This is a genomic window from Fusobacterium sp. JB019, from assembly GCA_030673965.1.
In the GTDB taxonomy this organism is placed as follows: Bacteria; Fusobacteriota; Fusobacteriia; order Fusobacteriales; family Fusobacteriaceae; genus Fusobacterium_B.
In genome coordinates this window covers 1-57,671 of the sequence record JAUTCN010000011.1, presented here as the reverse complement: position 1 = coordinate 57,671, position 57,671 = coordinate 1, and the positions used below count along the sequence as shown (strand labels likewise).

At 28.0% G+C, this 57,671-nt stretch carries 49 protein-coding genes, 2 tRNA genes, 1 rRNA gene, 1 other RNA gene and 1 other annotated feature (1 of these 54 running past the window's edge); of the genes, 11 read left to right on the top strand and 42 right to left on the bottom strand.

Features of this window, described 5'->3' with window-relative positions; genetic code table 11:
• The 5 genes from Q7K47_08075 to Q7K47_08055 form a co-directional block, all read right to left on the bottom strand.
• A protein-coding gene (locus Q7K47_08075) for an ROK family protein (GenBank protein MDP0507156.1) crosses the window boundary here: on the bottom strand, window positions 1-208 show its 5' end (the start). It extends 743 nt beyond the left edge of the window; the window shows 208 of its 951 coding nt (coding positions 1-208); it begins with the start codon at window positions 206-208; its stop codon lies off the left edge, out of view.
• A gap of 105 nt (window positions 209-313) precedes the next feature.
• On the bottom strand, window positions 314-1,105 hold the full coding sequence (locus tag Q7K47_08070; GenBank protein MDP0507155.1) for an endonuclease/exonuclease/phosphatase family protein: 792 nt from the start codon (window positions 1,103-1,105) through the stop codon (window positions 314-316).
• A gap of 2 nt (window positions 1,106-1,107) precedes the next feature.
• Window positions 1,108-2,757, bottom strand: coding sequence for a PTS transporter subunit IIBC (locus Q7K47_08065; GenBank protein MDP0507154.1), 1,650 nt, complete (start codon window positions 2,755-2,757; stop codon window positions 1,108-1,110).
• A 17-nt stretch (window positions 2,758-2,774) separates the two neighbouring features.
• Window positions 2,775-4,439, bottom strand: coding sequence for an alpha-glucosidase (locus tag Q7K47_08060; protein ID MDP0507153.1), 1,665 nt, complete (start codon window positions 4,437-4,439; stop codon window positions 2,775-2,777).
• A 143-nt stretch (window positions 4,440-4,582) separates the two neighbouring features.
• Entirely contained in the window at window positions 4,583-5,545 is a 963-nt protein-coding gene (locus tag Q7K47_08055) for a LacI family DNA-binding transcriptional regulator (GenBank protein ID MDP0507152.1), read from the bottom strand.
• A 367-nt stretch (window positions 5,546-5,912) separates the two neighbouring features.
• On the opposite strand from Q7K47_08055, the gene trpS reads away from it, so the two are divergent.
• From trpS to Q7K47_08040, 3 genes are all read left to right on the top strand, one after another.
• Window positions 5,913-6,902: a tryptophan--tRNA ligase gene (gene trpS, locus Q7K47_08050; GenBank protein ID MDP0507151.1), complete on the top strand. Its 990-nt coding sequence runs from the start codon at window positions 5,913-5,915 to the stop codon at window positions 6,900-6,902.
• Window positions 6,903-6,927: 25 nt separating this feature from the next.
• A complete protein-coding gene (locus tag Q7K47_08045; GenBank protein ID MDP0507150.1) occupies window positions 6,928-7,152 on the top strand; it encodes a hypothetical protein in 225 nt (74 codons plus the stop codon).
• A gap of 186 nt (window positions 7,153-7,338) precedes the next feature.
• Window positions 7,339-9,942, top strand: a complete 2,604-nt coding sequence (locus tag Q7K47_08040; GenBank protein MDP0507149.1) for a cation-translocating P-type ATPase — start codon at window positions 7,339-7,341, stop codon at window positions 9,940-9,942.
• A gap of 46 nt (window positions 9,943-9,988) precedes the next feature.
• Here Q7K47_08040 and Q7K47_08035 read toward each other — a convergent pair whose 3' ends face one another.
• From Q7K47_08035 to Q7K47_08015, 5 genes are all read right to left on the bottom strand, one after another.
• Window positions 9,989-11,041, bottom strand: coding sequence for a hypothetical protein (locus Q7K47_08035; protein MDP0507148.1), 1,053 nt, complete (start codon window positions 11,039-11,041; stop codon window positions 9,989-9,991).
• A 304-nt stretch (window positions 11,042-11,345) separates the two neighbouring features.
• Entirely contained in the window at window positions 11,346-12,467 is a 1,122-nt protein-coding gene (locus Q7K47_08030; GenBank protein MDP0507147.1) for a 2-hydroxyacyl-CoA dehydratase family protein, read from the bottom strand.
• Window positions 12,468-12,482: 15 nt separating this feature from the next.
• On the bottom strand, window positions 12,483-13,742 hold the full coding sequence (locus tag Q7K47_08025) for a 2-hydroxyacyl-CoA dehydratase family protein (GenBank protein ID MDP0507146.1): 1,260 nt from the start codon (window positions 13,740-13,742) through the stop codon (window positions 12,483-12,485).
• 3 nt (window positions 13,743-13,745) lie between these two features.
• Window positions 13,746-14,540, bottom strand: coding sequence for an acyl-CoA dehydratase activase (locus tag Q7K47_08020; protein ID MDP0507145.1), 795 nt, complete (start codon window positions 14,538-14,540; stop codon window positions 13,746-13,748).
• A gap of 22 nt (window positions 14,541-14,562) precedes the next feature.
• On the bottom strand, window positions 14,563-14,979 hold the full coding sequence (locus tag Q7K47_08015) for a VOC family protein (protein MDP0507144.1): 417 nt from the start codon (window positions 14,977-14,979) through the stop codon (window positions 14,563-14,565).
• A 264-nt stretch (window positions 14,980-15,243) separates the two neighbouring features.
• Here Q7K47_08015 and Q7K47_08010 point away from each other — a divergent pair, with 264 nt between their 5' ends.
• The 6 genes from Q7K47_08010 to Q7K47_07985 all read left to right on the top strand — a co-directional run bounded on the left by Q7K47_08010 (window position 15,244) and on the right by Q7K47_07985 (window position 23,008).
• Window positions 15,244-16,728 carry a hypothetical protein gene (locus tag Q7K47_08010; protein ID MDP0507143.1) on the top strand — a complete coding sequence of 495 codons (1,485 nt, stop codon included), beginning with the start codon at window positions 15,244-15,246 and terminating at the stop codon, window positions 16,726-16,728.
• A gap of 178 nt (window positions 16,729-16,906) precedes the next feature.
• Window positions 16,907-18,058 carry an acyl-CoA dehydrogenase family protein gene (locus Q7K47_08005; protein ID MDP0507142.1) on the top strand — a complete coding sequence of 384 codons (1,152 nt, stop codon included), beginning with the start codon at window positions 16,907-16,909 and terminating at the stop codon, window positions 18,056-18,058.
• A gap of 61 nt (window positions 18,059-18,119) precedes the next feature.
• The gene (locus Q7K47_08000) at window positions 18,120-18,887 is read left to right on the top strand and encodes a hypothetical protein (protein ID MDP0507141.1); all 768 of its coding nucleotides are present in this window, start codon (window positions 18,120-18,122) and stop codon (window positions 18,885-18,887) included.
• Window positions 18,853-19,836, top strand: coding sequence for an electron transfer flavoprotein subunit alpha/FixB family protein (locus Q7K47_07995; protein MDP0507140.1), 984 nt, complete (start codon window positions 18,853-18,855; stop codon window positions 19,834-19,836). Before Q7K47_08000 ends, Q7K47_07995 begins: the two co-directional genes overlap by 35 nt.
• Window positions 19,837-19,850: 14 nt before the next feature.
• Window positions 19,851-21,431 (top strand): L-lactate permease, encoded by a 1,581-nt coding sequence (locus Q7K47_07990; GenBank protein MDP0507139.1) that lies wholly within the window; start codon window positions 19,851-19,853, stop codon window positions 21,429-21,431.
• A gap of 14 nt (window positions 21,432-21,445) precedes the next feature.
• Window positions 21,446-23,008, top strand: a complete 1,563-nt coding sequence (locus tag Q7K47_07985; protein ID MDP0507138.1) for a malonate decarboxylase subunit alpha — start codon at window positions 21,446-21,448, stop codon at window positions 23,006-23,008.
• 70 nt (window positions 23,009-23,078) lie between these two features.
• On the opposite strand, the gene Q7K47_07980 is transcribed toward Q7K47_07985, so the two are convergent.
• Window positions 23,079-24,377: an NCS2 family permease gene (locus tag Q7K47_07980; GenBank protein MDP0507137.1), complete on the bottom strand. Its 1,299-nt coding sequence runs from the start codon at window positions 24,375-24,377 to the stop codon at window positions 23,079-23,081.
• Between the two features lie 149 nt (window positions 24,378-24,526).
• Here Q7K47_07980 and Q7K47_07975 point away from each other — a divergent pair, with 149 nt between their 5' ends.
• Window positions 24,527-25,195, top strand: a complete 669-nt coding sequence (locus Q7K47_07975) for a Crp/Fnr family transcriptional regulator (GenBank protein MDP0507136.1) — start codon at window positions 24,527-24,529, stop codon at window positions 25,193-25,195.
• A gap of 71 nt (window positions 25,196-25,266) precedes the next feature.
• Window positions 25,267-25,965 (top strand): 4Fe-4S binding protein, encoded by a 699-nt coding sequence (locus tag Q7K47_07970; GenBank protein MDP0507135.1) that lies wholly within the window; start codon window positions 25,267-25,269, stop codon window positions 25,963-25,965.
• Window positions 25,966-26,077: 112 nt separating this feature from the next.
• On the opposite strand, the gene hcp is transcribed toward Q7K47_07970, so the two are convergent.
• The 31 genes from hcp to rrf form a co-directional block, all read right to left on the bottom strand.
• Window positions 26,078-27,709: a hydroxylamine reductase gene (hcp, locus tag Q7K47_07965; protein ID MDP0507134.1), complete on the bottom strand. Its 1,632-nt coding sequence runs from the start codon at window positions 27,707-27,709 to the stop codon at window positions 26,078-26,080.
• Between the two features lie 145 nt (window positions 27,710-27,854).
• Window positions 27,855-28,187, bottom strand: an RNA gene (gene rnpB, locus Q7K47_07960) — RNase P RNA component class A.
• A 28-nt stretch (window positions 28,188-28,215) separates the two neighbouring features.
• Complete coding sequence (locus Q7K47_07955; protein ID MDP0507133.1) at window positions 28,216-28,647, bottom strand: hypothetical protein; 432 nt, start codon at window positions 28,645-28,647, stop codon at window positions 28,216-28,218.
• A 13-nt stretch (window positions 28,648-28,660) separates the two neighbouring features.
• A complete protein-coding gene (locus Q7K47_07950; GenBank protein ID MDP0507132.1) occupies window positions 28,661-29,449 on the bottom strand; it encodes a Nif3-like dinuclear metal center hexameric protein in 789 nt (262 codons plus the stop codon).
• Complete coding sequence (locus Q7K47_07945; protein ID MDP0507131.1) at window positions 29,446-30,219, bottom strand: sigma factor; 774 nt, start codon at window positions 30,217-30,219, stop codon at window positions 29,446-29,448. The genes Q7K47_07950 and Q7K47_07945 overlap by 4 nt, the downstream gene beginning before the upstream one ends.
• 44 nt (window positions 30,220-30,263) lie before the next feature.
• Window positions 30,264-31,502: an RNA polymerase sigma factor RpoD gene (gene rpoD / locus Q7K47_07940; protein ID MDP0507130.1), complete on the bottom strand. Its 1,239-nt coding sequence runs from the start codon at window positions 31,500-31,502 to the stop codon at window positions 30,264-30,266.
• A gap of 24 nt (window positions 31,503-31,526) precedes the next feature.
• A complete protein-coding gene (dnaG, locus tag Q7K47_07935; protein ID MDP0507129.1) occupies window positions 31,527-33,332 on the bottom strand; it encodes a DNA primase in 1,806 nt (601 codons plus the stop codon).
• A gap of 140 nt (window positions 33,333-33,472) precedes the next feature.
• The gene (locus Q7K47_07930; protein MDP0507128.1) at window positions 33,473-35,182 is read right to left on the bottom strand and encodes a peptidylprolyl isomerase; all 1,710 of its coding nucleotides are present in this window, start codon (window positions 35,180-35,182) and stop codon (window positions 33,473-33,475) included.
• A 15-nt stretch (window positions 35,183-35,197) separates the two neighbouring features.
• Window positions 35,198-36,583: a sigma-54 dependent transcriptional regulator gene (locus Q7K47_07925; GenBank protein ID MDP0507127.1), complete on the bottom strand. Its 1,386-nt coding sequence runs from the start codon at window positions 36,581-36,583 to the stop codon at window positions 35,198-35,200.
• Window positions 36,584-36,721: 138 nt separating this feature from the next.
• Complete coding sequence (locus tag Q7K47_07920) at window positions 36,722-37,747, bottom strand: M50 family metallopeptidase (protein MDP0507126.1); 1,026 nt, start codon at window positions 37,745-37,747, stop codon at window positions 36,722-36,724.
• Window positions 37,748-38,428 (bottom strand): thymidylate kinase, encoded by a 681-nt coding sequence (locus tag Q7K47_07915; protein MDP0507125.1) that lies wholly within the window; start codon window positions 38,426-38,428, stop codon window positions 37,748-37,750.
• 12 nt (window positions 38,429-38,440) lie between these two features.
• On the bottom strand, window positions 38,441-39,592 hold the full coding sequence (locus Q7K47_07910; protein ID MDP0507124.1) for a 1-deoxy-D-xylulose-5-phosphate reductoisomerase: 1,152 nt from the start codon (window positions 39,590-39,592) through the stop codon (window positions 38,441-38,443).
• A 10-nt stretch (window positions 39,593-39,602) separates the two neighbouring features.
• Window positions 39,603-40,418 carry a phosphatidate cytidylyltransferase gene (locus Q7K47_07905; protein MDP0507123.1) on the bottom strand — a complete coding sequence of 272 codons (816 nt, stop codon included), beginning with the start codon at window positions 40,416-40,418 and terminating at the stop codon, window positions 39,603-39,605.
• Complete coding sequence (gene uppS, locus Q7K47_07900; GenBank protein MDP0507122.1) at window positions 40,408-41,106, bottom strand: polyprenyl diphosphate synthase; 699 nt, start codon at window positions 41,104-41,106, stop codon at window positions 40,408-40,410. Before uppS ends, Q7K47_07905 begins: the two co-directional genes overlap by 11 nt.
• Before the next feature lie 115 nt (window positions 41,107-41,221).
• Window positions 41,222-43,225: a sodium-translocating pyrophosphatase gene (locus Q7K47_07895; GenBank protein MDP0507121.1), complete on the bottom strand. Its 2,004-nt coding sequence runs from the start codon at window positions 43,223-43,225 to the stop codon at window positions 41,222-41,224.
• A gap of 73 nt (window positions 43,226-43,298) precedes the next feature.
• Window positions 43,299-44,279: an FAD:protein FMN transferase gene (locus Q7K47_07890; GenBank protein ID MDP0507120.1), complete on the bottom strand. Its 981-nt coding sequence runs from the start codon at window positions 44,277-44,279 to the stop codon at window positions 43,299-43,301.
• Entirely contained in the window at window positions 44,263-44,478 is a 216-nt protein-coding gene (gene rpoZ / locus Q7K47_07885; protein ID MDP0507119.1) for a DNA-directed RNA polymerase subunit omega, read from the bottom strand. Before rpoZ ends, Q7K47_07890 begins: the two co-directional genes overlap by 17 nt.
• Before the next feature lie 8 nt (window positions 44,479-44,486).
• Window positions 44,487-45,041: a guanylate kinase gene (gene gmk / locus Q7K47_07880; protein MDP0507118.1), complete on the bottom strand. Its 555-nt coding sequence runs from the start codon at window positions 45,039-45,041 to the stop codon at window positions 44,487-44,489.
• A 25-nt stretch (window positions 45,042-45,066) separates the two neighbouring features.
• Window positions 45,067-45,939 (bottom strand): YicC/YloC family endoribonuclease, encoded by an 873-nt coding sequence (locus tag Q7K47_07875; GenBank protein MDP0507117.1) that lies wholly within the window; start codon window positions 45,937-45,939, stop codon window positions 45,067-45,069.
• Window positions 45,940-45,997: 58 nt separating this feature from the next.
• Complete coding sequence (rpoC, locus tag Q7K47_07870) at window positions 45,998-49,945, bottom strand: DNA-directed RNA polymerase subunit beta' (GenBank protein ID MDP0507116.1); 3,948 nt, start codon at window positions 49,943-49,945, stop codon at window positions 45,998-46,000.
• A gap of 79 nt (window positions 49,946-50,024) precedes the next feature.
• Entirely contained in the window at window positions 50,025-53,549 is a 3,525-nt protein-coding gene (gene rpoB / locus Q7K47_07865) for a DNA-directed RNA polymerase subunit beta (protein ID MDP0507115.1), read from the bottom strand.
• A 192-nt stretch (window positions 53,550-53,741) separates the two neighbouring features.
• Complete coding sequence (rplL, locus tag Q7K47_07860) at window positions 53,742-54,107, bottom strand: 50S ribosomal protein L7/L12 (GenBank protein MDP0507114.1); 366 nt, start codon at window positions 54,105-54,107, stop codon at window positions 53,742-53,744.
• A gap of 43 nt (window positions 54,108-54,150) precedes the next feature.
• Window positions 54,151-54,657 (bottom strand): 50S ribosomal protein L10, encoded by a 507-nt coding sequence (gene rplJ / locus Q7K47_07855; GenBank protein MDP0507113.1) that lies wholly within the window; start codon window positions 54,655-54,657, stop codon window positions 54,151-54,153.
• A 16-nt stretch (window positions 54,658-54,673) separates the two neighbouring features.
• Window positions 54,674-54,817 (bottom strand) — a sequence feature (ribosomal protein L10 leader region).
• Window positions 54,818-54,876: 59 nt separating this feature from the next.
• Window positions 54,877-55,584, bottom strand: coding sequence for a 50S ribosomal protein L1 (gene rplA, locus Q7K47_07850; GenBank protein MDP0507112.1), 708 nt, complete (start codon window positions 55,582-55,584; stop codon window positions 54,877-54,879).
• A 68-nt stretch (window positions 55,585-55,652) separates the two neighbouring features.
• On the bottom strand, window positions 55,653-56,078 hold the full coding sequence (gene rplK, locus Q7K47_07845) for a 50S ribosomal protein L11 (GenBank protein MDP0507111.1): 426 nt from the start codon (window positions 56,076-56,078) through the stop codon (window positions 55,653-55,655).
• Window positions 56,079-56,144: 66 nt separating this feature from the next.
• Entirely contained in the window at window positions 56,145-56,747 is a 603-nt protein-coding gene (nusG, locus tag Q7K47_07840) for a transcription termination/antitermination protein NusG (protein MDP0507110.1), read from the bottom strand.
• Between the two features lies 1 nt (window position 56,748).
• A complete protein-coding gene (gene secE, locus Q7K47_07835; GenBank protein ID MDP0507109.1) occupies window positions 56,749-56,934 on the bottom strand; it encodes a preprotein translocase subunit SecE in 186 nt (61 codons plus the stop codon).
• Window positions 56,935-56,965: 31 nt separating this feature from the next.
• Window positions 56,966-57,041, bottom strand: a tRNA-Trp gene (locus Q7K47_07830).
• Between the two features lie 32 nt (window positions 57,042-57,073).
• Window positions 57,074-57,241 carry a 50S ribosomal protein L33 gene (rpmG, locus tag Q7K47_07825; GenBank protein ID MDP0507108.1) on the bottom strand — a complete coding sequence of 56 codons (168 nt, stop codon included), beginning with the start codon at window positions 57,239-57,241 and terminating at the stop codon, window positions 57,074-57,076.
• Between the two features lie 181 nt (window positions 57,242-57,422).
• Window positions 57,423-57,498, bottom strand: a tRNA-Asn gene (locus Q7K47_07820).
• 12 nt (window positions 57,499-57,510) lie between these two features.
• Window positions 57,511-57,627 (bottom strand): 5S ribosomal RNA (gene rrf, locus Q7K47_07815).
• Between the last annotated feature and the right edge of the window lie 44 nt (window positions 57,628-57,671).

Here is a 57,671-nt window from a genome sequence, read left to right as displayed (position 1 = left end):
CCATTCCAACCCCTTTTATATCTTCTTTTCCTAGATTTTTTTCTTTTAAAAGTTCTTCTATAGTTCCCCAAATTCTTTCCATAGTTCTATATACTCCCTCTTCTGAAAGAGTTTTTATTGATTTTGTTATTTCTAAGTTTCCTTTTTCATTAACTAATCCTATCTTTGTATTTGTTCCTCCTATATCAACTCCTGCTATATATTTCACACAAGCCTCCTTAATTCCTTCTTATAATCTCTAATTAAATTATAGGTTATAATTTCTTCTTTAGCAAATAAATTACCTTTAATTTTTAATGAATCTTTAACTTTTTTAATTAACCTCTATTGATACTCCAAAATGATCTGATATTATCTCATAATTTTTTTCATTAAACACAACTACACTTTCTTTCACTGAACACGCTTCATTAGTTAATATTAAATCTATTCTTTTATCAGCTGAACTTCTATCTTCCCATCCTGCAATAACTCCTCTAACAGTTGTCCCAGAATCTTTCTTTTTTGATATTTCAAAAGTATCAATTAATCCTTTAGAAATTAAATAATCATAGCCCTCTTGCTTTATGTTAGCATCATTATTAAAATCTCCCATTAAAAAATATCTATTTCCTCTACTTCTTGCAATTTTCAATAAATCTTCCACTTGTTCTTCAAAAGAATTTTCTTCATCCTGCCACCAGCCCATATGACAAGAATAAAAATCTATTATTTCGTTATTTATTTCAAGAGAAACCATTGCAAATTTTCTTGTTTTCCAGAAATTAGTGTCTTTTGTTTTCCCTATAAAATCTCCATATTTCTCTTTAATATTTCCTTTAAATAAAATTCCTATTCCTTCTTCATAAATATCATATCCAATATGATTAAATTCCCATCTATAATCATATTTCTCATTTAACTTTTCAAGTTCCCATAAAAGAAGATAAATAAAATTATCTTCTTTTATGTTTCCTTTTATTTTATTTGAGGATTTTAACTGGCTTACTTCTTGTAAAGCAATTACATCATATTTTTCTTTTACAATCACTTTTGCTAAATATTTTATTTTTTCTTTTTGATTCTCTTCTTGCCATGAATGACAATTTAAAGTCATTAATTTCATCTTTATCTCCCTAAAATATCTATAATTTTAGATTTTAATATATCTGCTTTAGGTCCATATATTGCTTGAACTCCTTGATCTTTAACTATCAATCCTAAACTTCCTGTTTTTTTCCATTCTGATTTATCTTGAACATCTTCAGCTTTTCTAACAGTAACTCTTAATCTTGTCATACAAGCATCTACATCTAAAATATTTTCTCTTCCACCTAAAAGATCTATTATTCTAACTGGAATTTTTTCATCTTCAGACTCTGCTTTGATAGAAGTTTTTATTTTTTCTTTTTCATCTTCTGTTTCATCTTCTATATAATTTCCTTTTCTTCCTGGAGTTGGTAAGTCAAATTTCTTAATTATAAAGCTAAATAATAGATAATTAACGAAAAATGCTACTACTGAAACAATAAGGAAATTAATTATATCCCCAACTAATCCTGCTCTAACCATTAAAGGAAGACGAGAAGCTAACTCTAAAGATCCAAAAGCATGAACTCTTAAATGTATTATATCTGCTATAGCAAATGTCATTCCTGTAAGAAGAGCATAAACAACATATAAAATTGGAGCTACAAACATAAACATAAATTCAATCGGTTCTGTTACCCCTGTTAAAAATACTGCTAACATAGCTGAAATAAATACTGTCTCATACTTTTTCTTTTTATCTTTATCTACATTTCTTAACATTGCAAGCCCTACTCCCATTAGAGAAGCAAATGATAATACTACTTGTCCTGCTTTAAATCTAGCAGGAACAACTGTGTTTAATAAATTTTGATAACCTGCCATATCTCCAGAAGCCTTTAAATTATTTAAATCAGTTATCCATGCAAGCCAAATAGGATCTTGTCCTGCTATAACACTTCCTACTGCTGTTCCTGTCAACACTGTATAAGTTCCACCTAACTCTGTATAATTCATTGGTATTGTTATCATATGGTGAAGACCAAATGGTAATAACAATCTTTCTAAAGCTCCATATACAAAAGGTGCAACTACTGGTGCTGTATTTCTTGAAGTAGCTATCCATTGACCAAAACTATTTAATGCCCATTGGATAAATGGCCAAATGACAGATAAAATAAGTGCAGTTATTAAAGATCCAAATATTACTACAAATGGTACAAATCTTTTACCATTGAAGAAAGCTAAAGATTTAGGTAATTTATCAAAAGAATGATATTTATTAAATAAAACTGCTCCTAAAAATCCTGCTAATATCCCTACGAAAACTCCCATATTTAAAGCTGGAGCTCCTAATATTGTTGTAAAATAATTCTTAACTAATAATTCTTGACCTGTTATTGAGTGAACTGTTGCAGTTGCACTATGTAACATTGAATTATTTATTCCAAATATAGCTCCTGTTATTCTATTAATTAATATGAAAGATAAAACCCCTGCAAAAGCTCCTCCAGCTTTTTCTTTAGCCCAAGAACCTCCTATGGCAGCAGCAAATAAAATGTTTAAATTAACAATTATTGCCCACCCCATATCTTCCATTATTCTTCCTGCTATTCCAATTGAAGTAGTCCCTAGTAACTTTCCTATAGAAATCATTAAACCAGCTGCTGGCATTACTGCAATAACAACTATTAACGCTTTACCAAATTTTTGCCAAAAATCAAAAGACACTAAACTTTTTCTACTCATACTATTCTCCCCTTCTTTTATTTATTTTTTCTATTTATTTTATATACAAGACATTCATAAGGTTTTAATACCATTCTTTCTAAAAAATGGTCTGATTCCTTATAATTACTTACTAACAATTCTTTATCTTTATCCTCATATTCTTTTATCTTTATTTTTTTTATTTTTTCACTTAAATTAGAAATTATTAAATATTCTTCATCTTCTAAAATTCTAGAATATGCAAAAACATCTTCTATATTTTTTAAAATTAAATTAAATTTTCCATAAATTAATGTTTTTGAATTTTTTCTTAATTCTATTAAATCTTTATAAAAATTATATATTGAATCCTTATCTTTCATTTGACTTTCAACATTTATTTCTTTGTAATTTTCATTTATTTTAAGCCATGGATTCCCAGTTGTAAAACCAGCATTTTTTTTATTATTCCATTGCATAGGTGTTCTAGAATTATCTCTTGAAGTATTATTTAGATAATCTAAAACCTTTTCCATAGAAATTCCTGATTCTAATTTTTCTCTAGCTTCATTTCTACTTCTAATATCATTTACCTCAGTCAAATCTTTAAATTTTATATTAGTCATTCCTATTTCTTGACCTTGATAAATAAAAGGTGTTCCCTTTTGTAAAAAATAAGCTACCCCTAAAGATTTTGCCGATTCTAACCAATACTTATTATCATTTCCCCATCTAGATACACTTCTTGTAATATCATGATTTTCTATGAATAAAGCATTCCAACCATCTTTATCCAACGCTACTTGCCATTTATTTAAAATTCTTTTGTAATTTCTAGCAGAAAATTTAAGTTCTTTTTCATAATCCCAAAGATTTAAATGCTCAAATTGAAATATCATATTAAATTTTCCATCTTTTTCTCCTACCCACTGAGAAGCATTATCTGCTTCTACTCCGTTAGCTTCTCCAACTGTAACTATATTATACTTATCAAAAGTTTCTTTCTTTAATTCTTTTAAATATTTTTGAATTCCAGGTCTATTCATATGCATATCAAAAGATTCTACATATTTTTCTTTTTTTGGATTAGGCATATCTGGAAATCCATCTTCTTTTTTTATGTGACTAATAGCATCTACTCTAAAACCATCGATTCCCTTATCTAGCCACCAATTAATCATTTTATAAATAGCTTGTCTCATTTCTTTATTTTCCCAATTTAAATCTGGTTGTTTTTTTGAAAATAAATGTAAATAATATTCTTTAGTTTTTTTATCTAATTCCCAAGCTGAACCTTTAAATATACTTTCCCAGTTATTTGGTTCTTTTCCTTTTTTGCCTTCTTTCCATATATACCAATCTCTTTTAGGATTATTCTTATTTTCTCTTGATTCAATAAACCATGGATGTTCATCACTTGTATGATTTATAACTAAATCAATTATTAATTTTATTCCTCTTTTATGTGTTTCTACTAATAATTTATCTACATCTTTCATATTTCCAAATTCTTTGGAAATATCTTGATAATCACTAATATCATATCCATTATCATCATTAGGACTTTTATAAAAAGGACATATCCAAATTAAATCAATCCCTAATTCTTTTAGGTAATCTAATTTTTCTATAACCCCTCCTAAATCTCCTATTCCATCTCCATTAGAGTCTTTAAAACTTCTAGGGTAAATTTGATATCCTGTTAATTCTTTCCACCACATAATTTATCTCCTTAACTCTTTCATTTTTTTGTGCAATCGTTTGCATAGCTTCTTTTGATAATTATTGTATCACTTTATCCTTGACTTGTCTATATATAAAACAAAAAAAGTTACAAATATACATTCGCAACTTTTTTATCCCCCTAAAATTCTATATTTATCATTTCATTTTTTTCATTAATATTTTCTTCTATCCCATATAATAGTAATTCAATAGCTTTACTCCCAAGTTTACTCGCCTTAATATCTATTGTCTTTACTTTCTTTTTCCAAACTTCTTTCACATCACATTTATTAAAACTTATTATTTCAACATTCGATATGTGTTCCTCTTCAAAATATTCTAAAACACCCTTTAATAATTGATCATCTGAAATTATTATTTTTTCCAATTTTTCTTTTATTTTTATTTTTTTAGCTAATCTATATCCTTCTTCAATTGAGAAATTATTTCCTAAAATAATTTCTCCCTTTAGATGAAATTCTTTGCATGCTTTTTTAAATCCATTTACTCTATTTTTGGTAACAATTAAATGCTTGCTCCCACCTACAAAAATTAACTCTTTTTCATTTTTATATTTTTTTACAATATTATAAGTTGCCTCTAAATTATTATTATCAACCCACAAAGTATCTTTTTTTTCCATAGGTTCCCCTATAACTACAAAGGGAAATTTTTTTCTTTTTAAAAATTCCAAACTTTGATCCTCATCTCTAGAAGATAATAAACATACTCCGTCTACTAACCCACTTTCTACAAACTTCTTAGTACTTACAAATTCCTCTTTATCACTCTTACAAAAATCAAACATAATATAATAATTATTTTCCTTTGCCCTTTTGCTTATTCCTTGCATAATTTCTATAAAAAATTGACTTGTAAAAAGTTCCATGGTTGCTTTAGGCAAAACAACTCCAAGTATTCCTTTTCTTTTACTTACTAAGCCTCTTGCCATTATATTAGGTTTATAATTTAATTCCTTTGCTATTTTTTGAACTTTTTCTTTCGTTTTATCACTAATCCTAGAATCATCAGCTAAAGCTCTTGAAACAGTTGAGCCTGATACTCCAGCTAAATTAGCAATATCTTTTATTGTTGCTCTCATAAATTTTCCTTCCTTTTTCATTATAAACCAATTATAGCATACTTTTTTTAATATTTTTAATCTTTTAAAACCAATACTTTTAACTTGATTATAAAAAAAAATCATGATATACTTTATTTATCTTAATTTAGATTTAGGAGTTAATTATGAATAAGTTAGTTAATACAATTTTATGTTGGTGGAATAATTAATTTTAAGATTTGTAATTTTTAATACAAGTCTATTTTAATAAGCACTAAAATAATTTGTATTACAAGTATTGACATTAGTCCCTGTGATACATTCACAGGTTTTTTTATTATAAAAAACAATTTTATTTTTTAAAGGAGGGAGTTGTTAAAATATATAGTTTTAACAGCGAAATTTTATGCAAAGAAGTTTATCAGGAATACAACCAAGTGGAACTTTACATCTTGGAAATTATTTTGGAGCTATGAAACAATTTATAGAAAATCAAAACTCAGGAAAATACGAAGGTTTTTATTTTATTGCTGACTATCATGCTCTTACTTCTCTTACTAATCCAGAAGTTCTAAGAGAAAGTACTAAAAACATTATCTTAGATTATTTAGCAATTGGTCTTGATCCTGAAAAATCAACATTATTTTTACAATCTGATGTTCCAGAACATATTGAATTATCTTGGTTTCTTTCTAATATAACACCTGTTGGTCTTATGGAAAGAGGACATTCTTATAAAGATAAAATTGCCAAAGGATTATTCCCAAATACTGGACTTCTTACTTATCCTATTCTTATGGCTTCAGATATCTTAATTTATGATACTGATATTGTACCAGTTGGTAAAGATCAAAAACAACATCTTGAAATGACTAGAGATTTAGCAGCAAAATTTAATCAACAATATAATGTTGATTTCTTTAAACTTCCTGAACCTTTAATTATGGATAGTCTTGCTATTGTTCCAGGAACAGATGGACAAAAAATGAGTAAATCTTATGGTAATACTATAAATATGTTTGCCTCAAAAAAAGTTCTTAAAAAACAAGTTATGTCCATTGTAACTGACTCGACTCCTTTAGAAGAACCTAAAGATCCTGATAACAATGTTTCTAAATTATATAAATTATTTGTAACTGAAGAAAAGTACCAAGAAATGAGAGATAAATTTAAAGCTGGAGGATATGGTTATGGACATGCTAAAAAAGAATTACTTGAAGCTATTTTAGAATATTTTAAAGATGCTCGTGAAAGAAGAGAAGAACTTGTTAAAAATCCAGAATATGTAGAAGAAGTTCTTAGAAAAGGTGCTTTAAAAGCTAGGGAAATAGCTAGAAAAAAACTAACAGAAGCTAAAAAAATAGTTGGTCTTATGGGAAATGTATATAATAAATAATAATTATTTATTTAAGGAGAAAAATATGACTGAAAGCAATAATACTTTTTGGAAAATTTGGTTTAAATTTGTAATTTTATTAATCGTAATTCTTTTAATTTGGATTTTAACTTTAGTTATTGGAGATTATTTTTTTCCAGAAATAATGCAAAAATTTAAATTTATTCATTATTTTATTTTACTTGCTATTATTTTTAAAGTTCGAAATGAATTTTTAAAAAAAATCCATGAAAATAATAACAAAGAATAAGTTTGACAAATTATATAAAATATAATATTATTTACCTGTAATAAAAGGGAGTAGTTTAATTATAGTATCAACAATCTCGATAATTATTTTATCTGGTACTATAAGCTTATGTTAAGTAAGTAACGAGACTTTTAGTATAGTTTTTTTGCTATACTAAAAGTCTTTTTTTATTTTTAGGGAGGATATATGACTAAACATTTTTTAAAAACAAAAGATAATATTCTAAGTGAATTTAATAGCACTCTAGATGGATTATCTCAAACTGAAATTAAGGAAAGCAAAAACAAATACGGGATTAATGAACTAGAAAAGAGAGAAAGTAAAAGTTTTCTTGCCATTTTTCTTTCTCAATTTAAAGATTTTCTAGTAATTGTTTTAATCATAGCTGGATTTATATCTATATTTACTGGAAATATTGAAAGTTCTATTGTTATTTTTGTTGTTATTACCATGAATGCAATTTTAGGAACAGTTCAACATTTAAAAGCTGAGGCTTCTTTAGAAAGCTTAAAGAATCTTTCTTCTCCAAAGGCTAAAGTAATTAGAAATAAAGAGATTTTTGAAATTTCATCTAAAGAAGTTGTAGTAGGAGATATTGTTATTCTTGAAGCTGGAGATATTGTTCCTGCTGATGGAAGAGTTCTTAATTGTTCTTCTTTAATGGTTAATGAAAGTTCTCTAACTGGAGAATCTGAAAGTATCGAAAAAATAGATACTGTTTTAACAGAAGAAAACTTATCCATTGGGGATCAAAAAAATATGGTTTTTTCTGGAAGTCTTGTAACTTATGGAAGAGGTACTATTTTAATAACTTCCATTGGAATGTCTACTGAAATTGGTAAAATAGCAAAATTAATAAAACAAACAGAAGAAAAAATAACTCCACTTCAAGTATCTTTGGATAAATTTGGAAGAAATCTTTCAATAGCTATTTTAATCCTTTGTGCCTTTGTTTTTTCTATTAATATTTATCATGGAACTAGCATGCTAGATTCTTTATTGTTTGCTGTTGCACTAGCTGTTGCTGCTATTCCTGAAGCTTTAAGTTCTATAGTAACAATTGTTCTTGCTATTGGAACTCAAAAAATGTCAAAGGAAAATGCCATTATAAAAAAATTAAAAGCTGTTGAAGGACTTGGATCTGTCTCTATAATCTGTTCTGATAAAACAGGAACATTAACTCAAAATAAAATGACTGCTAAAAATATTTTTACTAACAGCACTTTAAAAACAAATCAAACTATTGATATTAAAAATTTAAGTGAAAATAAACTATTAACATTTTCTTGCCTATGTAGTGATGCCATTAGTAGTACTAATAATGAAATCGGAGATCCTACAGAAACAGCATTAACTAATCTTGCAAAGAAATTTAATTTAAAAGAAATTGATTTAAGAAAAAAATATCCTAGATTATCTGAAATTCCATTTGATTCAGATAGAAAATTAATGAGTATCTTATGTAATATTGATAATGAAAATATAATGATCACAAAGGGAGCCTTAGATGTTCTTTTGACAAGAACAAAGTTTATACTTTCTCAAGATAAAATAAAAGAAATCTCTCCTGAAGATATTAGCTTAATTGAAAAAACAAATTTTGATTTATCAAATAATGGACTTAGAGTTTTAGCTTTTGGATATAAAATTTTAAAATCAAAAACTTCTATTGATTTAGAAGATGAAAAAGATTTTATTTTCTTAGGACTTATATCTATGATTGATCCTCCTAGAAAAGAATCTAAAAAAGCTGTTGCTGATTGTATTAAAGCTGGAATAAAACCTATTATGATAACAGGGGACCACAAGATTACCGCATCTGCTATTGCAAAGGAAATTGGAATTTTTAAAGAAGGGGATAAAGCTTTAACTGGTCTTGAACTTTCTAGTTTATCTGATCAAGAATTTGCAAAAGAAATTGAAGATATTTCTGTGTATGCTAGAGTTTCTCCTGCAGATAAAATAAGAATTGTTTCCATGTGGCAAAGTAAAGGAAACATTTGTGCTATGACTGGAGACGGAGTTAATGATGCTCCTGCTTTAAAGAAGGCTGATATTGGAATTGCTATGGGAATAACAGGAACTGAAGTTTCTAAAGATGCAGCTTCTATGATTTTAGCTGATGATAATTTTGCTACAATTATTAAAGCCATTGCTACTGGAAGAAATATCTATTCAAATATAAAAAATTCCATTAGATTTTTACTTTCTGGAAACATGGCTGGAATACTAGCGGTATTATATGCTTCAACTGTTAATTTACCAATGCCTTTTGCTCCAGTTCATCTTTTATTTATAAATCTTTTAACTGATAGTTTACCTGCTATTGCTATAGGTATGGAACCAAGTAAAAACAATGTTTTAGAAGATAAGCCTAGGGATATAGATGAACCTATTTTAACTAAAAACCTATCATTAAAAATACTTTTAGAAGGAGGACTAATTGGAATATTTACTATGATTAGTTTCCATTTAGGTCTAAAAGCTTCCCCTTCAGTTGGAATGACAATGGCTTTTTCTACTTTATGTTTAGCTAGATTATTCCATGGATTTAACTGTAGAGGAAAAAATAGTTTACTTACTTTAAAAATTAAATCTAATATGTTTTCTGTATATGCATTCTTAATTGGAACTTTCCTTTTAAATCTTTTACTTTTAAATGATACTGCTGGAAAATTATTTGAAGTAGCTAACCTTAATATAATGCAATTAACATCTATATATCTATTTGCTTTAATTCCTACAATTATAATTCAAATTGCTAGATATATGAAATATGATAAAAAATAATATTAATTTTTAAAAATAAGAACATCCTAATGCACCTAGCCCCTTACTAAGGCAAAAGGTGCATTTTTAAAATCTCGTATTTAACCTTAGTTCTACCCATAACTTCCCATATACATCCATATTCTTTCTTAGCCTTTGTATAAGCTTCCTCCATTATATTTCTTTGCTTTTCTTTAGGTAAGGAATTAAAATAATCATCCATGACCTTTTTTCTATTTAGTTCTTTTTCTATTTCTTTTCTTTCCTTATCTAATTTTTTTCTAGAAGCTATAATTTCATCATCAATAATCTTAGATCTTATATTAGAATCTTTAGATTTGCTCTCAGTTTTTAGGACATAATTATCCCTTAGAGCAGAAACGATGAAACCAGAAGATTTATTATTCATTTTTACAAAATTGAAAACTTCTAAAAATCTTTCAAAACTTATTTTTTTAGTAAGTATGACCTTCATAATATTTTTACAAGTTAATAACTTTAAATTAGAATCATTTAATTTTTCTTTAATTGCTCTTATTTCCTTTTTTCTAGAATCAAGATAACCACCACTATCTTTTATCTTTTGTTCATCTAAGGGTCTATCTAATTTACTTTCTTGTACAGTAGTAGTTTTTATATTTGTTTTTTTAACTGGTTTTATATCTGGTATAGGTTGGACATATTGAGATCTTCCATTAGACATTTTAGGTTCCTCCATTTGACAATTTGTCTCCTTGCATTTGTCATTTTGAGAATATCCATTGGACAGATTGGCTTTTGAGGTAAAATCATTACTTGTGATTAAATTATAAAGTTTTTTTATTTTTATACTCACAATAGTATACCATTTTGTTCTATCATAAGATCTTTTATTAAAACTTCCTGATTTAATAACATTTAATTTTTCTAACTTAACTAATACCCTTTGAATTTTTTTAGGATTGATATATGGAAAAAGTTCATTAAAAGATTTACAACTATTATATACCCAGTAATTCCCAGCTATATAGTTTTTATTATTAGTCATATTCTTCCTTAACCAAAAAGCAATATTTTCTATAAGAATTGCTTCTTCTATTCCGTATTCTCTTGCTAACTCTACATTAAAACTATGATTCATAATAACCTCCTAATTCATATATTTTTATATAATTTATTTCCTTCTAAATTATATTTTAAACCTTTTTCTAAAAAAGTCAAAAACGTATATGGCATATGTGGCGTATATGGTGTATGTGGCGTATTTTTTTCTATTTTCATAAAAATATGAACCTTGATCCCTTAATTTTTTCACTTATAGTCTTTATTTTATTATGTTTTAAAGAATACAAATATAGACTTCTTTTTAATATTTTTTCAAAAAAATAAAAGGCTACAGACAAATTATTTGCCTATAGCCTTTTAAGAAATTAACCTTTTATCTTTTACAAAGTTTCATTAAAACTTTGAAGTCTTGTTTTTATTTGTTCAAAAGATGTCATCTCTAAATCTATTTCTATCATAATATTTCTTATATTTTCATTATTTAATTCTTTATAATATATTGGGTAATCAAATTCTTCTGGATCACAGAATTTCATCATACATACTATAACTGCATCTGCTTCATATTTTTTACACATATCTATTAGCATTTGTCCTCTTACTTTTTTAGGATCTGTTGCTAATGCACATCCGTCAAAATCTTGCCACCATTTTGCTAATCTTTGTAAAGGAGTTCCTCCTTCAGGTACATCAATTCTAAATTGACGAGATTCTTGAGCCAAATCATCTGCAACAACTGCAAAATTTTCTGATTTCATTATTTCTAATACTTCTTTTGGTTCTGCCATTATTCCAGTTAAAATAACTTTCTTACCTTTCCATGGTTCTACTTTTAATTTTTTAATTTCTTTTATGAAATCTTTAACATATTCTGTATGTTGTTTTTTAGTTATAAACCATCTTGATTTAATAACATTATGTCTAACTATTGGGTCTATTATTTGAGGATATTTTGCTGCTATTTCAGTAAATTCTCTCATAACTTTTCTATTTTCATTATAAACTTCTATACTTTTATTTATAGCTTCATCTGTAATTTTAACATCCAATATTTCTTCTAATTTTCTACGAACTATTTTATATTCTTCTTCTAAGAATAAATTAGCTGCTTTTATTTTTCTGTTTTGAGGATGAGTAAATATTATAGGTTTACATTTTCCGTGCCATTTTTGGCTAAAACATTTTAAAGTATCACAAGGAACTGACATTAAAACAGCTGATAAATTATCAAAAGCTCCTTCTAATTCCATTTCCATAATTGATTGCATGATTGAACAAGCAAAAGCTGGTAAATATGTTCTAGCTTTTGATATTTCATGATGTCCACCCCAAATACCTACTGGTAAATATCCTGCTGCATCTATTAATTCTTCTGGAGCATATACTGGTAAAACTCCTACTGCTCCTTTTCCTGTTTCTTTTTTATGATTTTTTATTGCTTCTACTGGATTTGATGCTATATGTTCAAATAAATCGATAAATTTCTTTAAATTTCCTTCCATATCTTTAACCTCCACTTAATTTTCTTCATTCATTATTTCATCTAATGCTTGTACACGAGTTTCATATTGAGCTGGTGAATAATTTCTAGGGTCTGTTTGGTCTCCATCAAAACTAGTAAATGGTAATCCTGTTTTTTCTTGAACTATTTCAGCTGTTTCTGAATTCAAGAAACTCATTAATTTACAACTTCTGTTTGTATGATAAAGAACTCCATCACATTTTCCGCCTTCTACTACATCTGTTAATACTTTAGCTCTGTTATCTAAGCAAGTATTAATATATATTCTAGTATAAGCATCTGCCATTGAACTCATATCTCCTGGAGTATATTCTAAATTCCATAATCCTGGATAAGCAGATCCTGTCATTATAATTCCTAAATTTTTAAGTGTTTTAAATGTATGTCCTAGGTTAGGCCAAACTGCAATTCCTTCCCAAGTAATTCTTTTCTTTTCATTTCCTTTTAAAGCATATTGTTTATTTGCTAATTTTTCTTCTAATTCATCTGCAAATTTCTTAAATGTTATTTCTGCACAATCTCTACTTCTTGCACAAACTATTAAAGCCATATAATTAAATAAATCAAAGCAATTTAATGGAGATGGTTTATATTGAGACATTTTAGCAACTCTATTCCATTGAGCTACTGAACGCTGAGTTTGTTTTTGAACTTCTAAGAATTTGTCATAATCAAATTTCTTTCCTGTAATTTCTTCTAATTGACTTATAGCTTCTTCAAATTGAGATGCTATATAATCTTTAGCATATTGAGGAATTGGCATTGTATGATTAAATGGTACATCTATAACAATACATGGTATATTTAATTCCTTTGCTAAATTCTCATACCATTTCAATAAAGTGTTACAAATATTATTACAAGTAATAACTAAATCAGGTAAAGGTACGTCTGCTGCGGGTGAATTTTTTAATTTTTCTGGAGTTTTTCCTGTTAAAGCTTTTTCTTTTAATAATTCCATATAACCTAAATTTACTCTGGCATAAGAACATATATCTAATGAATAACCTTTTTGATCGGCTACTTCTAGCATATCTAATGATCCTTTTCTTGCTCCTATCCCTGCTGCATGAGTTTCAGGATAAACCATAGCTATATCCATTGCTACACAAAATTCTGGTGGTGCTACTGAAGCTGACCAACAAACTAAACGTCCCTCTTTTTTGGCTTGTCTTGCTTCTTCATCTAATTGTCCTTGATAATAAGCTAGCAATTCTTTAGCACTCATATTTTTTATATCTTTTTTCTCATCCATAACTTAATCATCTCTCCTTTTCTTTAAAATTTCTTCATAGGCATATATTGCAGCTCCTAAAGCTCCTGTTAGCTGAGGATTTGGAGCAACTATTACATTTCTATTTAAAGTTTCTCTTAATGCACGAACAACTCCTGTATTTTTAGCAACTCCCCCACACATAACTACATTATCTTCTAATGGAGTTCTTTTAGCTAAACCGCTAACCTTATGAGCTACTGAATTATGAACACCTGCTACTATATTTTCTGTTGTTGCCCCTTTAGCTAATTGAGATATAACTTCCGATTCTGCGAAAACTGTGCATGTACTACTTACAGTAACTGGAGCATCTGCTTTTTTATCATAATCTTTCATCTCATCTAAAGGAATTTCTAAAACTTTTGACATAACAGTTATAAATCTTCCTGTTCCTGCAGCACATTTATCATTCATAAAAAATTGGTTTATTTTACCTTTAGAATTTAAACTAATCGCCTTTGCATCCTGTCCTCCAATATCTATAACAGTCTTTGCTTCTGGCACTAGAAAATGAATTCCTTTAGCATGACAACTTATTTCACTTATTTGTTTATCTGCTTCATCAAAAGTAAATCTACCATATCCAGTTACAACAATTTGATCTATGTCTTTTCTTTCCATTTTGGATTTATTTAAAACACTTTCTAGTATAACTTTAGGACCTTTACTTCCTATCCCAACTTGTAAAACGTCTGTCGCTATAACTTCTTTTCCATTTTTTAAAATGACTGCCTTAGAAGATGATGACCCAATGTCTACTCCTACTGTATAACACATATTTCCTCCTAACTAATACTTATTAATCTCTTTTTATTGGTGCTACTGTTTGAACGAATTCAGTAAGTATACCTTCTGAAAATTTAGGTCTCATAAAGTTAACTATTATATCATCTGTTCCTGTAACAGCTTTCTTTTCTAACATTTCTAATCCCTTTTCTTCCATTTCTTTTCTAACTGCCTCTACATCCTCTACTTCAAAAGCTAAATGAGCTATTCCTCCTTTTCCTTTATTATATTCTTTAAGTACTCCGGCTCTAGGAATTATAAATTCTATAGGGCTACTATTATCAGGATATTTTGTAAAAATTAAATCAGCTTGATAAGCTTCTACATATCCAGTGTAGTCTATATCTAGCCCCATTTTTTCAATATATGAATGTGCCTTTTCTAAAGTTGGTAAAACTATTCCTACATGATGCATTCTCATTGGTTTCATTATAAATCTCCTCCTTAAACTTTTTAATTATTTTTATGTAGTTCATTAGAACAAAAAAATTATTTTTTACACCTATATGATACTCTTCATACATTAATTTTAAAAATGATTTCTCTTGACTTTAGTTGACTTTTCTTTTTGTCAATTAGTTTTATATATGATATTAGGTTGACTATTATTTTTTTTTAATATATTATAGGAATAGGGTTATCAATTTTCAACAATATATTAAAAAATATAATTTAAAGTTTAAGGAGCAAGATTATGGGAAAAAAAAATTATGGAAGTACCCTTAGAAATCTATTAACTTTTTCTGAGGTTAAGTTTTTAATATTAGGAAATCACTTGGGTTACGATGTGTCTTATATTAGCAAATGGTGTAACGGAGTTAAGCTTCCAAGCTCTAAATCAATTAAAGAAATAAATGAAAAAATTTCGGATTTAGTTTCTTCTGAAATACTCAGCCTGAATAAGGAAAATCAATTTTTCAATAAATTCAATATTGAAAAACCCAGAAAAAATTTTTCAATAAACTCTAAAATATTAGGGGATAAGATTTACAATTTATTAAACAGTTCTTATTTAGAATGTTCTTCTCATGAAGAAAAGGAAACTCCAGATGTTTTTTTAATTGAAAACACTCAAATCAAATCATTTTTAAGTACAATTTTAAGACAACAAATAAATGAAGCTAATCACACCTTGGAATTTTATATGACTTTAGACATTACAACAATCGACTGCCTCTACATAATTTCTCTACTTTCCAAAATGAAACCTGAAAGTTTAAAAATAAAAATTTATCTTGGAATTCACCTTTTAGCTGACGATGATAATGCTATTAAAAACATAAAAAAAATATATATGATTTTAAATCAATTTATAAATATAAATTTTGAACTTTATAATAGCTCTTATTTTGAAAACTTAAATACTATAGTTATTAAAGATAAAATATCTTTTCTTTATTCTCTTAATAACGAAGGACAATTTGAAACTTTAATTTCTACAACGAACAAATACAAAGTAAAGAAACTTTTGTCTACTCTTAGCAAATCTATGAATTCTTTAAATAGAATATTTTCAATAAAAGATCATAACTCCTTAATAAGAAAAGCCTATAGAACTAATTTCTACACTCATGATAATTTTAATTTCTTACTTACAAGCGGATTTGAATTTTTAATACCACAAAATATCATTCAAAATATACTTAACTATGCTTTAAAAAATAATTTTCCAAAAAGAGAATTAATAAGTATGCAAGATTTAATGATTACTTGGAATGAAATGTTTGAACAAGCTTCTATTAATTTCTTTGTATTTAAATCTTCTATTTTAAAATATTTTCAGGAAAAAACTATTTATTTTATGAACGTTAAATATAAAATGACTCCTGAAGAAATATTAGAACATTATAATTATTTTATTAGTGTTCTTAAAAGTAATCCTAGAATAAAAATTTATGTTATTGATGATAATTTATTAAATTTAGATTATTTGGACTTTAAAATGTCTGTATTTTGCAATAAAGATAGTGTCTTTTTAAAAAATGTTGCTTTACTTTCAGAAACTAAAGAAGATTTTTTAAGTACTGTTAATAATTATTCCACAATTAGACATATTAATCTTGTCTTTGACAAGCTTAAAACTTCTGAAGTTTCCAAAGAATTCTCTCCTGAAGAAATAGAAGCTTCATGGAACAAATACAATCATATGATACTAAAAATAATGAATCTGCACTCTTAATGAATATAGCACTAAGGTATTTAAATATCTTAGTGCTTTTTTTTATTCAACTATATTCATGTTTATTCACTTGAATAACCCCTTAAAAAACTATATGATTTTTGTGTAAAGACGCTTTAAATGTTTTAATTTTTTAAAGCCTAAATTTTACTAATAAAATATAAAAGGGGTGTTATTTATGTACAGTTTAAAATTTACTGAAGAACAAGAACGTATTTGCCAAATGGTAAAAGACTTTTCTTTAAATGAAGTTGCTCCAGGATCTAAAGAAAGAGATATTAATGGAGATTTCTTAGCAACTAGAGATTTATTAAAAAAAATGGGTAAGTTAGGTTTAATGGGAATTCCTTACGATAAAAAATATGGAGGAGCTGGACTTGGGTATCTTGAATATGCTTTAGCTGGTTTTGAACTTAATAAAGTAGATGCTTCACTTGGTATTTCTTATTCTGTTCATATTTCTTTAGGAACTGGGCCTATATATAATTTTGGTAACGAAGAACAAAAACAAAAATATCTTCCTAAATTATGTTCTGGAGAATACATTGCAGCCTTTGGTTTAACTGAACCTTGTGCTGGTAGTGATGCTAGTGCTAGCCAATGTACTGCAGTTAAAAAAGGAGATAAATATATATTAAATGGAACTAAATGTTTTACAACTAATGGAGAATTTGCAGATGTTATAGTTGTGTTTGCAATGACTAATCCTGAATTAGGAACAAAAGGAATAAGTGCATTTATAGTTGAACCTAAAAATTTCCCTGGAATCAAATTTATTAAAAGAGAAGCTAAAATGGGAATAAGAGCTTCTGTTCAAAATGTTATTGAAATGGAAAATTTAGAAGTTCCTGCTGAAAACTTATTAGGACAAGAAGGAAAAGGATTCAAAATAGCTATGGCTACTCTTGATTGTGGAAGAATTGGAGTTGCTGCTCATGCAGTTGGTATTGCTAAAGGAGCCTACGAATATGCTTTAAATTATGCTAAAGAAAGAGTTCAATTTGGAAAACCTATTTCTAAACTTCAAGTTATTGCATTTAAATTAGCTGATATGTATAACAAAATAGAATCTGCTCAAGCTGTTACTTTAAAAGCTGCTTGGTCTAAAGATGAGCATTTACCTTATTCTATTCCTGCTGCTGTTGCTAAACTAACTGCTACAAATACAGCTATGGAAGTTACCACTGAAGCTGTACAAGTATTAGGTGGTACAGGATTTACTATGGATCATCCTGTTGAAAGAATGATGAGAGATGCTAAAATCACTCAAATCTATGAAGGAACTAATGAAATTCAAAAATTAGTTATCTCTGGTGCTATCTTAAGATAAGTTAATTTTTCAAAGAGAAATAGTTCTACTATTTCTCTTTGACTTTATATAAGGAGTTTTTATGAAGATAATCGTTATTGCAAATGAAACTTTCCCTACAAATGAAAATTTAACACTTGAAAATATTGATGAAAAAAAGATTCTAAACCCTTATGATGAATTTGCCATACAAAAAGCTTCCAAAATAAAAAATACTGAAGATTCTGAAATTATTATATTTATGATTTCAAAGTCTAATAACTTATATTGTTTAAAAACTTGTTTAGGGTTGGGAGGTACTTCTGGTAATCTTATTGTATTTAATGGAAATAATCCTAAAGATGTCGCATCTATTCTTGCTGAAGAAATCAAAAAACAAGGAGCATTTGATTTAATTTTAACAGGAGATCAAGATGTTAATAATCCAAGAGGAGAGATTCCTTATAGGATAAGTAGCTTACTAGATATTCCTCTAATTAGTCATTGTTTAGACATTCAATATTCTAATAATAAGTTGATTTGTAAAAAAGAAACTGATGATTTTTTAGAAAAACTTTCCATAAACTTACCTTGTATAATTTCTTTTAGAAAAAATGTTTATGAACCTAAATATCCATCTATTAATGACATTATGTCTATCAATAGCAAACCTATTTCTTTAAGTTATTACGACAAAAATAAAAACGATCTTTATTTAAAATTAAAAGTTTATAATGTCAAACGTCAAAATAAAATTTATAAAGATATTGATTCTGATAAAGCTGTTAAAAAAATCTCAAATTATTTAGATGAATGGGGTTTAAACGGAGGATTATATGAATACATTAATTTATTTAAATCAAAAAAATAATCATTTAAGTGATTATTCTAAAGAACTTTTAAATATAGCTTCTAACCTAACTATAAATACCAATGCTAATATTTATCTAGTTTCTCTTTATTCTGAATCATTAATAAATTTAAAAGAAAATTTAAAAGACTGGAATATAAAAAAGATTTTTTTTATAACAAATAAAGATAACTCTTATATTTATCCTACCAAAATATCCAATATATTAACTGCTCTAAAAAAAGACTTAAACATTGATATGATTATCATGGGAAACAGCCTTTTTGAATTAGATATTGCTCCTTATTTAGCTGAAAAATTAGACTTTGATTATATTCCTAATATTTCATCCTTTCTTCTTAAAAATAATCAAATAATTTTTCAGAGATTAGTTTATGGAACTAAAGCATTAGAAAAAAGTATCTATAATTTAAAAAATCTTGTCTGCATCTTTAATAATAATATTAACAAAAATGAACCTTGGAAAATTAATCACAAAAAATATAATGATATACCTGTTAATTTCATAAACTATGAATCGGACGAAAACATTTTATATGAATTGAAAGATCGAGTTTTGAAAAAACAAAAAAAATATCCTTTAGAAACTTCTAAAATTGTTATTGGAGTGGGAAAAGGTATTCAAAATCCTGAAAATTTTCAATTAATTGAAAATTTGGCTAATATTTTAGGAGCTGGTATAGGGGTAACTAGATCTGTAGTCGATCATGGTTGGAGACCTGAGTATGAAAAAATTGGACAAACTGGAAAAATTATAAAGCCTGATCTTTACATTGCTATTGGACTATCTGGAGCTATGCAACATGTAGCTGGAGTTAAACAAGCTAGACACATCATTTCTATCAACAATAACCCCAATGCTGAAATTTTTAAATACTCTGACTTAGGTATCGTTGGAGATTTATTTGAAATAATTCCTAAATTAATTACTTATTTTAATAATCTATAAAACGGAGGTAATTTATGAAATTATTTTTATCTTTAACACCATTACTAATTATATTAATTGGTATTGTGGGTCTTAAAAAACCAGCTAAATGGGTTTCTATTTTCGCAATTATTTACACGTTAATAATATCTTATTTTCTTTTTAACACAGCAAGTGAAATTCTTTTCACTCAGACAAAAAAAGGTATTATAGATGGTTTTAAGATGGTGTATATGATTTGGTCTGCCTTTTTAGTATTAAGTATGCTAATTAGAACTGGAGCAATGAATAAAATTAAAGAATGTATCGCAAATTTAACTACGGACAAACGGAAACAAGTTATTATTATAGGATTTTGTTTTGGTGGATTCTTGGAAGGGGTTGCTGGAGCTGGAACTCCTGCTGCTATTGCTGCTCCCTTTCTAATGATTTTGGGAATACCTGCTTTAGATGCTGCTATTGCTTCACTTATTTTTAATGGAATAGCTGCATCCCTAGGAGCTGCTGGTTTTACAACTATTGGAGGTTTTACTCCTTTTTTATCCAGCGTAGGAATAAATGAACTTAAAAATCTTATAGCTCATATTCCTTATATTGCAAATAATACAATTCCAACTTCTATAGATGTGCATGCTACTATATTAAATATTTCTATGATTACAGGATTAATCCATTTTTGGGGAGCTTTAATCGCCCCTTTTATAGTTCTTTCTGTCCTTTGGGGAAAAAAATGTTTTGATAAAGATATCTGTTATTTTTCTTTAATGGTTGGGTTTTGCTATGGAATCTCTTTAGTAATAATTGGTTCTTTTGTAGGAGCAGAATTCCCTACTATTTGTGCTGGTATCTTCTCTCTATTTGGAGCTATATTTTACATTAAAACTTTTAACAAAAAGACTATTGTTAAAGATTTATTTAAAATAACTCTTGAAGAAAAAACAGAAGAAAATAATATGAAACCTATAACTGCAATGAGCACATATTTACTTCTTCTAATTTTACTTCCTCTTGTTCGTTTTTTTGCTCCAAGTTGGTTTTTACATTTAGGTTTTTCAATCTGGATTGGAACTACAATCTTATTTGTTTGTTTCGTTGGATCTATGATTTTAAAATCTACTAATAATTTTTTAGCATATGCAAACGAGGCATTTCATAATGTTTCAGGAGCTTTAATTGCTATGTCAGCCTTACTATCTATGGCTAATTTAATGAAAGTTACTGGAATGCTTCATATTATTGCAACTTTCTTAGCAATTCATACTGGAATGCTTTATCCTGGAATAGCTGTTTTTATTGGATCTTTAGGATCTTTTGTTACTGGAACTACAACAGGATCAAATATAATGTTTGCTCCAATGCATTATGAAGCTGTTAAAATTTTAAATCTTAATTTACCTGCAGTTCTCGGTGCTCAAAACGCAGGAGGAGCTTTAGGAAATATGATTTGTCCTAACAATGTTGTTGCTGTATGTGCAACTGTTAATATGCAAAATTCTGAAGGATTAGTCATGAGAAGAGTTGCTAAACCAATTACTTTTCTTTGGATAGTTTATATTTCTCTTGCATTAATTTATTCTTATATTTTGTTCCCACTATTACCTGTTATACTTAAATAAAAGGAGGAAATTTTATGATCACAAATTTTGTTTCTCTTAGAGAAGCTGTAAATGTAATAAATAACAATGATACAATAGTTACTTCTGGTTTTGTAGGATGTAGTAATCCTGAAGGACTAGAAGTTGCTTTAGAAGAAAGATTTTTAGAAACAAAAGCACCTAAAGATTTAACTTTATTCTATGCTGCTGGACAAGGAGATGGAAAAGATAGATCTGTTAATCACGTAGCTCATGAAGGCTTATTAAGAAAAGTAGTTGCTGGACATTTTAATAAAGCTCCAAAATTAGGAGAATTAATTAGAAACAATAAGATTCAAGCTTATAACGTACCTCAAGGAGCTCTTTGCCATATGTTAAGAGATGTTGCTGGAGGAAAAGTAGGAACTTTTACGCACGTTGGATTAAATACTTTTGCTGATCCTAGAATAGAAGGTGGTAGATTAAATGATGTTACCACAGAAGATATAGTTAAACTAGTAAATATCAATGGTCAAGAAAAACTTTTCTACGAACCTATGAAATTTGATATTGGACTTATCAAAGGAAGTCTTGCTGATGAAAGAGGAAATATTTCTTTAGAAAAAGAAGGAGTTACTACAGAATGTATTTCCATTGCTCAAGCTGTTCACAACTGTGGAGGTAAGGTTATTGTTCAAGTAGATAAAATAGTAAAAACCGGTAGTTTAGATCCTAAATTAGTTAAAATACCTGGAATCTACGTTGATTATGTTGTTGAAGTTGAAGAACCTCATTTAAAACAACAAGTTTACGATATTCAATATGAGCCTGAATTAGCAGGGAATATAATATTTAGTGCTAATTCTCATATTAAACCTATGGAATTAAACGCTAAAAAAGTTATTGCTAGAAGAGCAACTATGGAAATTGAAAAAGGAAGTATTGGTAATTTAGGAATAGGAGTTCCTGAATATGTTTCTGCTGTTGCAACAGAAGAACAAATAAGTGATTATATGGTTTTAACTGTTGAATCTGGACCTATTGGTGGAATGCCTCAATCAGGAATGAGATTCGGTACCTCTATTAATGCTGATGCCATTATAGATCAACCTTATCAATTTGATTTTTATGATGGTGGTGGACTTGATATTGCTTTCTTAGGATTGGCTCAAGCAGATAAACATGGAAATTTAAATGTAAGTAAATTTGGAACTAATATATCTGGATGTGGTGGATTTGTTAGTATCAGCCAAAATGCTAAAAAAGTTGTTTTCTGTGGAACTTTTACTGCAAAAGGTCTTAAAGTAGAAGTTGCTAATGGAGAATTAAAAATATTAAAAGAAGGTGCTAAGAAAAAATTTGTAGATACTGTTCAACAAATAACTTTCTCTGGAGATTATGCTAGAAAAGTTGGTCAACCAGTTTTCTATGTAACTGAAAGAGCTGTATTTGAATTAAGAAAAGAAGGATTTACTTTGATTGAAATAGCTCCTGGAGTAGATTTACAAAAAGATATTTTAGATTTAATGGATTTTAAACCATTAATAGCTAAAGATTTAAAATTAATGGATTCTAGAATATTCCAAGATAAACCTATGGGCCTTAAAAATGATAGATAATTAAATTCGTAGAATTACCCTATATTATAAAAAATATCCTCTAAATACTTAGAGGATATTTTTATTATTTTTAATTTATAAAATAAAATACCATTATTAATGCCAATATATATAATCCAATTCCAACTTCTTTATGTCTTCTCGTTCCAACTTTAATTAAAACATAAGAAATTATTCCAGCTCCAACACCATTAGAAATACTATTTGTAAAAGCTGTAAAAACAATCATAAAAAATACTGGAAAAAATTCTGTAAAATCTTCATAATCAACATTTTTCATGCAACCAAGCATTATAATCCCCATAATTATCAATACTGGAGCTGTAGCTGCTGCAGGTATTAATAAAGCAATTGGACTAAAGAATAAAGCAAAGAAAAATAAAATTCCTGTTGTTATTGCTGTTAAACCTGTCTTACCACCTGCTCCTACCCCTGCTGCTGATTCAATAAATGTTGTTATTGTCGTTGTCCCAAGTAAAGCTCCTGTAACTGTTCCTAGAGCATCTACTAAAAATGGTTTTTGTATATCTGGTAAATCTCCATTTTCATCTAATAACCCTGCTTTTTCTGAAACTCCCAAAAGAGTTCCTAACGTTGAAAAGAAATCTCCCACAAAAAAAACAAATAAAATAGGTAATACTTTTATACTTAACATATCTGTAAAATCTAAACGAAAAGCAATTGGTTTTATTGAAGCTGGTAAAGATATAAAACTATCAGGAAGATGAGTTACTCCAAAAGGAATTCCTATTAATGTTGTTATAAAAATACCTACAAGCATATCGCATTTTACTTTATTTGCAACTAAAGCAGAAGTTATAATTATACCAATTATAGAAACTATAGCTACTTCGTTTGTTAAATCTCCTAAAGCTAAACCATTATCTGTTATTTGAAATATTCCTCCTGATTTAAATCCTAATTCTATTAAGAATATTCCAACAACTGCTCCTATACCTAATTTTAAACTTTTAGGAAGAAACTTTACTATAAGTTCTCTAAATCCAAACATTGATAATATTAAAAATACTATACCTGATATAAAATTCATTGCTAAACCTTGTTGCCAAGTAACAGCTCCTGTTGCAACTAAAGTTATTGAAAAAAATGCATTTGTTCCCATTGCCGGTGCTAATGCAAAGGGTAAATTAGCATATAATCCCATTAATAAAGTTATTACACATCCCATAAGTGCAGTTACTGTAAATACTGATTCCACTGGCATTCCTGCACTTTTCATTATCATAGGATGAACTATTAATATATAGGCCATTGTCATAAATGTTGTTACCCCTGCACCTATTTCAGTCTTTATAGTACTTCCTCTTTCTAAAATCTTAAAATGTTTCTCCAAAAAACTTTTTTTCATTTTTTCTCCTTTATATTAAAAAATTTTATAATCTTATTTCAGAACATACGCTCCATTATATCATAAAATCTATATTTTTTTAATTTTATTTATTGTTTTTATTGCATATTCAAGGTAAAATTTAATTAACGAATACAAAAGGAGACCATATGAAAGAAACATTAATTTTTTTAAAAAAAACTAAATTATTTAAAAATTTAACAATTGAGGAAATAGAAAAATCTCTAAAAGATTTAAATGCAAAAAAACAAACCTTTGAAAAAAATAATTTAGTTTATGAACTTGGGAAACCAATTGATAGAATAGGACTAGTTATTTCTGGAAACGCTAATGTTATCAAAGAAGATTTCTGGGGCAACAGAACAATTCTTACTCAATTAAATTCTGGAAATATTTTTGGAGAGGTTATGAATTTTCAAAAGAATAAAAATCCAAATATCAATGTTGAGATTTCAAAAAAAAGTGAAATTTTATTTTTTGATTTCAAAAAAATATTTGATTCAAAAGAAATTTTAGAATCTTATAATAAAAAACTTATTTTAAATATGTTTTCTATTGTAACCAAAAAAAGCATATTGTTAACTGAAAAAATAGAACATATTACTAAAAAATCAGTTAGAGAAAAAATATTTTCTTATCTTTCAACCTGTGCCTTTAAATACGAAAGCAACTCCTTTAAAATTAATTTCAATCGTCAAGAATTAGCAGATTATTTATCTATTGAAAGAACTGCACTTTCTAGAGAACTTAGTAAAATGCAAGAAGAAAATTTAATTAACTTTAAAAATAATCAATTCACCTTAATAAAAAAATACTAATGTTGCATAAGCAACGTATTTTTTTATTAAAAAGTTTTAAAATATATTATAAAGTTTAAGGAGGATATATTATGATTAGAAAAATTATAAAAATAGATGAAGAAAAATGTAATGGATGTGGATTATGTGTGAAAGCTTGTCACGAAGGAGCTATTGCTATGATCAATGGAAAAGCTAAGTTAATTAGAGATGATTATTGCGATGGATTAGGAGATTGTTTACCAAGTTGTCCTGTCAATGCTATTTCCTTTGAAGAAAGAGAGGCTAAAGCTTATGATGAAGAAGCTGTTTTAGAAAATCAAAAAAAAGCTTTAAATGAAAAACCTTTTGTATGCCCTGGTACTTTAGCAAAATCTTTACTACAAGAAGAAGATAACATAATTACTGAGTCAGCTAAACCTAAGAGTCAATTAAGACAATGGCCAGTTCAAATTAAATTAGTTCCTATCAATGCTCCTTATTTTGACAATGCTAACTTATTGATTGCCGCTGACTGTACTGCTTATGCTTATGCTAATTTTCATAACGAGTTTATGAAAAATAAAGTTACCATAATTGGATGTCCTAAATTAGATATGATTGATTACAGTGAAAAATTAACTGCAATCATTAAAAATAATAATATTAAATCTGTTACTGTTATAAGAATGGAAGTTCCTTGTTGTGGAGGAATTGAAAATGCTAGTAAAATAGCTCTTAAAGAAAGTGGTAAATTTATTCCTTGGCAAATTGTAACTATTTCAAATGATGGAAAAATCCTTAATGATTAAATAACATTTAATTCCTTTAGATTGTATCTAAAGGAATTTTTTTACTTTAATTTCTTATAAAGAATTAAAAAAGCAGAGTTTAAATAAACTCTGCTTTTTTTAAATTTTAAGTTTAAAAAAACAATTTTATATCTTCTTCAACTGTTCCTATTCCCGCTATTTTAAAATTATTAACTAATACATTTACTACATTTGGTGATAAAAATGCTGGTAATGTTGGACCTAAATGAATATTCTTAACTCCTAAGTAAAGTAAAGCTAATAAAACTATTACAGCTTTTTGCTCATACCATGCAATATTATAAATTATTGGAAGTTTGTTTATATCATCTAATCCAAAAATTTCTTTTAATTTTAAAGCTATTACTGCTAAAGAATAAGAATCATTACATTGTCCTGCATCTAAAACTCTTGGTATCCCACCAATATCTCCTAAATCTAATTTATTGTATTTATACTTAGCACAACCGGCAGTTAAGATTACTGCATCTTTAGGTAATGCCTTTGCAAAATCTGTATAATAATTTCTTGATTTAGCCCTTCCATCACAGCCCGCCATTACAACAAACTTTTTAATAGCTCCACTATTAACAGCTTCTACTATTTTATCTCCTAATGCTAATACTTGATTATGAGCAAAACCTCCTATTATTTTTCCTGTTTCTATTTCTTTTGGAGGCAAAGAATTTTTAGCCATTTCTATAATTTCTGAAAAATCTTTGTCTTCTCCGATTTTTCCTGCAATATGTTTACATCCTGGGAATCCTGATGCTCCTGTTGTAAAAAGTTTATTTTTATATGATACATTTGGAGGAACTATACAATTTGTTGTCATAAGAATTGGTCCATTAAATGATTCGAATTCTTCTTTTTGCTTCCACCAAGCATTTCCATAATTTCCTGCAAAATTTTCATATTTTTTAAATTTTGGATAATAATGAGCTGGTAACATTTCTGAATGAGTGTAAACATCAATTCCTGTTCCTTTAGTTTGATCTAATAACATTTCTAAATCTTTTAAATCATGACCTGAAACAAGTATACCTGGATTTGATCTAACTCCAATATTAACTTCTGTTATTTCAGGGTTTCCATAAGCAGTTGTATTAGCAGAATCAAGTAACGCCATTCCATCTACTCCAAATTTTCCTGTTTCTAAAGTTAAGGCTATTAATTCCTCAATTGTTAAGCTATCATCTAATGTGTTTGCCAAAGCTTTTTGCATAAATTTATCTATTTCTTCACTATTCTTTTCCAAAACATTTGCATGTTTTAAATAAGCTGCTAATCCTTTAATACCATAAGTAATTAGCTCTCTCAAACTTCTAATATCTTCATCTTCAGTTGCTAATATACCTATTTCTTTATTTTTAATATCATATTCACTTCTTTTTATATTTACTAAAGAAGCTTTTGATAATTTTTCTTTATTTTCTAAATTTTCTAATAATTGATCTTTTAACTCTATAGTCTTTTCTATCTTATCTTTTATAGCTTCATCATCAAAATTTGCATTTGTTATTGTAGCAAACATATTCAAAGAAATCATATGATTCACTTCTCTTGAAACTTCTTTTCCTTCTTCTCTTATCTTTATCGCTACTTCTGATAAACCTTTTGTTACATAAACTAATAAATCTTGAAGCCACGATACTTCTGAAGTTTTTCCACAAACTCCTGACATTGTACACCCCTTATTCCCTGCAGTCTCCTGACATTGCCAACAAAACATTTTATTTTTCATTAATTTCATCCTCCTAATATATAGTTGCTTTCTTAAGTGATTCGATTAATTATATACTATTCTCTTCCTTTTTTATGTTGCCTATGCAACATAAAAAAAATCGTTAATCTTATTTTTGATTAACGATTTTAAATTATTTTATTAATTGGCGGGCATTACATAAGCCGGGTTTTGTTTTTGTTGATAATTTATCTACTCTTTCAATTGCTTAAAAGATCTAGCGACTTACCTCGAAAGATGGACGAGCAGCCCTTAACCTTTACTTCTTAGTCTTGCTCCAAAGGGGGTTTACCAAGCTTTTTCAGTCTCCTAAAAAACTGGTGGTCTCTTACACCACCTTTTCACCCTTACCTTACGGCGGTTTATTTTCTGTGGCACTTTCCTTAAAATTACTTTCAGTAGCCGTTAGCTACCCTCTTGCTCTATGGAGCCCGGACTTTCCTCTTGAATAAATTCAAGCAACCAACTGTAATACCCAAACCTTAATTATTTTATCACAAATTCATTTATTTGTCTGTAACTTTTTCTTCTTTTTTTGAAATATCTATCAATTTATTTATCCCAATTAACAAATTTTCAAAATAATCTTCATATTTTTTATCAAATATATAATCTTTATTATCAGTTAAAATTAAGTTTAAATCATGTTCTTTTTCTTCCATCCTTAAGTCTTCTGTAAATTTTAATTCTGAAGCTATTTTATCATTATTAATTTTTTGAACAATAACCATTATTGTTTTTTGAGGATTTTCTAATTGAATACTTTCTTCTCCATTAACTGTTTTTATATAGATAACCACATCTTTTTTATTTTCTATTTTTGTAACCAATTTTTCTATTCTTCTTTTCTCTTTTAACTTTAATAAATTTAATCCATCCTCTATTTTACCAAAGGATAATATGTTTACCATCAAAAATAAAACTACTAACCTGAACATTTTTTCTCCTTTTTTAATAAATTTTTAAAACTTCTTCATCATTATAAATATTTATTTTTAATTGCTCAATCCCTTTTAATTCTTTTGCTAATATTTCATAAAAAAATCTTTCGCTTTCATAATGACCTATGTCAATCATTATTAATCCTTCTTCCTTAGCATCCAAGGCTTCATGGTATTTTAAATCTCCTGTAATTAAAACTTCTGCTCCCATTGATTTAGCTTTTCTCCAATAATTACTTCCGCTTCCATTTACTATAGCTATTTTAGAAATTTTTTTTGTTTCTATAGTTTTTCCTGAAACAATTACATTTTCCAATGATAATAAAAATTTTAAATTTTCTATAAATTTTGTTAATTTAATTTTACTCTCCATTCTAAAATATCTTCCTATTCCTGAAATTTCTTCTCCATCTATTTTGGAGTCAATAATCTTCCCATCAGTAAGTTTTAATTTTTCAGCAAGTAAATCATTAAGTCCACCTAATGAAGCATCTAAATTAGTGTGTAATGTATACACACTGATGTTATTTGAAATAAGTTTTAATATTTTTCTTCCAACCAAAGAATCTGTATTAATTTTTTTTATTGATCCAAAAATAAAAGGATGATGGGAAATTATTAAATCTACTTTTTCTTCTATCGCTTTTTCAATAACTTTTTCTGTTATATCTAAAGAAATTTGAAGTTTTTTTATTTCTTGTTTTCTATCCCCAACTAATAAACCTACATTATCCCATTCTTCTGCATTTTTAACAGGAAACTTTTCTTCTAATAGTTTTATTATTTTTGATAGTCTCATAATAAAAACATCCCTCCATCAGCTGTTGACAATCTAATTAGTATTCCATAAAATTTTTCTTCACCCTTATCTTTTCCTAATTCTAATTCTTCTTCAATTTCATACATAGAAAATCTTTTACTTTTATTAAATCCAAAATATAAACTTAATATATTTATCTCTAAATCACTAACAGTAAAAGGAACATCTTCTATCATTAGCTCATCTAATTCATCTAATTTTTTATCTATCTCTTCATCAGTTAAATTTAATTCTTCTTTCTCTGTATTTTCTAAATAATATTTAAATTCAGCTTTTAATTGTAAAAATCTATCTTCAATATAAATTGAAATTTCTCTAGCTATCCATTTTCTTAAATATCCTTTTAAATCTCCTTTTTCTACAGAATAATTTTCTATTCCCTTTAAAAGTCCTATTATTCCCTCTTGTGTAAGCTCTAAATATTCTATACCTTTTCTACAAAAATATAAAGAGATTAATGCTATTTCAGAAATATTATCTAAAAGTAACTTTCCTTTATTTTCTTCATTCTTTTCTTTTAAAGCTTCTATTAATTCTTCCTTTGATAACGCTTCATTCAAACTTATATCTTCAAAATATTCTAAAACTTCACTATAGTCACTTGCTTTTAACTCTCCATCATAAGTTAAAGAATCATCTTCTCTTTCAAATTCAAATTTAAAATCAGAATTTTCAGTTATAAATTTATCAAAATTAAAATCATCCTTGTATTTTCTACTTACTAGTTTACTAAAATTTTCTATTAACATTTTTTCTCCTCTTTATTATTATCCAAAATAGGAGCTATTCGCTCCTATTTTTTAAAATCTTCTAATTTCTTTCTTCTGCTTGGATGTCTTAATTTTCTAAGAGCTTTAACTTCAATTTGTCTTATTCTTTCTCTAGTTACTTTAAAGATTTTCCCAACTTCTTCTAAAGTCTTTGGAGCCCCATCATCAAGTCCATATCTATATCTTAAAACCTGTTTTTCTCTACTGTTTAAACTATCTAAAACTTCATCTAATTGTTCTCTTAACAAAACTCTATTAGTTTCTTCGTACGGAGTTAACATTTTATTATCTTCAACAAAATCTCCTAATTCACTATCTTCTTCACTACCTACTGGAGTTTCAAGTGAAATTGGATCTTGATTCATTTCTTGTATAGCTTTAACTTTTTCTACTTCCATTCCTAACCTATTAGCTAAAACTTCAGCTGTTGCATCTCTTCCTGTTTCTTGCAAATATATTCTTGCTTCTTTTTTTATCTTATTTATAGTTTCAATCATATGAACTGGAATTCTTATTGTTCTTCCTTGGTCTGCTATAGCTCTAGTTATTGCTTGCCTTATCCACCAAGTTGCATATGTAGAAAATTTATATCCCTTAGTATATTCAAATTTTTCTACTGCTTTCATCAATCCTATATTTCCTTCTTGAATTAAATCAAGTAGTTTTAAACCTCTATTAGTATGCTTTTTAGCTATACTTACAACTAATCTTAAGTTTGCTTCTACTAGTTGTTTTACTGCATAGTCGTCCCCTTCATAAGCTCTCTTAGCATAATCAATCTCTTCTGCATGAGTTAATAATGGTATTTGTCCTATTTCTCTTAAGTACATTTTAATTGGTTCGTCTACTCCCATAGCAGTAGATAAACTTGCAATATATGCTTCATAAGAAGCTGCATCTTCCTTTGCATACTCTTCCATATCTTCTAATTCATTTGCACTTAAATCTTTAAATTCAGCATCTTCAAATTCTTTCATATCTGTTGTACTTTTTCTTGAACTTTTTTCTGCCTTTAAACTCTTTTCTTTTTTATCTTTTTTTTCTTTTTTAATAGCTTTTTTTAATCTCTCTTTTGTTTTTAAATCTTCCTCTTTGATTATTTCAATACCTTGATCTATCATCCCTTCTATCAAACGTTTTATATTTTCAAGAGATAATTCTTCTTTTAATTCTCTATTAATTTCTTCATAAGTAACTAGATTATCTTTCATAGCTTTACGGAGAAGAATTAAAACTTTCTCATTTTTTACAAGTTCTTTCAACTCTTTCATTTTAGTGAGCCTCCTCTATAATACATCATTCTCTATTAAAATTTTTTTAAATTTATCATATTCTGCTAAAAGATTTTCAAACTTCATATCTTCATATAAATTAGATTCTATCTTTTTCAATTTAGTTGTCATTATTATATTTTTTCTTATTTTTTGAGATTCTTTTATTTCTTTAACAAACCAAGATTTATATATTTCTTTTAAATTTTCTTCTAATTTTTCTTTATTTGAAAATTCTATAGAACGGCAATTAAACATAAAAATCTCTTCTTTTTCTTCCACAGTAATATCTGGAGACTTAAAAAATTCTCTTAAATCTTGAAAATTCATATCTTCCCCATTACTGCTTTTATCTTCTAAATAATAAAATAATTTTTTACATAAAGTAGACTCCACTTTTTTATCTTTAAAATATTTATAATATTCTACTTTAGCTAAAATTAATTCTATTGTAAGCTCCTCTAAATGACTTACTTTTTCTCGTTTACTTTGAACTCTTTTTGAAAAAATTTCTTCACTATTTTTCAATTCTACAAAATTATTCTTCTTTATCAACACTTCTTCTAATATTCTTTTATCAATATCTAAAATCTTAGACAACCTATCTAAATATAGATTTCTTTCTAAAACTGATTCAACATTTTTAAAAAATTCTTTAAACCTAGCTAAAAACTTTTCCTTTGACATTATATTTGACAAATCATACTCTTTGGAATATATCTCAAATAAAAAATCAAAAATTTCTAAGGAGTTTTTAACAGCCTTTAAAAATGCTTCTTTACCAAATTTATTTAGAAATTCATCAGGATCTTTGGCGTTATCTAATTTTAAGACTCTTATATTAAAACCTAAATTTTTTAATATAAATGCTGTCTTCTCTGTAGCCATTTGTCCTGCATTATCCATATCTAAGCATAGGATTACATTTTTAGTATATTTTTTTAAAAGCGTTCCTTGATCATAGGTAAAGGCTGTCCCTAATGAAGCTAATGCTACATCAAAGCCATAACTATGAGCTGAAAGGACATCCATATATCCTTCCATAAGTAATGCATAATTTTTCTTTTTTAATATATTTCCTCTGTTTTTTATCCCATATAAATTCTTACCTTTTTTAAATATAGGAGTATCTGAAGAATTTATATATTTAGGAACTTCTTTTTTATTTTCTAAACTCCTACCACCAAAAGCAATTATATCTCCTTTGATAGAATAAATTGGAAAAATTACTCTATTTCTAAAAGTATCATAAGTTCCTTTTTCTCCCTGCTTTCCTAGTCCTAAAGTTATTATATCTTTTTTATTATAGCCTTTTTTTATTAAAAAATCATAAAGGTTATCCCATGAGCTAGGAGCGTAACCTAACATATTATCTTTAATAATTTTAGGATTTACCCCTCTATTAGATAAATATTCTAAAGCAACTTGTCCTTCATTTTCAAATATTTTATCTTGATAAAATTCATGAGCACTTTTCATTATTTTATAATACTTTTCATTTTTTTCAACTCTATTTTTATTTCTAGAATAAACTCTTAAAGGAATATTATACTTCTTTGAAAGAGCCTCTACAGATTCTTCAAAAGATATTTTATAATACATAGAATAGAATTTTATTACATTTCCTCCCGCCCCACAAACAAAACATTTACATATTTTTTTAGCCGGACTTACTACAAAAGAAGGATTAGTATCTGGATGAAAAGGACATATTCCTTTATAATTAGCACCTGTTTTCTTTAAAGGTACTATATCTCCAATAACATCTTCTATTTTTAATTCCTCAATAAGTTTATCAATATCTTCCGAATAATATTTCATTAATTTAACTCCAACTTTATCTTAAATAAATCTTATTTTAAAATTTTTTTGCTGCTATTAAGTATATTACATTTTTTAAAAAAGCGCAATTTTTTTGCTTAAAAAAAGGATAGATATTACTATCCTTTTCTTTTGCTCTTTTATTTTAGCTTTTCTTTTAATGTTCCCATAGCTGTTTTAACTATATAATCTTCTTTGACTAAAGATTTAACATCATTATATTTAGCTTTCTTAAAAGGTGTTTCTTTTATTTTTTTGAATATATATATTTTCTCATTTATTTTTTTATATGAAACTTTATTTAATGGACTTTTATATATTTCTTTTACTAATTTTTCATTAAACTCTAATCCTGGTATATAACCTGCCTCATTTATACCTTTATATAAAGAATTTACTTTATATTTATCTTTTGGTAAATCTGTAAATTTAATATCTTCAGCTGATATTTTATTTACAGCTTCTTTAGCTGTTTTTAAATATTCTAATTGCGTAGCTTCTGAAATTTTTGGTTTTATTAATATATGACTTGCTCTTGCTGTACCTGCTTCATCATTTCTTTCAGCTATATAAATTATATGAGAACCAAAAATTGTGTTTACTACTTTTGGATATACCTCTCCGACTTTCCCTTTAAATACTGCGTCCGAGAACTCTTTTACCATAGTTTGTTTTGAAAAAGTTCCTAAATCTCCACCTCTTGGAGCACTTGGACCTTCTGATTTTTTCTTTGCAATTTCTGCAAAATTATCTTTATTTACTTCTTTTAATATCTTTTCTGCTTCAGCTTGAGTCGTTTCTTTATCTAATAAAGAAGGTTGTATGTCTAATTCAGCTATATATGAATTTACTGAAGCGTAAATGTCATAATTACTGCTATTTTCTTTAAAATAATTTCTTAAATCTTTTTCTGTATATGTTACATTCTCTTTTACTTTTTTGAATACATCTTTATATGCCTCTCTTACTTTTAAATCAAGAGGTAATTCATCTTCAATGTCAACTTTATATTCTTTTGCTAAATTAAGTAATTTTGCTTGAGTATTTAAATATTTTTCTGCCTTTTCTCTAGCTTGAACTTCCTTTTCTCCACTATTAATAAACCCTAAAAGAACTTTATCATATTCTACATTAGAAAACTTAACTCCAGATTTTTCTAACTGTAGCTTTTCAAAATTATCTTTAATTTGTTCTCTGATATCTGCAATCTTCATAGTTTGCTTCATCTCATAAACTGCTTTTAAATAATCTTCATTGCCCTTTTCTTTTAATAATGATTTTTCTATCTCAGATTCCACTTCTTTTAAACTCTTTCCTTGGAAAACTGTGTTTTTATTTTCATTATATATAGCTAAAATATCTTCTTTAGGTATTTTAGCATTACTTACATAATACTCTATTACTTTCATTGCCCTTAAACTTTTAGCTATTTCTTTTTTTAAAGAAGCTTTTGTATAACCTTGAGCTCTAAGCATTCTATTGAACTGATCTTTATCCTTAACACTATTTTCAACTTTAAAATATTCTTTATTTATTTCTTTTTTAGATATTTTAATCTTTAAATCATCTGCTAGTTGTTGCGTTAATTCCTCCTCAATAGTTTTATCTAATGCTAATATTTCATATACTTTTTCTTCAATTTTAACTCCATTACCTCTTGATATCATATATTTATTTCTAGCAATAGTATTCATACTTACTTTATTTCCGTTTAATTTAAAGGCATAATTTTTTGTCTTTGAATAATTCATTTGAGTCATTATATAAAGAGCCAATGATGAAACTACAAATGCTATTGTTATTATATAAGTTATCAACTTCATTTTTTTTCTAAATTTTCTTATAGCCATTAGTATCTCCTCTTTTTACTTGTCATCTAATTTATATTTTCTTATTTTTTCATATAAAGTTGTTCTACCTATTCCTAATATTTTAGCTGTCTCTTGTTTATTCCATCTTGTTCTTTGTAAAGCCATTGCAATAACTACTTTTTCAACTTCATCTAAACTGAAGATCTCTTTTTCTAGTATCTCTTTAAGAGGTCCTAATCCTGTTACAGTTTTATTTTCAACTGTATCTGATTTCATTTTTATTTCTAATGGTAAATTTTCTATTCCTATAATTTTATCATCAGATAATATTATCATTCTTTCTAACATATTTCTTAATTCTCTTATATTTCCAGGGAAAGAATACTCCATTAAATACTTCATTACTTCTCCTGAAAGAACTGGTATTGATTTATTTAAATCTTTAGCTATTCCATTTATAAAATAATTAGCTAATAAAGGTATATCTTCTTTTCTTTCTCTTAAAGGTGGTACTTCTACCTTAAATCCTGTTAATCTATGATATAAATCTTTTCTAAATTTACCCTTTTCAACTTCTTCTCTTAAATCTTTATCTGTAGAAACTATAAATCTCACATCTGTTCTTTTAGATCTAGTCCCTCCAACTTTTTTATATTCACCATATTCTATTACTCTTAATATTTTTGATTGAATTTTAGTTTCAATTCCTGCTATTTCATCTAAAAATAAAGTTCCGCCATCAAGCTCTTCTAAAACTCCTTTTTTTGATGAAATTGCTCCAGAAAAAGCTCCTCTATCATATCCAAAAAGTTCTCTTTCTAAATTTTCACTTGTCATAGTTCCACAATTTATAGTTATATAATCTTTTCTTCTTCTATCGCTTTTCTTATAAATTTCTCTAGCTACTAATGTTTTTCCTACACCTGCTTCACCTGTTATTAGTATAGGTAAATCTGTAGATGCCATTTTGTCTATTTTCCCCTTTACTTCTTTAATTTTAGAAGACTGTCCTACTATCTCTTTTTGTTCTTCTAATTCACTAACTTTTTCTTTTAATTTTTTATATTTTTTTATATTATCAACATTTTCAATAGCAGGCTTAATTAGCTTAACTATTTCTTCTCCTTTTACAGGTTTTAAGGCATAACTATAAATTTTAGCTTTGTTTAACTCTTCTAAAATCTCTTCTGTTTCTTCATCAATTAATCCTATTGTCACAAACTCTTTTCCTACACCATTTAACTTTTTCTTAGCATCTGCAAAATTAAACCAAGTTAAGTATTGATCTAATAAAACTATATCGAAATCACTTTCTCTCAACATATCTAAGCCATCTAATAAATTATTAAATGTTATAACTTCATAATACTTTAAAAGTTCTTTTCTTATTTCTTTCAATACTTCTTTTCTTTCTGATATCGCTAAAATCGACTTTTTCATATCGACCTCCTATTTTATTTATATTCTTATCTGTATTATAATAGATATTCTGTATTTTTTCAAGACTTTTATTTGAAAAATGTACTATTTTTATTATGATGCGTTCTAATTTCTTCTATTACCTTTTAAAAATATTTTTTACTTTCCCAAATTAAAAAAATCATTTGTTGTAACAAATATTATTAGAAGAAATAATATTATTATTCCTATTTTATGAATACTTTCTTCTTTTTCCTTATCTATTTTTATTCCAATTAATTCTAAAAGAACAAAAATTATTCTTCCACCATCTAAAGCTGGAAAAGGTAACAAATTAAATATCCCTATATTTATAGACAATATTGCCACTAACCACAACAAAGACGCCACCCCAGCTTGGCTTGCTTCTCCCACTATATTTATTATTCCAATAGGACCACTTATTTCCTTTTTATTTACTTCACCTTTAAATAACTTTTCAAATCCTATAAAAATTTGTTTAAATGTTTCTCCGAATCCTTCTAAAGCTAGTTTTGAAGTTTTTATAACTCCATTCTTTCTAATTGTATATTGTGGAATTATACCTAAATAATACTCCTTATTTTTATCATTTTTTTCTAATTTTATCTGAAGCTGTTTTTCTTCATTTTCTCTTATAATTAAAACATCTAAAACTTTATTTTTATCTTCAATATTATAAATAGTTTCCTTTATATCTGTCCATTTTTCTATTTTTTTATTATTTATTTCTAAAATCTTATCATTTACCTTCAGAGGGTTGCTATAATCTGATTTTCTTTCTAAAACTTTTCCTACAATTGGTTTATCATTTAAAATAACTTCCCCAGTAGAATAAAACATTCCAAATAAAATAAAATATGCTAGTAAAAAATTCATAAAAACCCCTGCAACTAAAACTATTAATCTCACAAAAGGATTTCTTTTATTAAAACCATTTTCAATATCATCGTCTTTTTCCATTCCTCTTATGTTAACATATCCTCCTATAGGAATAGCTCTAAAGGCATATTTTGTTTTATCACCACTATACGTATAAACCTCCGGTCCCATACCGATTGAAAACTCAGAAACTGGAATTTTAAAAATTTTAGCACTTAAAAAATGACCTAATTCATGTATTATTATTACTATCCCCAATACAATAAGAGAAATTATTATCTTCATTTAGCCTCCAAAAACTTCAGTTTTTACAACATGATATATATCCTTTGATATTTCTTCTATAGTTTTTAATTTATTTTCTTTTTCACATTTTATTTCTTTCCATTTTCTAACTTTTGATATTTCACACGCATTTATATAAGACTTTTCCATGTAAAACTCATCTTTTTCATGAATATCTTTTTCTTTTTCTCCAGTAATTTTATTATTTCTTTTAGCCATTAATTTTCTTGCAAACTTTAAAGGCATATTTATAAAAATAACTAAATCTGCTCGAGGAATACCAATTTTATTAAATTCTAAATCTTCTAACCACTGGATATAATCAGTTTTTAATTTTTTATTTTCTATTTTAGATCCTTGATGAATCATATTAGATTGAACATATCTATCCGTTATTATTATACCACCTTCTTTATAAAATTTTTCCCAATCTTTTTTAAAAGAAGCGTATCTGTCTATTGCAAACATTGTTGAAATAGGATAAGGATTCACATCTAGAGCTGTTTTCCCAAATTCTCCAGCTAAATACATTTTTACTGGTTCACAGGCAGGACTTTCATAATTTGGAAAAGTTAATTTCCTTACATTATATCCTTCTTCTTTTAATTTCTTATATAATTCTTGTGTTTGAGTTTCTTTTCCGCTTGAATCCGTTCCTTCTATAACTATAATTTTCCCCATGAATTAACCTCTTTATTTTCCAAATTTTTTATAAACCCATTCTCTTGTAATTGAGTCTATTCTTAAAATATTTTCTAAATTATCTATCTTTTCTACTATATGATTATCCATTGCTTCTTCTATTATATTATATATTTCCAAAAATTTAATTTTCTCATTTAAAAATAATTCAACTGCTACCTCATTTGCAGCATTTAAAACAGTAGGCATAGAACCTCCTATTTTCCCAGCCTTATAAGCTAAATCTAATCCTTTAAAAACTTCTCTATCTGGCTCTTCAAAAGTTAATTTTTTTATTTTTAATAAATCTAAAGATTTTAAAGCTGGACTTTCTTCTCTATCTGGATATGTAAAAGCTAATTGAATTGGAAGTTTCATATCTGTAACACCAAATTGTCCTATTATAGCTCCATCGTTAAATTCAACCATAGAATGAACTATACTTTCTGGATGAACCATTACTTTTATATTTTCATAATCTATTCCAAATAATTCATGTGCTTCAATAACTTCTAATCCCTTATTAACTAAAGTAGAAGAATCTATAGTTATTTTTCTTCCCATAGACCAATTTGGATGCTTCAATGCTTCAGATACTTTTATATTTTCTAAATTTTTCTTACTTTTTCCTCTAAAAGTTCCTCCGCTTGCAGTTATAATTATATTTTTTACATCCCTTTTTTTACCAGATAATAAAGATTGAAATATTGCTGAATGTTCACTATCAACAGGAATAATTTCCGCTTTAGAATATTTTTTTAATAATTTATTAATATAGCTTCCTCCAGCAACCATAGTTTCTTTATTCGCTAAAGCTATTCTCTTCTCTAACTTTATTGCTTCAACTGTTGCCTCTATCCCTATAGCTCCTGTAACTGCTACTAAAATAATATCAGTTTCTATTAACTGTCCTAATTTTTTCAATCCTTCTCTTCCTATAAATACCTTTAATTGAGGAAATTTTTTCTTTATTTCTTCATATCCCTCTTCAGTTCCAATAGAAACATATTTAGGAGAAAATTCTTCTATTTGCTTTATTAATAACTTATAATTTCCATGTCCACTCAAAGCTAATATTTTAAATTCTTCTTTTTTATTTCTAATAATCTCCAAAGCATTAGTTCCAATGCTACCTGTAGATCCTAATATAACTATTTTCTTCATAACTTCCTTCCTAATAGATAAATATTTTCAATAAATTATAAACAACAGGCAGAACAAATATCATACTATCAAACCTATCTAAAATTCCTCCATGTTCTCCTAATAATTTACCAGAATCTTTTATTTTAAATTCTCTTTTAAACATAGATTCTGCTAAATCTCCAATCTGAGCTACAATACTGATTATTAATCCTAACAATAATATTAGAAATATATTTCCCTTAATAATATTAAACTGATTATTTAATATTATTACTGCTATCATTGTAAATATTATTCCCCCAATAGCACCTTCTTTAGATTTTTTAGGACTAATTATTGAAAATCCTTCTTTAAAAAATTTTCTTCCAAAATTCATTCCTACAAAATAAGCAGCACTATCGCATACCCATACAGCAGCTTGAATCAATAAAATCAATTTTCCACCATTTAGCATTTTTCCTAACAACAATATATGACTAAATAGTATTGACACATAAAATATCCCTAAAATAGTTATCCCTATATCTCTACTAGTATTTTCTATTTCATTTTTTATTACTCTCAAAGCCATCAATAATATAAACAAAAAAACTAGTGGTAAAAATAATATTAAACTACTTTCTGAAGGGCTCAAAAAATAAATCAAATTTGGAATTGTAAGTCCTGTTAAAATTCCAATTTTTAAATATGGCTTATTTCCAAAATCTTCTGCCATTTTATAAAATTCATATAAACCAATTCCAATAATCCCATTTGTAAATACTAATAAAGGAAGTCCTCCCATATAAAAAATATATATTAGCAAAGGTATTCCTAATATTGCTACTAATATTCTATTTAGCATCTAATCTCCCTCCGAATCTTCTCTCTCTTTTATTAAAGTTCTCTATTGCCTTATCTAAGTCTTTTTCTGCAAAATCAGGCCAATAAATATTTGTTACGTATATTTCTGAATAAGCTAATTGCCACAATAAAAAATTAGATATTCTAAACTCCCCACTTGTCCTTATTAATAATTCTGGATCAGGAAACTGATGATATAAAAATTTATGAAAATTTTCTTCTGTTATTTTTTCTCCTAAAATAGTTGCTTTATTAAATGCATCTATAATCTCAGCTCTCCCTCCATAATTAAATGCAATATTTAAAGTCATCTCATAATCTTTCGATGTTACTTTTTCAAGTGAATCTATTGCTTTTAACAAAGAATCGCTCACTCCTTCTTTTCTTCCTGAAACTACAAATCTAATTTTATTTTTTAATAAAGTTTTTCTTTCTGAACTTATATATGCTTTAAATAATAACATTAACGCTTCCACTTCTTCTTTTGATCTCTTCCAATTTTCTGTTGAAAAAGCATACACTGTTAAATATTTAACTCCTATTTTTTTTGAATGTGTTACAATTTTTCTTAAAGTTTCTGCTCCTGCTTTATGTCCAAAAACTCTAGGTTTATTTTTTTCTTTAGCCCATCTACCATTTCCATCCATTATTATTGCTATATGTTTTGGGATTTCTGTTTTCTTTTCCAATATATCCCTCCTTCCAATCTATTAAATTCTATCATATATACCTTTTTTTTTCTATATTAAAAAGAGTTACTAAAATAATATTTTAGTAACTCTTTATTTTCTTATTATTTAAAATTTACATAAATTTTACAAATAATGGTACTAATACTAATGATACTATAGTCATTAATTTTATTAATATATTCAATGCTGGACCTGAAGTATCCTTGAATGGATCTCCAACTGTATCTCCAACAACTGCTGCTTTATGTCTATCAGACCCTTTAGAATCACCTTTATAGCCACCTTCAATTTGTTTTTTACCATTATCCCAAGCTCCACCTGCATTGGCCATCATTATTGCCATTAAGATTCCTGTTACCAATGCTCCTGCAAGTAATCCTCCTAATGCTTCCACTGACCAAAGTCCTACTATAATTGGTGCTACTAGAGCTAAAACTCCAGGTAAAATCATTTGTTTTAGTGATGAATGTGTCGAAATTTCAACACATCTTCTATAATCAGGTTTTACTTTTTTCTCCATAATTCCTGGCATTTCTCTAAATTGTCTTCTAACTTCTTCAACCATTTCCATAGCTGCTTTTCCTACTGCTGTCATTGTTAAAGCTGAGAATAAGAAAGTTAGCATTCCACCAATAAATAATCCTACAATTACATCGGGATTAGTTACATCTATTGCTAATGGCTTTCCACTCTGAGCCACTACTGCCGCTCTATATGCAGCAAACAAAGATAATGCTGTAAGTGCTGCTGATCCAACTGCAAATCCTTTTCCTACTGCTGCTGTTGAATTTCCTACTGCATCTAGTTTATCTGTACATTCTCTAACTTCTTCAGGAAGTTCTGACATCTCAGCAATTCCACCAGCATTATCTGCTACTGGACCATAAGCATCTACTGCCACTACCATTCCTGTTGTTGCTAACATTCCTACTGCTGCTATTGCTATTCCATATAATCCAGCTGCTTTAAAGGCTACCAATATAGCTGCTGCTATTGTAATTATAGGAGCTACTGTTGATTCCATTCCAACAGCTAATCCTTCTATTATAGCTGTTGCTGCTCCTGTTGCTGCTGCATCTGATATTCTGTTTACTGCTTTTTTTCCTGTATCAGTATATATTCCTGTAAAGTAAGCTATTATTAATCCTGCAACTAATCCTGCAACAATAGCATAGAATACTCCTATTTCTAAACCTAACATTGAAACGACTCCATAAGAGGCTATTATTGTTAATAACCCAGCTATTCTAGTTCCACCTTCTAATTTAGCATGAACTTTATTAGGATCATTTGTCTTTACTGTAAATGTTGCTATTATTGATCCTATAATTCCTAAAGCGGAAATTAAAATCGGCGCAAATGCGTAATTAAGTGTATTTTCTGGCATTGTAAATCCAATTGTTATAGCTGCTATTATTGATCCTACATATGATTCAAATAAGTCAGCTCCCATTCCTGCAACGTCTCCAACATTGTCTCCAACATTATCAGCTATTGTTGCTGGATTTCTAGGATCATCTTCTGGTATTCCTGCTTCTACTTTACCAACTAAGTCAGCTCCAACATCTGCAGCTTTAGTGTATATTCCACCACCAACTCTTGCAAATAATGCTATTGAAGAAGCTCCCATTCCAAAACCAGTTATATCTGTGAAAGAGGCTAAATCTCTTCCCATAACTAATATTAGAATAGATAACATTAACATTCCTAAACCAACAACAGAAAGACCCATTACAGCTCCTCCTGAGAAAGCTACATCAAGTGCTTTTGCTAAGCCACCTTCTTTAGCTGCTACAGATGTTCTTCCATTTGCCTTTGTCGCTATTCTCATTCCTACGTTTCCTGCTAAAGCAGAAGTGATTGCTCCAAGTATAAATGCAATTGCTGTGTTAACAGAAATAAAGAATCCTAAAGCTAGTGCTACCCCTATAACAAACCATACTAAAATCTTATATTCAGCAGTTAAAAAAGCCATTGCTCCTTCTCTAATTGCTTCTGTTATTTCAGCTACCCTTGGAATGTTAATTTCATAACTTTCAACTTTCTTTGAATAGAAAAATGCTGCTAATAATGCTAGTATTCCTGCTCCTATTCCTAAATACATAATTTGTTCCATCTTTTAACCCCCCCTTATTTTGTTGTGTTCCATTGTATTATATTAGTTTATTTCTTTTATTTCAAGTATTTTCTTATTTTAGTATAAAATTTTCTGTTTTTGATATTGTTCCATCTCTCTTTACAATTAAAACTTCTAAACCTTTTTCCTTTGCAAGTTGAAATGCTTTATTTTCAGGCATTAAAAACAAAGCTGTTGAATATATGTCAGCTAAAAAAGATGAATTACAAATTACAGCTACTAATTTTTTATCTCTAATTGGATAACCTGTTTTATTGTCCATAATATGATGATACTTTTTACCATTTATTTCTATATAAGTTTGATAATCTCCACTAACACCTAATGATTTTCCTGATAATTCAACTATTCCTAGTGTCTTACTCAAATCAAAAGGATCTTGAATTCCTACTCTCCAAGGTTTATTTTTAATTTTTGTTCCTATTGTTGTTATGCTTGATATAGAGGTTATAAACACATGCTTTTCACCTCTTTTTTCTAATAGCTCTTTTGCTTTTAAAATAGCATATCCTTTTAGAAAAGAACCTGTATCCATTTCTTTTGTTTTAGCTAAATATTTTAAATGATTATTTTCAACTATAACATTTGAAAAATCTACAAACTCTAATGCTTTTTTTATCTCTTGTTTTGTAGGAACTGTTGTTCTATCGTTTTGTCCAAATCCCCAAAGTTCTAGCAAAGGAGAAATTGTAACATCATATTTTCTATCACTTTCTTCATATACTTCTTTAATTTTTTTTAAAATATCTTGAAACTCTAAATCTATATTAACAATTTTATTTGTAGAGGTGTTTATTTTATATATGGCTGAGTTTTTATTTTTACTGTTATATCTTTCATCAATATCACTTATTTTTTCAAAAGCTAAATTTATTGACTTCTTCGCCTGTGATTTATTGTTTGAATAAATCACAATATTAATATAAGTTCCAAATAAAAATCTCTGTTCACTTATTTTTTCTACAGACTTTCCGCATCCGCATAAAGTAACTAGTAATAAAAAAACTAAAGTATTCTTAATCTTCTTGTTCAATTTCTTCTTTCCCAAAAGTTATTTTATCTTCTAAGATTTCTTTAAATACTTTTGTCATTAAATTAGCTTTTTTACTAGTTTTTACTAATGCTGGATTTCCTTTATTTAAATCTCTCATTCTTTTTCCTGCAACTATTGTTAGAATATATTTATTTTCTATTTTATTTAAAAGTTGATCATAAACTACTGCTGTTTTCATTGTTCCTCCTAATTTTTCCCTTTAATTATATTAATTAATTCTTCACAAGATTTTTCAACTGTATAATTTATTATTGAGATATCATACTTTTCTTCAAATTCTAATTCTTTTAATGAATTTTTCAATCTTAATTGAATAGTCCCTTCATCATCAGTTTTTCTCCCTCTCAGCCTTTTTTCTAATTCTTTTAAAGTCGGAGTTTTGAAAAATATCATATTTGCTTGGGGATAAACTTCTTTAACTTGAAGTCCTCCTTGAACATCTATTTCTAGTATAACATTTTCTCCGTTTGATAATCTATTTTCTACTTCTGACTTCAAAGTTCCATAATAATTTTCATGAACCTTAGCATATTCTAAAAAATCTCCATTTTTTAATTTTTCTTCAAATTCTTCAATAGATAAAAAGTAATAATCAACTCCATTAACTTCACCTTTCCTAGGCTTCCTTGTTGTAGCTGACGTTGCTAAATTTATTTTTAGCATTTTTCTAACAAGTCTGCATATTGTTGATTTCCCAGCACCACTTGGTCCCGAAACTACAAATAAATTTCCCTTTGTCATTTTAATATCTCCTTAATAATTATAATTATTCTATATTCATTGCCTGTTCTCTTATTTTTTCTATTTCAGCTTTGCACTCTACCACAAGTTTAGATATATCATATGAATTTGATTTAACTCCCATTGTATTAAGTTCTCTAAACATTTCTTGAAGTATAAAATCAATTTTTTTACCAATTGTTTTGCTATTAGAACTAAGTTCAATATGAAGCTGTTTTAAATGACTTTCTAATCTTGAAACTTCTTCTGAAATGTCACTTTTATCTGTAAATAATAAAATTTCTTTTAGTATATCTTTTTCTGAAAATTCAATTTCTTCTTTTATTCTATCTAGTCTTTTAACTAATTTTTCTTTATATATTTCAACTACTTCTTCTTTATGTTTTTTTATTATTTCTAAATTTTTTTCAATAAAGATAACTCTTTCTTTAAAATATTCTCTTAATCTATTTCCTTCCTCTTTTTTAAATAAAATAAAAGAATCTAAAAGTACTTTTAGTTGCTCTTCTATTATTTCTTCATAGTCATTTGAATTTTGTTCTTTCTTTTTTATAACGTTAAAATTATTAACTAAATAGTCTATTTTATTAGAAAATTTTTCTTCTAAATCTTTTTCCATCTTATTTAAAACATTTAAATAAGATTCACATATTTTTTCATCATATTCATATAAATTTTCAATATCTCTTCTATCTTCAAAACTTATTCTTAAATCAATGCTTCCTCTAGATATTCTAGAACCAACTATTGATCTTATTTTATTTTCTAAAGAATTTAAAGAATTTGGAATTTTTACTTTTAAATTTAAATTTTTGTTATTAACACTTTTTATTTCCATACCAACAATAAAATTAGAATCTTGATACGAAATTTTAGAATACCCTGTCATACTTCTCATATAGTGACCTCTTTAATTTTATAATATATCAAAATAGGCGACAACTGTCGCCTATTTTTTATTGTTCTTCTTTTACTTCCTTAGGAATTATATGTTTGTAATTTATGTAACCAGTTCCTGCTGGAATCTTTTTACCTATAATTACATTTTCTTTTAATCCTTCTAAGTAATCTTCTTTTCCTTCTATAGCGGCATTAGAAAGAACTTTTGTTGTTTCTTGGAATGACGCTGCTGAAATAAAGCTTTCTGTATTAACAGCCGCTTTTGTTATCCCTTGTATAACTGGCTCATACTGAATTAACTTTTTATTTTCTGCTTTTAATGCTTCATTTTCTAAATCAACAATTCTCTTCTCAACTACTTCGTCTTCTAATAATAGTGAAGAACCTGAATTAAGAATTCTTACTTTTTTAAACATTTGTTTTACGATAATCTCTATATGTTTATCATTTACTGTAACACCTTGATCTCTATACACTTGTTGAACTGACTCAAGTATAAATTGTTCAGCTGCTACTAATCCTTTTATGTTTAGTACATCATAAGGAGAAATTGCTCCATCAGTTATTTTATCACCAGATTTTACTAACATACCATCAGTTACAACTAAGTGATCTCCTACTGAAACTAAGTATTCTTTAAATACTTCACTATTACTAACATCTCTAACTAATAGAATTCTCATTCCTTTTTTCTTTTTATTAGTTATCTCAACTTTACCATCAATTTCAGTTAATAAAGCTTTTCCTTTAGGATTTCTTGCTTCAAATAATTCTTGTACTCTTGGAAGACCACCAGTGATATCCTTAGTTCCTTCCCCTTCTTTTATAAGTTTAGCAATTACTTGACCACTTCTTACTTTTTCACCTTCATGTACCATCATATAAGCTCCAAATGGAATTGGATAACTAGATTTTACTTCTTTATTATCATCTAAAATTAATAATCTTGGGTTACTATCTCCTGATTCAACTGGTTTTACTGCTAGATATTCTGTAACACCATATTTTTCATCATAATTTTCTTTTACAGTAATCTCTTTAAAAGCAACTTCACCATCTTGATCACAGATAATAGGAATGTGATATGGATTAACATCTGCTAATATATCACCCTTTTGAAGTTGTGCACCATCTTTTACTCTTAATATAGATCCTGACGGAATTTCATGATCATTATTTTCAATAGAAACTTTTGCTGACTGACTTACAACAATTTCATCTCCATTCTCGTTAACTAATATTTTTACATCTTTAAATTTAGCTATACCACTATTTTCAGCTTTCTTAGTAGTTGCTGAAGCTGTTGCCATAGCTACTCCACCTGTATGGAATGTTCTCATTGTAAGCTGAGTTCCTGGTTCCCCAATTGACTGAGCTGCTATAACTCCAACTGCTTCCCCTTCTAAAACTTCTTGATGATTAGATAAATCCATTCCATAACATTTTTTACATACACCTTTTTCTAAAGAACAAGTTAAAGGTGATCTTATTTTTATTTTCTTTATTTCTAACTCTTGAATTTTAGCAATTAATTCTTTATTTATTAATGTATTTCTAGAAGCTATTACTTCTTTATCTACTACTAAATCTTCTGCTAAAACTCTTCCATTTATTCTTTCTGCTAAAGTTTCTATAACTTTTCCTTCAGAAATTAGGTCAGATACTTCAATTCCTTCATGAGTTCCACAATCTTCTGCATTAACTATAACCTCATGTGAAATATCAACCAATCTTCTTGTTAAATATCCTGAATCGGCTGTTCTTAGAGCTGTATCTGCTAACCCTTTTCTTGCTCCATGTGAAGACATGAAAAATTCTAATACTGTTAGTCCTTCACGGAAGTTTGCCTTAATTGGTACTTCTATGATTCTACCTCTAGTATCGGCCATATTTCCTCTCATAGCTGCTAATTGTCTCATTTGTTGAACTGATCCTCTGGCTCCTGAAGTCGCCATCATATAAACTGGGTTGAACTCATCTAGTCCATTCATCATCGCATTAGTTACATCTTCAGTAGCTTTTGCCCAAACAGATATAGTTTTTCTATATCTTTCTTCGTTTATAATTTTTCCATCTTTATATTCTTGGTCTATATTTGTTATATCATCATCTGCTTTTTCTAAAATTGCTTTTTTAGTTTCTGGAATTTCTAAATCTTCTATCCCTACTGAAACCCCTGCAAATGTAGAATAATGATATCCAAAGTTTTTAACTTTATTTATTATCTCTGCAGTTACTGTAAATCCAAATTTATCATATAAATCTGCTATTAATTTTTTTAAAGGACCTTTACCATAAGTTTGAGTATAATTTCTTATTTCTTCTGGTAATATTTCTGCAAATAAAACTCTTCCTGGAGTAGTTGTTACTAATTTATCTCCCATTCTAACTTTTATAATAGAGTGAGTTACTACAACTCCATTTTCATAAGCAGTTAAAGCTTGAGCTTTATTTGAAAATTGTTTTCCTTCACCTTTACATCCAGGTCTATCTTTTGTCATATAGAAACATCCCATAACCATGTCTTGTCCTGGTACTGCTATTGGTTGCCCATTTGAAGGAGAAATTATATTATTTGGAGCTAACATCAATAATTTTGCTTCCATTATAGCTTCTGGAGATAATACTAGATGTACCGCCATTTGGTCTCCATCAAAATCCGCATTAAATGCTGAACATACTAATGGATGTAATCTTATAGCTTTTCCTTCAATTAACACTGGCTCAAAAGCTTGAATTGATAATCTATGTAAAGTTGGGGCTCTGTTTAATAATACTGGATGTCCTTTTATTACATCTTCTATTACATCCCATACTTTATCATCTGCTTCTTCAACTAGTTTTTTAGCTGTTTTTATGTTAGTTGCTAACTCTCTTTTTACTAATTCTCTCATTATAAATGGTTTATATAGTTCTAAAGCCATTTTTTTAGGTATTCCACATTGATTCATTTTTAGAGATGGTCCCACAACAATAACTGATCTTGCCGAATAGTCTACCCTTTTACCTAATAGATTTTGTCTAAATCTTCCTTGCTTTCCTTTAAGCATATCTGATAATGATTTTAATTCTCTATTATTTTGTGCAACAACAGGTTTTCCTCTTCTTCCGTTATCTATAAGAGCATCTACAGCTTCTTGAAGCATTCTTTTTTCATTTTTCACAACTATTTCAGGAGCTTTAATTTCTAATAACTTTTTAAGTCTGTTATTCCTATTAATAACTCTTCTATATAAATCATTAAGATCTGAAGTTGCAAATCTTCCACCGTCTAATTGAACCATTGGTCTTAAATCAGCTGGTATAACTGGTACATTTTTTAGTATCATCCAAGCAGGTTTATTTCCTGATTCCAAAAAGTCTCTAACAATTTTTAATCTTTTGGCTACTTTTTTTCTCTTTTGGCTAGAAGTAACTTCTTCTAAATCTTTTTCTAAATTTTCTTTTATTCCATTTAAGTCTAAACTCTCTAATAAACTTAATATCGCTTCTGCACCCATTTTAGCTTCAAATGCACTTTTGTACATTTGTTTAAATAATTTGTATTCTTTTTCGTTTAAAATCTTACCTACTGGTAAAGATTCTTCTGAACTTTTTATAACTACATATCTAGCAAAATAAAGTACAGATTCTAATTCTTTAGGTGAAATCCCTAATACTAACGCCATCTTATTTGGTGTCCCTTTTGAATACCAAATATGAGATACTGGGGCAGCTAATGCTATATGCCCCATTCTCTCTCTTCTAACTTTAGATTTAGTTACTTCTACCCCACATTTTTCACAAACAAGACCTTTATATCTCATTCTTTTATATTTTCCACAAGCACATTCCCAATCTTTACTTGGTCCAAATATTCTTTCACAGAATAGACCATCCATTTCAGGATTTAATGTTCTATAGTTTATTGTCTCTGGTTTTGTTATTTCTCCATGAGACCATTCATAAATTTTTTCAGGCGAAGCAAGTTTTATTCTTATTTTTTCAAAACTTTTTATTCCCATATTAAATGTTATGCCTCCTTAATCGAGATAAAGTTTTTACACTTTATATTATTATCTAAATTATAATTGATAAATTATTTTATTTTTCTGCCGACTCTTCTCTTTCTTCTAAAGAGCTTAAAGAAAATTCTGTAATTGTTTCTTCTTTATTGTGATCCTCATCAACATTTATAATATTTCCTTCTTTATCAAATAACTCTATATCAAGTGCTATAGCTCTAAATTCTTTTAATAAAACTTTAAATGATTCTGGTAAATCTGCCTCTGGCATATCTTCACCTTTTACTATAGCTTCATAAGTTTTTGTTCTTCCATTTATATCGTCTGATTTAACTGTAAGCATTTCTTGTAATATATTTGATGCTCCATAAGCTTCTAAAGCCCATACTTCCATTTCTCCTAATCTTTGTCCACCAAATTGAGCTTTTCCTCCCAATGGTTGTTGAGTAACTAAAGAGTAAGGTCCTATTGCTCTCGCATGCATTTTATCTTCTACCAAATGATGTAGTTTTAACATATACATTATTCCTACTGTAACTTGGTTATCGAAAGCTTCTCCATTTCTTCCATCATAAAGTGTTACTTTTCCACTTCTAGGATATCCTGACTTTTCTAAACGATCTTTTATTTCCATTTCAGTCGCACCATCAAAAACTGGTGTTGCAATATATCTTTTATCTCTGTCTGGAATATTTTGTAAAGCTAGTCCTAAATGTACCTCAAGTACCTGCCCTATATTCATACGAGATGGAACTCCTAGTGGATTTAAAACTACATCTAAATGTGTTCCATCTTCTAAGAATGGCATATCTTCAGCTGGTAAAACTCTAGATACAACCCCTTTATTTCCATGACGTCCCGACATTTTATCCCCAACAGTTATTTTTCTCTTTTCAGCTACAAAAACTCTTATAACTTTATTTACTCCAGCTTTTAAATCATCTCCATTTGCTCTAGATAATTCTAAAACTTCAACAACTGTTCCTTTTGAACCATGAGGCATTTTTAAAGAAGTATCCCTTACATCTCTTGCTTTTTCTCCAAAAATAGCTCTTAACAATTTTTCTTCTGCAGGAGGCTCTGTTTCTCCTTTAGGTGCTGTTTTTCCAACTAAAATATCTCCAGCTTCAACTTCAGCTCCAACAACTATTACTCCATTAGCATCTAAGTTCTTTAAAGCTTCTTCTGAAACATTTGGAATTTCTCTTGTTATTTCTTCGTCACCTAATTTAGTATTTCTAGCTTCTATTTCGTACTCTTCTATATGAATTGATGTAAATACATCATCTTTTCTTAATCTTTCAGATATTAAAATCGCATCCTCGTAGTTATATCCTTCCCAAGGCATGAATGCCATAAGTATATTTCTACCTAACGCCAAATCTCCACCTTTAGTAGCTGGTCCATCAGCAATTACTGTTCCTTTTTTTACCTTTTCCCCTAAATCTACTATTGGTTTTTGATGTAAACACATTGCCTGGTTTGATCTTTCATGATTTAATAGTTTGTATGAATATTCTATTCCCTCGTTAGACATAATCTTGATTAAATTTGCGTCTACATAAGAAACTGTTCCTTCTACTTCACTTATTACAACTGCTCCAGAATCAACAGCTACTTTTCTTTCTAGTCCAGTTCCTACATAAGGAGCTTCTGTTCTAAGAAGAGGAACTGCTTGTCTTTGCATGTTTGATCCCATTAGTGCACGGTTCGCATCATCGTGTTCTAAGAATGGTATTAAACCAGCTGAAACCGATACAACTTGTTTAGGAGATACATCTAAATAATCTACCTTCTGTCCTGAAATTTGAACTATCTCATGACCAAATCTACAAGTTACCTCTCCTACTAGTTCTCCGTTTTCAGAAATTTCTGTATCTGCTTGCGCTATAAATAATCCGTCTTCTTCATCTGCAGCCAAATAAACAACTTTATCAAATTGAGCTACACCATTTTCAATTTTTACAAATGGAGTTTCTATAAAACCATAACTATTTACTTTTGCATATATAGCTAGTGATCCAATCAATCCGATATTTGGTCCCTCTGGAGTCTCTATTGGACAAACTCTACCATAATGTGAATCATGAACGTCTCTAACTTCGAACCCTGCTCTCTCTCTTGAAAGTCCTCCTGGTCCTAAAGCTGATATTCTTCTTTTATGAGTTAACTCAGCTAGTGGATTTGATTGATCCATAAATTGAGATAATTGTCCTGATCCAAAGAAATCTAATATCAAGGCATTTAATGGTCTAGTATTTAATAAAGATTGAGACGATAAAGTTTCTGAATCTTGTATTGTCATTTTTTCTTTGACCATTTTAGACATTTTTGTTAATCCTGTTCTTATTTGCATTAGAAGTAATTCTCCTACCCCTCTAATTCTTCTATTACATAAATTATCAATGTCGTCAGTATGTCCTTCTCCATTAAATAAATCCATAATTACTTCAACAGTTCTCGTGATATCACTTTTAGTTAATAAAACCTCTTCAGAATCGATATCTAAACCTAATCTTTTATTAAGTTTATATCTACCAACTGGTTCTAAATCATATCTTTGTGGATTAAAGAACATTTGTCTTATTAATGATTTAGCTGAATCTACTGTTACTAAATCTCCTGGTCTTAATTTTTTAAAAACTTCAGTTACTGCTTCTTCTTTTGAAACTGTTGTATCATTTAATAAACTGTTTGCCAATACTTTTTCTCTAGGAGTAACTTTATATATAATAATATTTAAAACTTTATTTTCTATTAAATTTAAGATAAGCTCTTCATTTATATAACTTTGAGCTTCTCCTATAAATTCTCCATCTTCTTCATTTAAAACATCTTCTTTTAAAAAACTTCCTTCTATTTCTGCTCTTAAAGCATCTACTAATTCTTGTTTATCTTTATATTCTTCATAATAAGTTGTTAAGTCTAATTCTTTAGTTTCTAAAAACTGATCCATTATTTCTTCGTTTGTATTAAAGAAATCAATAGCTTTTAAAAACACTGTAGCCAATACTTTTTTCTTTCTATCAATCTTAACATTTAAAAAATCATTTTTATCAGTTTCAAACTCTAACCAAGTTCCTTTATAAGGAATAATTTTCCCTACAAATAAGTCTTTCCCTATTTGTAAGTTTACATCCTTATCAAAAGAAACCCCTGGAGATCTATGTAACTGTGATACAACTACTCTTTCTGCTCCATTTATTATAAATGTTCCTCTTGGTGTCATTAATGGTACTTCACCAAAATAAACTAAACTTTCTTGTATCTCATTTCCACTTTTTTTATTTGTTAATCTTAATCTTACTTTTAATGAAGCTGAATATGTTTTCCCTCTTTTTTTACACTCTAATTCGTTATTCAAAGGTGGTTCAGCATCATGTAATTCATATGAGATATAATCTAATTGGATATCTCCATTAGAAGAATCTATTGGAAATACTTCTCTAAAAGCAGATTCTAACCCTTTATCTTCTCTTGATAGTGGATTATTTTTTGATTGAATAAAATCTTCATAAGAATTCAATTGGAATTCAAGGAAGTGAGGCATTACTCCTCTTTCTTGTATTTTTCCATAATTAAATCTTTCAACGAGTTTCCCCATTTACTCACACTCCTTCAACTTTTAATGTCAATACCTAACCTTTTGAAAATAAAAAATACCTATAATTTCAAAAGATTAAGTATCAACTACTAAAAAATTAAACATAACTTTATTGTAAAGATGATTAAAATAGGCACTCTTCCTGAGTGCCTATTTCTTTTTTTTTGTACAAAATTTATGTATTGATTTAAACTATTTAACTTCTACTGTTGCTCCAGCAGCTTCTAATTTAGTTTTAATTTCTTCTGCTTCTTCTTTAGATACAGCTTCTTTAATCATTCCACCATTATCTGCTAATGCTTTTGCATCTTTTAATCCTAAACCAGTTATTCCTCTGATTTCTTTAATAACTCCTATTTTTTTAGCTCCTGCTGAAACTAACTCTATGTTAAATTCAGTTTTTTCTTCTGCTGCTGCTGCTCCTCCTGCTGCTGCTACTGCTACTGGAGCTGCTGCTGTTACTCCAAAGTGATCTTCAAGAGTAGTAACTAATTCTCTTAATTCTAATACTGACATAGCTTCTAAGTCAGCTATAAATTGCTCTTTATTAAATGCCATTTTAATTTTCCTCCTAATATTTTTTATTATTAATTTTATTTTATTATTCTGCAGATTCTTCTTTTTTATCTGCTAATGCTACTACACCGTAAGCAAGTTTTCTTACTGGTCCTAACATTCCATTTAATACCATAGACAATAGTTCGTCTCTTGATGGTAAAGTTGCTAATTCTAGTACTTCCTCAACAGAAACTCTGTTTCCTGTTAAATATCCACCTTTAATATTAAATATTTTTGCCTTTGCATTTGCTTTAGATACTTCATGCATAACTTTAGCTGGCGCTACAACATCATCATATCCAAATGCAAATGAAGTAGTTCCTTCTAATATATCATCAAAAGAATCTTCAACTCCTGCTTCTTTAAGAGCTATTTTAAATAATCTATTTTTAGCTACTAAATATTCTCCACCAGATTCTCTTAAAGATTTTCTAAGTTGAGTTTCTTCTTTAACTTTTATTCCTTCATAGTCAACAAGAACTATAGATTGCGCTCTTTTTATTTTTTCAACAAGTAATGCTACTGCTTCTTTTTTAGCTTGATTTGCCACTTCATTTCACCTCCTCTTTCTAAAAAAAATACCTTCGTACCATTATAACGTGGAACGAAGGTTGTAATCTTGCAATGAGGTCTATGAATACCTGATTCCAACCTCGGTAGGATTTACTTTCTTAATTACCCACTGTCTTTAGTTTGGATTTATATTAAATTTTTATCCAACAATCTATTATACTCTATCCTTTATTATTTTTCAAGAGTTTTTTTATTTTTATCCTATTTCTTTAACTAATAAAGCTGGATCTAATTTAAGCCCAGGTCCCATAGTTAATGAAACTGCTACTGTTTTTAAATATTGTCCTTTAGCATCTGCTGGCTTTAATCTAATTATTTCTGCCATAAATGTTTTAAAGTTTTCATATATCTTTTCATCATCAAAATTAACTTTTCCTATCGGAACATGAATAGATCCTAATTTATCTACTCTAAAAGCTAACTTACCTTTTTTAAATTCTGAAACTGCTCCTGCAATATTAGGAGTAACTGTTCCTGATTTAGGATTTGGCATTAATCCTTTAGTTCCTAATATTCTTCCTAATCTTCCTAATTTAGGCATCATATCTGGAGTTGCGATTACGATATCAAAATCTAACCAACCTTGTTGGATTTTTTCGATATACTCTTCTGCACCTGCATAATCTGCTCCTGCTTCTAATGCTTTATCTATATTTTCACCTTGAGTAATAGCTAGTATCTTAACATTTTTTCCAGTCCCATGAGGTAAAACAACTGTTCCTCTTATTTGTTGACTTGCATGTCTAGGATCTACCCCTAATCTTAAAGCAACTTCTACAGTTTCTAAAAAGTTTGCTGTTTTAGTCTTAACTACAGTTTCTAATGCTTCTTTCACATCATATAATTTCGCGCTATCTACTAGTTTAGCAGCTTCTATATATTTTTTTCCTCTATGTTTTGCCATCTTTTAAATTTCCTCCTTCTGTGGTCAATGGATTTTATCCTACCACTTAATATACCAAAAGATTAAGATTAATCTTCTATTTTTATTCCCATAGATCTTGCTGATCCAGCTATTATTTTCATTGCAGCTTCTATTGATCCTGCATTTAAATCAGGCATTTTAGTTTCTGCTACTTCTTTTAATTTTTCTTTATTTATAGTTCCAGCTACTTCTGTTAAAGAATTTCCAGCTGCTTTTGATATCCCAGCTGCTTTTTTTAATAAATCTGATGCAGGTGGAGTTTTCATGATAAATGTGAATGATCTATCATTATAAACAGATATTTCTACTGGAATTATCCATCCTGATTTATCTTGAGTTTTTGCGTTAAACGCTTTACAAAACTCCATTATATTTACACCATGTTGCCCTAATGCTGGTCCAACTGGTGGTGCAGGATTTGCTTTACCTGCAGGTAATTGTAACTTAATTATTTGAATAACTTCTTTTGCCATTTCTTTATTACACCTCCAAAATGTTGTGGTACTAATGATTTTTCTCCCACTAGATTAGAATATAATCTAATCCTCTTTTTTAACATCAGTAATGTTGACTTCTACTGGAGTCATTCTTCCGAACATCTCTACCATTACTTTAACTTTTTTATTTTCTAGATTAATTTCTGCAACTTTTCCTTTTTGATTTATGAATCCTCCATCTAAAAGAACTACATAATCTCCTAACTCAAAGTCTACGGCAACTAATTCTGAATCTTCATTTTCACTATTTTCTAAGCTATATCCTATAACTCTGAATATATTTTCTACTTCTTCATCTTCCATAGGAATAGGATCTGATCCCACACCTACGAAACCAGTAACACCATTAGTATTTCTGATTATATACCAAGCATCAGAATCAACCTTATAATTAATTCCTTCTTCACTCTCTTCTCTTGTAGTATACATATTCAACATTACATATCCAGGAAATAATTTTCTGCTAATAATTTTCTTTTTTCCTCTTCTTAGCTCAACTGATTGTTCTTCTGGAACCAAAATATCAGTAACGATTTCGTCCATTGATAAAGCCTCTATTTTTTGCTCTAAATCAGTTTTTACTTTTTTTTCATACCCTGAATAAGTATGTATCATAAACCATTTTTTTTCTACAACTGTTTTCATTCTATTGACCTCCAAATAGAGATACAAGTATCTTTAAAAGTCTTAAAGCAACCATATCAAAAACTCCCAAATATATGCTTAATAAAACACTCATAGCCACAACCCACGCAGTAGCATGCTTTATAGCTTTTTTTCTAGGCCACTCCACTTTTGAGTATTCCATTTTTACATTCCTCAACAATTTCATAGTTTTTCCACCTTTTTATATTTAATAAAAATGGCAGGTCAAGAGGGACTCGAACCCCCAACCCTCGGTTTTGGAGACCGATGCTCTACCAATTGAGCCATTGACCTGCATGTTGATAACTATTAACTTTCTTTAAATCTTATTTTTTAGTTTCTTTGTGTAATGTTTCTTTGTTACACCATTTACAATACTTCTTTAATTCTAATCTTTCTGTAGTATTTTTCTTATTTTTTGAAGTACTATAATTTCTTCTTTTACATTCTGTACATTCTAATTGAATATTTACTCTCAACTCATACACCTCCATTTACTTATCGGATAATTTCTAATCCTCCCATACCTAATTTGTATGGTAATAGAGTTTTTAAATGATTCTAGTTTAATTAAGACTAAAAGATTATACCTTTTATTTACATATATGTCAAGTTTTTTTTAATTTTTTTATCCAAAATAAAAAAAGCAATCTAATAGATTGCTTTGAATTCATATGGCGCTTCTTGTTGGACTTGAACCAACGACAACACGATTAACAGTCGTGCGCTCTACCAACTGAGCTAAAGAAGCATTTATATTAAAGATTGGCAAGTTCTTATCCTCCCAGAGGGCTGCCCCCCAAGTACTTTCAGCGTTTATGAGCTTAACTTCTAGGTTCGGTATGTTACTAGGTGTACCCTCATAGCTATTCTTGCCAATCATTATTAATTTTTTTTCATTCAACACTTGATACTACACAGTAA

Excerpts from the sequence above, each read along its gene's own strand:
- Q7K47_08070 (MDP0507155.1), bottom strand. The coding sequence starts at position 1,105 with ATGAAATTAATGACTTTAAATTGTCATTCATGGCAAGAAGAGAATCAA.
- Q7K47_08065 (MDP0507154.1), bottom strand. The coding sequence starts at position 2,757 with ATGAGTAGAAAAAGTTTAGTGTCTTTTGATTTTTGGCAAAAATTTGGT.
- Q7K47_08060 (MDP0507153.1), bottom strand. The coding sequence starts at position 4,439 with ATGTGGTGGAAAGAATTAACAGGATATCAAATTTACCCTAGAAGTTTT.
- Q7K47_08055 (MDP0507152.1), bottom strand. The coding sequence starts at position 5,545 with ATGAGAGCAACAATAAAAGATATTGCTAATTTAGCTGGAGTATCAGGC.
- trpS (MDP0507151.1), top strand. The coding sequence starts at position 5,913 with ATGCAAAGAAGTTTATCAGGAATACAACCAAGTGGAACTTTACATCTT.
- Q7K47_08045 (MDP0507150.1), top strand. The coding sequence starts at position 6,928 with ATGACTGAAAGCAATAATACTTTTTGGAAAATTTGGTTTAAATTTGTA.
- Q7K47_08040 (MDP0507149.1), top strand. The coding sequence starts at position 7,339 with ATGACTAAACATTTTTTAAAAACAAAAGATAATATTCTAAGTGAATTT.
- Q7K47_08035 (MDP0507148.1), bottom strand. The coding sequence starts at position 11,041 with ATGAATCATAGTTTTAATGTAGAGTTAGCAAGAGAATACGGAATAGAA.
- Q7K47_08030 (MDP0507147.1), bottom strand. The coding sequence starts at position 12,467 with ATGGAAGGAAATTTAAAGAAATTTATCGATTTATTTGAACATATAGCA.
- Q7K47_08025 (MDP0507146.1), bottom strand. The coding sequence starts at position 13,742 with ATGGATGAGAAAAAAGATATAAAAAATATGAGTGCTAAAGAATTGCTA.
- Q7K47_08020 (MDP0507145.1), bottom strand. The coding sequence starts at position 14,540 with ATGTGTTATACAGTAGGAGTAGACATTGGGTCATCATCTTCTAAGGCA.
- Q7K47_08015 (MDP0507144.1), bottom strand. The coding sequence starts at position 14,979 with ATGAAACCAATGAGAATGCATCATGTAGGAATAGTTTTACCAACTTTA.
- Q7K47_08010 (MDP0507143.1), top strand. The coding sequence starts at position 15,244 with ATGGGAAAAAAAAATTATGGAAGTACCCTTAGAAATCTATTAACTTTT.
- Q7K47_08005 (MDP0507142.1), top strand. The coding sequence starts at position 16,907 with ATGTACAGTTTAAAATTTACTGAAGAACAAGAACGTATTTGCCAAATG.
- Q7K47_08000 (MDP0507141.1), top strand. The coding sequence starts at position 18,120 with ATGAAGATAATCGTTATTGCAAATGAAACTTTCCCTACAAATGAAAAT.
- Q7K47_07995 (MDP0507140.1), top strand. The coding sequence starts at position 18,853 with ATGAATACATTAATTTATTTAAATCAAAAAAATAATCATTTAAGTGAT.
- Q7K47_07990 (MDP0507139.1), top strand. The coding sequence starts at position 19,851 with ATGAAATTATTTTTATCTTTAACACCATTACTAATTATATTAATTGGT.
- Q7K47_07985 (MDP0507138.1), top strand. The coding sequence starts at position 21,446 with ATGATCACAAATTTTGTTTCTCTTAGAGAAGCTGTAAATGTAATAAAT.
- Q7K47_07980 (MDP0507137.1), bottom strand. The coding sequence starts at position 24,377 with ATGAAAAAAAGTTTTTTGGAGAAACATTTTAAGATTTTAGAAAGAGGA.
- Q7K47_07975 (MDP0507136.1), top strand. The coding sequence starts at position 24,527 with ATGAAAGAAACATTAATTTTTTTAAAAAAAACTAAATTATTTAAAAAT.
- Q7K47_07970 (MDP0507135.1), top strand. The coding sequence starts at position 25,267 with ATGATTAGAAAAATTATAAAAATAGATGAAGAAAAATGTAATGGATGT.
- hcp (MDP0507134.1), bottom strand. The coding sequence starts at position 27,709 with ATGAAAAATAAAATGTTTTGTTGGCAATGTCAGGAGACTGCAGGGAAT.
- Q7K47_07955 (MDP0507133.1), bottom strand. The coding sequence starts at position 28,647 with ATGTTCAGGTTAGTAGTTTTATTTTTGATGGTAAACATATTATCCTTT.
- Q7K47_07950 (MDP0507132.1), bottom strand. The coding sequence starts at position 29,449 with ATGAGACTATCAAAAATAATAAAACTATTAGAAGAAAAGTTTCCTGTT.
- Q7K47_07945 (MDP0507131.1), bottom strand. The coding sequence starts at position 30,219 with ATGTTAATAGAAAATTTTAGTAAACTAGTAAGTAGAAAATACAAGGAT.
- dnaG (MDP0507129.1), bottom strand. The coding sequence starts at position 33,332 with ATGAAATATTATTCGGAAGATATTGATAAACTTATTGAGGAATTAAAA.
- Q7K47_07930 (MDP0507128.1), bottom strand. The coding sequence starts at position 35,182 with ATGGCTATAAGAAAATTTAGAAAAAAAATGAAGTTGATAACTTATATA.
- Q7K47_07925 (MDP0507127.1), bottom strand. The coding sequence starts at position 36,583 with ATGAAAAAGTCGATTTTAGCGATATCAGAAAGAAAAGAAGTATTGAAA.
- Q7K47_07920 (MDP0507126.1), bottom strand. The coding sequence starts at position 37,747 with ATGAAGATAATAATTTCTCTTATTGTATTGGGGATAGTAATAATAATA.
- Q7K47_07915 (MDP0507125.1), bottom strand. The coding sequence starts at position 38,428 with ATGGGGAAAATTATAGTTATAGAAGGAACGGATTCAAGCGGAAAAGAA.
- Q7K47_07910 (MDP0507124.1), bottom strand. The coding sequence starts at position 39,592 with ATGAAGAAAATAGTTATATTAGGATCTACAGGTAGCATTGGAACTAAT.
- Q7K47_07905 (MDP0507123.1), bottom strand. The coding sequence starts at position 40,418 with ATGCTAAATAGAATATTAGTAGCAATATTAGGAATACCTTTGCTAATA.
- Q7K47_07895 (MDP0507121.1), bottom strand. The coding sequence starts at position 43,225 with ATGGAACAAATTATGTATTTAGGAATAGGAGCAGGAATACTAGCATTA.
- rpoZ (MDP0507119.1), bottom strand. The coding sequence starts at position 44,478 with ATGAAAACAGCAGTAGTTTATGATCAACTTTTAAATAAAATAGAAAAT.
- gmk (MDP0507118.1), bottom strand. The coding sequence starts at position 45,041 with ATGACAAAGGGAAATTTATTTGTAGTTTCGGGACCAAGTGGTGCTGGG.
- Q7K47_07875 (MDP0507117.1), bottom strand. The coding sequence starts at position 45,939 with ATGAGAAGTATGACAGGGTATTCTAAAATTTCGTATCAAGATTCTAAT.
- rpoC (MDP0507116.1), bottom strand. The coding sequence starts at position 49,945 with ATGGGAATAAAAAGTTTTGAAAAAATAAGAATAAAACTTGCTTCGCCT.
- rpoB (MDP0507115.1), bottom strand. The coding sequence starts at position 53,549 with ATGGGGAAACTCGTTGAAAGATTTAATTATGGAAAAATACAAGAAAGA.
- rplL (MDP0507114.1), bottom strand. The coding sequence starts at position 54,107 with ATGGCATTTAATAAAGAGCAATTTATAGCTGACTTAGAAGCTATGTCA.
- rplA (MDP0507112.1), bottom strand. The coding sequence starts at position 55,584 with ATGGCAAAACATAGAGGAAAAAAATATATAGAAGCTGCTAAACTAGTA.
- rplK (MDP0507111.1), bottom strand. The coding sequence starts at position 56,078 with ATGGCAAAAGAAGTTATTCAAATAATTAAGTTACAATTACCTGCAGGT.
- nusG (MDP0507110.1), bottom strand. The coding sequence starts at position 56,747 with ATGAAAACAGTTGTAGAAAAAAAATGGTTTATGATACATACTTATTCA.
- secE (MDP0507109.1), bottom strand. The coding sequence starts at position 56,934 with ATGAAATTGTTGAGGAATGTAAAAATGGAATACTCAAAAGTGGAGTGG.
- rpmG (MDP0507108.1), bottom strand. The coding sequence starts at position 57,241 with ATGGAGGTGTATGAGTTGAGAGTAAATATTCAATTAGAATGTACAGAA.